Origin of the sequence: Actinacidiphila cocklensis (genome assembly GCF_907177275.1) — a bacterium.
Taxonomy (GTDB): Bacteria; Actinomycetota; Actinomycetes; order Streptomycetales; family Streptomycetaceae; genus Actinacidiphila; species Actinacidiphila cocklensis.
Map to the genome: position 1 here is coordinate 73296 of NZ_CAJSLV010000024.1, position 55118 is coordinate 128413.

General features: G+C 69.9%; 64 protein-coding genes and 1 tRNA gene (1 of these 65 only partly in view). 47 read left to right on the top strand and 18 right to left on the bottom strand.

The annotated features are described in order from the left end of the window. The first annotated feature begins 92 nt into the window (after positions 1-92). Together NFU81_RS04170 and NFU81_RS04175 are read left to right on the top strand one after the other, a co-directional pair. Entirely contained in the window at positions 93-1133 is a 1041-nt protein-coding gene (locus tag NFU81_RS04170) for a UDP-N-acetylmuramate dehydrogenase (RefSeq protein ID WP_251485084.1), read from the top strand. 103 nt (positions 1134-1236) lie between these two features. Next, entirely contained in the window at positions 1237-3051 is a 1815-nt protein-coding gene (locus NFU81_RS04175; protein WP_251485086.1) for a helix-turn-helix domain-containing protein, read from the top strand. A gap of 159 nt (positions 3052-3210) precedes the next feature. Here NFU81_RS04175 and NFU81_RS04180 read toward each other — a convergent pair whose 3' ends face one another. Together NFU81_RS04180 and NFU81_RS04185 are read right to left on the bottom strand one after the other, a co-directional pair. Next, positions 3211-4245 (bottom strand): adenosine deaminase, encoded by a 1035-nt coding sequence (locus NFU81_RS04180; protein ID WP_251485088.1) that lies wholly within the window; start codon positions 4243-4245, stop codon positions 3211-3213. A gap of 100 nt (positions 4246-4345) precedes the next feature. After that, positions 4346-5584, bottom strand: a complete 1239-nt coding sequence (locus NFU81_RS04185; RefSeq protein WP_251485090.1) for a pyridoxal phosphate-dependent aminotransferase — start codon at positions 5582-5584, stop codon at positions 4346-4348. 211 nt (positions 5585-5795) lie between these two features. Between NFU81_RS04185 and NFU81_RS04190 the strand changes: the two genes are divergently transcribed. From NFU81_RS04190 to nusG, 3 genes are all read left to right on the top strand, one after another. Beyond that, a tRNA-Trp gene (locus NFU81_RS04190) sits at positions 5796-5868 on the top strand. A gap of 107 nt (positions 5869-5975) precedes the next feature. After that, positions 5976-6260: a preprotein translocase subunit SecE gene (gene secE, locus NFU81_RS04195; protein ID WP_251485323.1), complete on the top strand. Its 285-nt coding sequence runs from the start codon at positions 5976-5978 to the stop codon at positions 6258-6260. Positions 6261-6372: 112 nt separating this feature from the next. Beyond that, positions 6373-7269, top strand: a complete 897-nt coding sequence (gene nusG, locus NFU81_RS04200; protein WP_251485092.1) for a transcription termination/antitermination protein NusG — start codon at positions 6373-6375, stop codon at positions 7267-7269. Between the two features lie 75 nt (positions 7270-7344). Here the strand turns inward: nusG and NFU81_RS04205 are convergent, their stop codons facing one another. Then, positions 7345-8142 (bottom strand): SGNH/GDSL hydrolase family protein, encoded by a 798-nt coding sequence (locus NFU81_RS04205; protein WP_422665143.1) that lies wholly within the window; start codon positions 8140-8142, stop codon positions 7345-7347. 225 nt (positions 8143-8367) lie between these two features. Here NFU81_RS04205 and rplK point away from each other — a divergent pair, with 225 nt between their 5' ends. From rplK to tuf, 12 genes are all read left to right on the top strand, one after another. Beyond that, positions 8368-8802: a 50S ribosomal protein L11 gene (rplK, locus tag NFU81_RS04210; RefSeq protein WP_205044592.1), complete on the top strand. Its 435-nt coding sequence runs from the start codon at positions 8368-8370 to the stop codon at positions 8800-8802. Positions 8803-9064: 262 nt separating this feature from the next. Further along, positions 9065-9790, top strand: coding sequence for a 50S ribosomal protein L1 (gene rplA, locus NFU81_RS04215; RefSeq protein ID WP_251485094.1), 726 nt, complete (start codon positions 9065-9067; stop codon positions 9788-9790). 203 nt (positions 9791-9993) lie between these two features. Continuing rightward, positions 9994-10923, top strand: coding sequence for an SCO4651 family lipoprotein (locus NFU81_RS04220; protein ID WP_251485096.1), 930 nt, complete (start codon positions 9994-9996; stop codon positions 10921-10923). Positions 10924-11236: 313 nt separating this feature from the next. Next, the gene (rplJ, locus tag NFU81_RS04225; RefSeq protein WP_033177774.1) at positions 11237-11773 is read left to right on the top strand and encodes a 50S ribosomal protein L10; all 537 of its coding nucleotides are present in this window, start codon (positions 11237-11239) and stop codon (positions 11771-11773) included. A gap of 149 nt (positions 11774-11922) precedes the next feature. Further along, on the top strand, positions 11923-12309 hold the full coding sequence (rplL, locus tag NFU81_RS04230; RefSeq protein WP_251485098.1) for a 50S ribosomal protein L7/L12: 387 nt from the start codon (positions 11923-11925) through the stop codon (positions 12307-12309). A 572-nt stretch (positions 12310-12881) separates the two neighbouring features. Further along, positions 12882-16367 (top strand): DNA-directed RNA polymerase subunit beta, encoded by a 3486-nt coding sequence (gene rpoB / locus NFU81_RS04235; RefSeq protein ID WP_251485100.1) that lies wholly within the window; start codon positions 12882-12884, stop codon positions 16365-16367. A 99-nt stretch (positions 16368-16466) separates the two neighbouring features. Next, positions 16467-20366, top strand: a complete 3900-nt coding sequence (locus NFU81_RS04240; protein WP_251485102.1) for a DNA-directed RNA polymerase subunit beta' — start codon at positions 16467-16469, stop codon at positions 20364-20366. Between the two features lie 85 nt (positions 20367-20451). Then, positions 20452-20913 (top strand): DUF1707 and DUF4190 domain-containing protein, encoded by a 462-nt coding sequence (locus NFU81_RS04245; protein ID WP_251485104.1) that lies wholly within the window; start codon positions 20452-20454, stop codon positions 20911-20913. A gap of 278 nt (positions 20914-21191) precedes the next feature. Then, positions 21192-21563: a 30S ribosomal protein S12 gene (gene rpsL, locus NFU81_RS04250; protein WP_014144289.1), complete on the top strand. Its 372-nt coding sequence runs from the start codon at positions 21192-21194 to the stop codon at positions 21561-21563. 2 nt (positions 21564-21565) lie between these two features. After that, positions 21566-22036 carry a 30S ribosomal protein S7 gene (gene rpsG, locus NFU81_RS04255; protein ID WP_073492360.1) on the top strand — a complete coding sequence of 157 codons (471 nt, stop codon included), beginning with the start codon at positions 21566-21568 and terminating at the stop codon, positions 22034-22036. A 38-nt stretch (positions 22037-22074) separates the two neighbouring features. After that, positions 22075-24204 (top strand): elongation factor G, encoded by a 2130-nt coding sequence (gene fusA, locus NFU81_RS04260; RefSeq protein ID WP_251485106.1) that lies wholly within the window; start codon positions 22075-22077, stop codon positions 24202-24204. A gap of 82 nt (positions 24205-24286) precedes the next feature. Then, positions 24287-25480: an elongation factor Tu gene (gene tuf / locus NFU81_RS04265; RefSeq protein WP_251485108.1), complete on the top strand. Its 1194-nt coding sequence runs from the start codon at positions 24287-24289 to the stop codon at positions 25478-25480. Between the two features lie 80 nt (positions 25481-25560). Here tuf and NFU81_RS40750 read toward each other — a convergent pair whose 3' ends face one another. The 7 genes from NFU81_RS40750 to NFU81_RS04300 form a co-directional block, all read right to left on the bottom strand. Further along, a complete protein-coding gene (locus NFU81_RS40750) occupies positions 25561-27237 on the bottom strand; it encodes a PIG-L family deacetylase (protein ID WP_274038025.1) in 1677 nt (558 codons plus the stop codon). A 177-nt stretch (positions 27238-27414) separates the two neighbouring features. Beyond that, positions 27415-27930 carry a GNAT family N-acetyltransferase gene (locus tag NFU81_RS04275; protein ID WP_251485110.1) on the bottom strand — a complete coding sequence of 172 codons (516 nt, stop codon included), beginning with the start codon at positions 27928-27930 and terminating at the stop codon, positions 27415-27417. Positions 27931-27949: 19 nt separating this feature from the next. Continuing rightward, positions 27950-28417 (bottom strand): GNAT family N-acetyltransferase, encoded by a 468-nt coding sequence (locus tag NFU81_RS04280; protein ID WP_251485112.1) that lies wholly within the window; start codon positions 28415-28417, stop codon positions 27950-27952. A gap of 13 nt (positions 28418-28430) precedes the next feature. Beyond that, positions 28431-30185 (bottom strand): hypothetical protein, encoded by a 1755-nt coding sequence (locus tag NFU81_RS04285; RefSeq protein WP_251485115.1) that lies wholly within the window; start codon positions 30183-30185, stop codon positions 28431-28433. Then, positions 30182-30886 carry an ABC transporter ATP-binding protein gene (locus NFU81_RS04290; protein WP_251485117.1) on the bottom strand — a complete coding sequence of 235 codons (705 nt, stop codon included), beginning with the start codon at positions 30884-30886 and terminating at the stop codon, positions 30182-30184. The genes NFU81_RS04285 and NFU81_RS04290 overlap by 4 nt, the downstream gene beginning before the upstream one ends. Positions 30887-30989: 103 nt before the next feature. After that, complete coding sequence (locus tag NFU81_RS04295) at positions 30990-31553, bottom strand: PIN domain-containing protein (RefSeq protein ID WP_251485119.1); 564 nt, start codon at positions 31551-31553, stop codon at positions 30990-30992. Continuing rightward, positions 31550-32674 (bottom strand): helix-turn-helix domain-containing protein, encoded by a 1125-nt coding sequence (locus NFU81_RS04300; RefSeq protein ID WP_251485121.1) that lies wholly within the window; start codon positions 32672-32674, stop codon positions 31550-31552. The genes NFU81_RS04295 and NFU81_RS04300 overlap by 4 nt, the downstream gene beginning before the upstream one ends. 169 nt (positions 32675-32843) lie before the next feature. On the opposite strand from NFU81_RS04300, the gene NFU81_RS04305 reads away from it, so the two are divergent. Together NFU81_RS04305 and NFU81_RS04310 are read left to right on the top strand one after the other, a co-directional pair. Beyond that, positions 32844-34013 carry a GDSL-type esterase/lipase family protein gene (locus NFU81_RS04305; protein ID WP_251485123.1) on the top strand — a complete coding sequence of 390 codons (1170 nt, stop codon included), beginning with the start codon at positions 32844-32846 and terminating at the stop codon, positions 34011-34013. 74 nt (positions 34014-34087) lie between these two features. Beyond that, positions 34088-34807: a DUF6461 domain-containing protein gene (locus NFU81_RS04310; protein WP_251485125.1), complete on the top strand. Its 720-nt coding sequence runs from the start codon at positions 34088-34090 to the stop codon at positions 34805-34807. A 188-nt stretch (positions 34808-34995) separates the two neighbouring features. On the opposite strand, the gene NFU81_RS04315 is transcribed toward NFU81_RS04310, so the two are convergent. Further along, on the bottom strand, positions 34996-35583 hold the full coding sequence (locus tag NFU81_RS04315) for a Uma2 family endonuclease (RefSeq protein WP_251485127.1): 588 nt from the start codon (positions 35581-35583) through the stop codon (positions 34996-34998). Between the two features lie 191 nt (positions 35584-35774). On the opposite strand from NFU81_RS04315, the gene NFU81_RS04320 reads away from it, so the two are divergent. Then, positions 35775-36329: a hypothetical protein gene (locus tag NFU81_RS04320; protein WP_251485129.1), complete on the top strand. Its 555-nt coding sequence runs from the start codon at positions 35775-35777 to the stop codon at positions 36327-36329. On the opposite strand, the gene NFU81_RS04325 is transcribed toward NFU81_RS04320, so the two are convergent. Next, the gene (locus NFU81_RS04325) at positions 36326-36754 is read right to left on the bottom strand and encodes an ATP-binding protein (RefSeq protein ID WP_251485132.1); all 429 of its coding nucleotides are present in this window, start codon (positions 36752-36754) and stop codon (positions 36326-36328) included. The two genes, NFU81_RS04320 and NFU81_RS04325, sit on opposite strands and share 4 nt — an antisense overlap. A gap of 219 nt (positions 36755-36973) precedes the next feature. Between NFU81_RS04325 and NFU81_RS04330 the strand changes: the two genes are divergently transcribed. Together NFU81_RS04330 and NFU81_RS04335 are read left to right on the top strand one after the other, a co-directional pair. After that, positions 36974-37846 (top strand): helix-turn-helix domain-containing protein, encoded by an 873-nt coding sequence (locus tag NFU81_RS04330; RefSeq protein ID WP_251485134.1) that lies wholly within the window; start codon positions 36974-36976, stop codon positions 37844-37846. Further along, complete coding sequence (locus NFU81_RS04335; protein ID WP_251485136.1) at positions 37843-38109, top strand: DUF397 domain-containing protein; 267 nt, start codon at positions 37843-37845, stop codon at positions 38107-38109. The genes NFU81_RS04330 and NFU81_RS04335 overlap by 4 nt, the downstream gene beginning before the upstream one ends. A gap of 46 nt (positions 38110-38155) precedes the next feature. On the opposite strand, the gene NFU81_RS04340 is transcribed toward NFU81_RS04335, so the two are convergent. The 4 genes from NFU81_RS04340 to cpt form a co-directional block, all read right to left on the bottom strand. Continuing rightward, a complete protein-coding gene (locus tag NFU81_RS04340; protein WP_251485139.1) occupies positions 38156-39025 on the bottom strand; it encodes a hypothetical protein in 870 nt (289 codons plus the stop codon). 101 nt (positions 39026-39126) lie between these two features. Further along, a complete protein-coding gene (locus tag NFU81_RS04345) occupies positions 39127-39558 on the bottom strand; it encodes a hypothetical protein (protein ID WP_251485142.1) in 432 nt (143 codons plus the stop codon). A gap of 352 nt (positions 39559-39910) precedes the next feature. Further along, positions 39911-40291, bottom strand: a complete 381-nt coding sequence (locus NFU81_RS04350; protein WP_251485145.1) for a hypothetical protein — start codon at positions 40289-40291, stop codon at positions 39911-39913. Further along, positions 40288-40821 carry a chloramphenicol phosphotransferase CPT gene (gene cpt / locus NFU81_RS04355; RefSeq protein ID WP_251485147.1) on the bottom strand — a complete coding sequence of 178 codons (534 nt, stop codon included), beginning with the start codon at positions 40819-40821 and terminating at the stop codon, positions 40288-40290. The genes NFU81_RS04350 and cpt overlap by 4 nt, the downstream gene beginning before the upstream one ends. Before the next feature lie 93 nt (positions 40822-40914). On the opposite strand from cpt, the gene NFU81_RS04360 reads away from it, so the two are divergent. Further along, positions 40915-41394, top strand: a complete 480-nt coding sequence (locus tag NFU81_RS04360; RefSeq protein ID WP_251485149.1) for an NUDIX hydrolase — start codon at positions 40915-40917, stop codon at positions 41392-41394. Positions 41395-41470: 76 nt separating this feature from the next. Further along, entirely contained in the window at positions 41471-42283 is an 813-nt protein-coding gene (locus NFU81_RS04365) for an isocitrate lyase/PEP mutase family protein (RefSeq protein WP_251485151.1), read from the top strand. Here the strand turns inward: NFU81_RS04365 and NFU81_RS04370 are convergent. Continuing rightward, positions 42273-42971, bottom strand: coding sequence for a type 1 glutamine amidotransferase domain-containing protein (locus NFU81_RS04370; RefSeq protein ID WP_251485153.1), 699 nt, complete (start codon positions 42969-42971; stop codon positions 42273-42275). The two genes, NFU81_RS04365 and NFU81_RS04370, sit on opposite strands and share 11 nt — an antisense overlap. A 170-nt stretch (positions 42972-43141) precedes the next feature. On the opposite strand from NFU81_RS04370, the gene NFU81_RS04375 reads away from it, so the two are divergent. Then, positions 43142-43537 (top strand): GlcG/HbpS family heme-binding protein, encoded by a 396-nt coding sequence (locus NFU81_RS04375; RefSeq protein ID WP_251485155.1) that lies wholly within the window; start codon positions 43142-43144, stop codon positions 43535-43537. Between the two features lie 128 nt (positions 43538-43665). On the opposite strand, the gene NFU81_RS04380 is transcribed toward NFU81_RS04375, so the two are convergent. Beyond that, a complete protein-coding gene (locus tag NFU81_RS04380) occupies positions 43666-44139 on the bottom strand; it encodes a carboxymuconolactone decarboxylase family protein (RefSeq protein ID WP_251485157.1) in 474 nt (157 codons plus the stop codon). Positions 44140-44657: 518 nt separating this feature from the next. Between NFU81_RS04380 and rpsJ the strand changes: the two genes are divergently transcribed. The 22 genes from rpsJ to secY all read left to right on the top strand — a co-directional run. Beyond that, entirely contained in the window at positions 44658-44966 is a 309-nt protein-coding gene (gene rpsJ, locus NFU81_RS04385) for a 30S ribosomal protein S10 (protein WP_014144312.1), read from the top strand. A gap of 13 nt (positions 44967-44979) precedes the next feature. After that, on the top strand, positions 44980-45624 hold the full coding sequence (rplC, locus tag NFU81_RS04390; protein WP_251485160.1) for a 50S ribosomal protein L3: 645 nt from the start codon (positions 44980-44982) through the stop codon (positions 45622-45624). Between the two features lie 4 nt (positions 45625-45628). Continuing rightward, complete coding sequence (gene rplD, locus NFU81_RS04395; protein WP_251485164.1) at positions 45629-46285, top strand: 50S ribosomal protein L4; 657 nt, start codon at positions 45629-45631, stop codon at positions 46283-46285. Further along, the gene (gene rplW / locus NFU81_RS04400) at positions 46285-46626 is read left to right on the top strand and encodes a 50S ribosomal protein L23 (protein WP_251485166.1); all 342 of its coding nucleotides are present in this window, start codon (positions 46285-46287) and stop codon (positions 46624-46626) included. Before rplD ends, rplW begins: the two co-directional genes overlap by 1 nt. A gap of 46 nt (positions 46627-46672) precedes the next feature. Further along, complete coding sequence (gene rplB / locus NFU81_RS04405) at positions 46673-47509, top strand: 50S ribosomal protein L2 (RefSeq protein WP_251485168.1); 837 nt, start codon at positions 46673-46675, stop codon at positions 47507-47509. Positions 47510-47521: 12 nt separating this feature from the next. Further along, on the top strand, positions 47522-47803 hold the full coding sequence (gene rpsS / locus NFU81_RS04410) for a 30S ribosomal protein S19 (protein WP_033177798.1): 282 nt from the start codon (positions 47522-47524) through the stop codon (positions 47801-47803). A 44-nt stretch (positions 47804-47847) separates the two neighbouring features. Beyond that, positions 47848-48195 carry a 50S ribosomal protein L22 gene (gene rplV / locus NFU81_RS04415; RefSeq protein WP_073492408.1) on the top strand — a complete coding sequence of 116 codons (348 nt, stop codon included), beginning with the start codon at positions 47848-47850 and terminating at the stop codon, positions 48193-48195. Then, complete coding sequence (gene rpsC / locus NFU81_RS04420; RefSeq protein ID WP_251485170.1) at positions 48195-49037, top strand: 30S ribosomal protein S3; 843 nt, start codon at positions 48195-48197, stop codon at positions 49035-49037. The genes rplV and rpsC overlap by 1 nt, the downstream gene beginning before the upstream one ends. A gap of 5 nt (positions 49038-49042) precedes the next feature. Next, positions 49043-49462: a 50S ribosomal protein L16 gene (rplP, locus tag NFU81_RS04425; protein ID WP_033177801.1), complete on the top strand. Its 420-nt coding sequence runs from the start codon at positions 49043-49045 to the stop codon at positions 49460-49462. After that, positions 49462-49695, top strand: a complete 234-nt coding sequence (rpmC, locus tag NFU81_RS04430; RefSeq protein WP_033177802.1) for a 50S ribosomal protein L29 — start codon at positions 49462-49464, stop codon at positions 49693-49695. Before rplP ends, rpmC begins: the two co-directional genes overlap by 1 nt. Next, the gene (gene rpsQ, locus NFU81_RS04435) at positions 49695-49982 is read left to right on the top strand and encodes a 30S ribosomal protein S17 (protein ID WP_251485173.1); all 288 of its coding nucleotides are present in this window, start codon (positions 49695-49697) and stop codon (positions 49980-49982) included. Before rpmC ends, rpsQ begins: the two co-directional genes overlap by 1 nt. Positions 49983-50094: 112 nt before the next feature. Further along, complete coding sequence (rplN, locus tag NFU81_RS04440; RefSeq protein WP_073492414.1) at positions 50095-50463, top strand: 50S ribosomal protein L14; 369 nt, start codon at positions 50095-50097, stop codon at positions 50461-50463. Between the two features lie 3 nt (positions 50464-50466). Then, complete coding sequence (gene rplX / locus NFU81_RS04445) at positions 50467-50790, top strand: 50S ribosomal protein L24 (RefSeq protein ID WP_033177804.1); 324 nt, start codon at positions 50467-50469, stop codon at positions 50788-50790. Then, a complete protein-coding gene (gene rplE, locus NFU81_RS04450; protein WP_251485174.1) occupies positions 50790-51350 on the top strand; it encodes a 50S ribosomal protein L5 in 561 nt (186 codons plus the stop codon). The genes rplX and rplE overlap by 1 nt, the downstream gene beginning before the upstream one ends. A 2-nt stretch (positions 51351-51352) precedes the next feature. Further along, a complete protein-coding gene (locus tag NFU81_RS04455) occupies positions 51353-51538 on the top strand; it encodes a type Z 30S ribosomal protein S14 (protein WP_033177806.1) in 186 nt (61 codons plus the stop codon). 263 nt (positions 51539-51801) lie between these two features. After that, on the top strand, positions 51802-52200 hold the full coding sequence (gene rpsH / locus NFU81_RS04460; protein ID WP_251485327.1) for a 30S ribosomal protein S8: 399 nt from the start codon (positions 51802-51804) through the stop codon (positions 52198-52200). 21 nt (positions 52201-52221) lie between these two features. Next, positions 52222-52761 (top strand): 50S ribosomal protein L6, encoded by a 540-nt coding sequence (rplF, locus tag NFU81_RS04465; protein ID WP_251485175.1) that lies wholly within the window; start codon positions 52222-52224, stop codon positions 52759-52761. Positions 52762-52763: 2 nt separating this feature from the next. Next, a complete protein-coding gene (gene rplR, locus NFU81_RS04470) occupies positions 52764-53147 on the top strand; it encodes a 50S ribosomal protein L18 (protein WP_073492418.1) in 384 nt (127 codons plus the stop codon). Positions 53148-53199: 52 nt separating this feature from the next. Next, positions 53200-53805, top strand: a complete 606-nt coding sequence (gene rpsE / locus NFU81_RS04475) for a 30S ribosomal protein S5 (protein WP_031524774.1) — start codon at positions 53200-53202, stop codon at positions 53803-53805. Continuing rightward, positions 53805-53987, top strand: a complete 183-nt coding sequence (gene rpmD, locus NFU81_RS04480) for a 50S ribosomal protein L30 (protein ID WP_031524772.1) — start codon at positions 53805-53807, stop codon at positions 53985-53987. Before rpsE ends, rpmD begins: the two co-directional genes overlap by 1 nt. A gap of 2 nt (positions 53988-53989) precedes the next feature. Further along, complete coding sequence (gene rplO, locus NFU81_RS04485; protein WP_037946402.1) at positions 53990-54442, top strand: 50S ribosomal protein L15; 453 nt, start codon at positions 53990-53992, stop codon at positions 54440-54442. Between the two features lie 190 nt (positions 54443-54632). Continuing rightward, a protein-coding gene (gene secY / locus NFU81_RS04490) for a preprotein translocase subunit SecY (protein ID WP_251485177.1) crosses the window boundary here: on the top strand, positions 54633-55118 show its beginning. It continues 831 nt past the right edge of the window; 486 of the gene's 1317 nt are visible here — the first part of the coding sequence; its start codon is at positions 54633-54635; its stop codon lies beyond the right edge, outside the window.

A 55118-nucleotide genomic window follows, 5' to 3' on the forward strand; every position in this document is an offset into this window, starting at 1 on the left:
GCGGGGGTCCGCCCGGGCACCCCGCCCCTTTCGCGTGCCCGCGGCCGGGAGGCGCGGGACCCGCTGTCAGCCCGGCCAAATAAGCTGGTCCCGTGCACCCCCTCGCCCCGTACACCACCTTCCGCCTCGGCGGACCCGCCGCCCGCCTGGTCACGGCCCGCACCGACGCCGACCTCGTCGCCGCCGTCCGCGACGCCGACTCCCGCGGCGAGCCGGTCCTCCTGATCGGCGGCGGCAGCAACCTCGTCATCGCCGACCAGGGCTTCGACGGCACCGCGATCCGCATCGCCACCCAGGGCGCCGACCTCAGCGGCCGCACCCTGGAACTCGCCGCCGGCGAGACCTGGAGCGACGCCGTCGCCGCGACCGTCCGCGCGGGCCTGGCCGGCATCGAGTGCCTGGCCGGCATCCCCGGCTCGGCCGGCGCCACCCCGATCCAGAACGTCGGCGCCTACGGCCAGGAAGTCTCCAGCACCATCACCGAGGTCGTCGCCTACGACCGCAGGACCGCGGAGACGGTCACCCTCCCCGCCGCCGAGTGCGCCTTCTCGTACCGCAGTAGCCGGTTCAAGGAGGACCCGGCCCGCTACGTCGTCCTGCGCGTCCGCTTCGCCCTGGAGGACGCCGGCGGGCTGTCCGCCCCGCTGAAGTACGCAGAGACCGCCCGCGCCCTGGGCGTGGAGCCGGGCGAGCGGGTGCCGCTGGAGAAGGCCAGTGCGACGGTGCTGGCGCTGCGCGCGGGCAAGGGCATGGTGCTGGACGCGGCCGACCACGACACCTGGTCGGCCGGCTCCTTCTTCACCAACCCCGTGCTGTCCGCCGCCGAATTCGCCGCGTTCCTGGACCGCGTCCACGACCGCCTCGGCCCCGACACGGCCCCGCCCGCCTTCCCCGCGGACGGCGAGCGCACGAAGACCTCAGCGGCCTGGGTGATCGACAAGGCCGGCTTCACCAAGGGCTACGGCACGGGGCGTGCCCGGATCTCCGGCAAGCACACGCTGGCGCTGACCAACCGCGGCGCCGCCACGACCGAGGACCTGCTCGCCCTAGCCCGCGAGGTCCGCGACGGCGTCCACGCGGCCTTCGGCGTGACGCTGGTGAACGAGCCGGTGATGGTCGGCGTCCACCTCTGAGTCCGTCACCGAGGGTGAGGCCCACCGCCATGCCCGGGATTTCCTGATTTACTCGGCGGTACGACGCCCCCCCACGGGAGCCCGCGCCCCACGGGAGAAAGCCGTGCTCACCCTCGACACCCTGATCAGCTCTGCCCCCGACCGGCTCCGCCGCGCCGGGCGGGTGGCCGGCGAGGGCGACCGGCCGGTCGCCGGGGTCTGGCCGGCCGACCCCGGAGCCGTTCCCGCCCGCGAGCGCGGTTGGCGCGACGTGCTGGCCGTACTGGCGGAGCCGTCCGCGCCCGCCGCACAGGACGCGGAGATCCGCGCCCTCGCGCAGGCCGGAGCGGCCGCGCTCGCGGTGAGCGAACCGGCACCGCAGCGCATCCTGGACGCGGCGGGGCGGCACCGGCTGCCGGTGCTGCTGACCGACCCCGAGACGTGCACGGTGCCGCGCCTGGCCCAGCTGCTCGCCGACCTGGAGGCCGCCGCCGGCCGCCGCCTCCAGGACCTGCTGGAGTCCGCCAAGCAGCTCTCGACGGCCCCCGAGACCGCGGCCGGCGTCCTGCACTGGCTGGCCGGCGCGGTCGGCGGCCAGGCCGTCCTGCTGGCCCCGCACCGCCCGCCGCCCCCGCTCGGCGGCGGCCTGACGCTGCCCGCCGACCGCGTCGCGGAACTGACCGACGGCAGGACGCAGGCCGCGACCGCGGACGTCGGCGAGTGGAACGTACGGCTGTACGCGCTCGGCCCGGTGCCGCCCCACGACGTGCTGGTGGTGGCGCGGGCGCGGACGGCCGGCTGGCCGCAGCCGGTCACCGAGGCCGTCACGATGGCCGAACTGCTGCTGTCCTCGTGGCTGCGGATGCGGGCCGCGGCGGACGGCGAGCGGGCGCCGATACGCTCCTCGGTCCTGCAGATGCTGATGTCCGGGCAGGTGCTGGCCGCCAGGCGGGCGGCGCACCCGCTGGGGATGAGCCCCGAGGTGCTCACCGCGGACCACGCGCGGGTGTACGTCGTCGGCGGCCGGGCCGCCCACCGCGACACCCTGGTGTCGGCGTGCCACTACCACCTGGGCGACGCGGGGCTCGTCGTCGGCTGCCCGGTGGACGACCACCAGGTGATCATCGTCGCGACGCCCGACGCGCCCACCGAGGCCCTGCTGCGCGACCTGGTGTCCCGGCGCAAGGGCTTCCGGCTCGGCGCCAGCAGGACCGCACCGCTGGACGGGCTCGCCGACGCGCACGGCGAGGCGACGCGGGCGCTGGCCGCGGCCGGATCGAGCCCCGACCGCTACGCGGTCTTCACGCCGGACATCGAACTGGTGCGCCTGCTGCCCGCCGCGGCCGCGGGCCGGTGGGCGGCGGCGCTGCTGGCCCCGCTCGACGGCTGGCCGCCCGCCCGCCGGGCCGAGTGGCTCGACGGGATGCGGCTGTGGCTGGCGTACGGCCCGATCGGCGCGGCGCGGCTGGCCGGCTTCCACCGCAACACCGTGCGGCAGCGGGCGGAGGCGGTGGGGGAGGCGCTGGGGCTCGACCTCGGCCGGCTCGCCGACCGGATCAGGCTGGACCTGGCACTGCGGATCTCCCGGCTGGACCTGGACGCCACCGGGTCAGGACGCGTGCCCGGGTTCGACGAGCTGCTGGCGGACGCCGCGGCGCGGCGCTGGGCCGAGGAGTACCTGCGACGGCTGGACGCGGACCTGCTGCCGACGGTCGTCACGTGGATCGAGGCGGGGCAGCACACACCGGGCGCGGCCGGCCGGCTCGGGGTGCACCCCAAGACGGTGGCCGCCCGGCTGCGGCGGGCCGAGGCGCAGGTCCGCGAGCCGCTGATCTCCCACCCCGGGGCCGGCGGGCCGACCGCGCAGTCGGCCAACGGGGTGTGCGGCGTCCACGACCTCGCGCTGGCCGCCCACATCGCCGGTGCGCTCACCCTCTGAGCGCGCCCACCCGCACCCGGATGTGCATCGGGAGCGGCACCGGTGGCCCGACTGTGCATCGGAGCAGATGCGCGGGGCGCGCTCGCATGGTTGTTTGCTCGGCGGGGGTCTCGCCCGGGCGACGGGGGCGGGCGAGACCAGGGGGCTTCCAGAAGGGCGTCAGCGCGCCCAGACGTCGATGTCGGCCAGCATGCGGTCGCGGACGTCCTGCGGCGCCCGGGAGGCGCGCACCGACTGGCGTGCCAGTTCCGCCAGCTCCTGGTCGGTGAACCCGTGGACGTCACGGGCGAGTTCGTACTGCGCGGCCAGCCGGGACCCGAAGAGCAGCGGGTCGTCGGCGCCCAGCGCCATCGGGACCCCCGCGTCGTAGAGGTGCCGCAGCGGTACGTCCTCGGGCTTGTCGTAGACGCCCAGGGCGACGTTGGACGCCGGGCAGACCTCGCAGGTCACGCCGGTCTCCGCGAGCCGGCGGACCAGATGCGGGTCCTCGGCCGCGCGTACGCCGTGGCCGACGCGCTGCGCGTGCAGGTCGTCCAGGCAGTCGCGGACGCTGGCAGGCCCCGCCAGCTCCCCGCCGTGCGGTGCGGCGAGCAGGCCGCCGTCCCGGGCGATGGCGAAGGCGCGGTCGAAGTCCCTTGCCAGGCCCCGGCGTTCGTCGTTGGACAGGCCGAAGCCGACGACCCCCTGGTCGGCGTAGCGGACCGCGAGCCGGGCCAGCGTACGGGCGTCCAGCGGGTGCTTCATACGGTTCGCGGCGACCACTACGGCCATGCCGACGCCGGTGTCGCGGGAGGCGATACGGACCGCGTCGAGGATGATCTCCAGGGTCGGGATGAGCCCGCCGAGCCGGGGCGCGTATGAGGTCGGGTCGACCTGGATCTCCAGCCAGCCCGAGCCGTCGGCGGCGTCCTCCTGCGCGGCCTCGCGCACCAGCCGGTGGATGTCGTCCGGGGTGCGCAGGCAGGAGCGGGCGGCGTCGTACAGCCGCTGGAAGCGGAACCAGCCGCGCTCGTCGGTGGCCCGCAGCTTGGGCGGCTCGCCCGAGGTGAGGGCCTCGGGCAGGTGGACGCCGTGCTTGTCGGCCAGTTCCAGCAGGGTGGACGGGCGCATGGAGCCGGTGAAGTGCAGGTGGAGGTGTGCCTTGGGGAGGCGCCGGATGTCCCGCGCCGGCCCCGTACGTGCATCGCGTGCCATTCCAAGATCCTGCTATACGCGAGCCCCCGCCCGGAACCGTTTTCTCCGAACGGGGGCTTGCCCGAATGCGCGCGCGGCCCGATTCCCCGCGCGCGGGGGGTCAGTCCGTGGCCTCGCCCAGCAGCTTCTGCAGCCGCGCGACGCCCTCGATCAGGTCCTCGTCGCCCAGGGCGTAGCTGAGCCGCAGGTAGCCCGGGGTGCCGAAGGCCTCACCGGGGACGACGGCGACCTCGGCCTCGTCCAGGATGAGGGCGGCCAGCTCCACGGAGGTCGCCGGGCGCTTGCCGCGGATCTCCTTGCCGAGCAGGGCCTTCACCGACGGGTAGACGTAGAACGCGCCCTCGGGGGTCGGGCAGACGACGCCGTCGATCTCGTTGAGCATCCGCACGATGGTCTGCCGGCGGCGGTCGAAGGCGGTGCGCATCTCGGCGACCGCGTCCAGGTTGCCGGTGAGGGCGGCGAGCGCCGCGACCTGGGCCACGTTGTTGACGTTCGAGGTGGCGTGCGACTGGAGGTTCGTCGCGGCCTTCACCACGTCCTTGGGGCCGACGATCCACCCGACGCGCCAGCCGGTCATCGCGTACGTCTTGGCCACGCCGTTGACCACGATGCACTTGTCGCGCAGCTCGGGGACGAGCGCGGGCAGCGAGCTGAAGGCGGCGTCGCCGTAGACCAGGTGCTCGTAGATCTCGTCGGTGAGCACCCACAGGCCGTGCTCGACGGCCCAGCGGCCGATCGCCTCGGTGTCCTCGCGGCTGTAGACGGCGCCGGTGGGGTTGGACGGCGAGACGAAGAGCAGCACCTTCGTCCGCTCGGTGCGGGCCGCCTCCAGCTGCTCCACGCTGACCCGGTAGCCGGTGGTCTCGTCGGCGACGACCTCGACCGGCAGCCCGCCCGCGAGCCGGATCGACTCGGGGTAGGTGGTCCAGTACGGGGCGGGCACGATGACCTCGTCGCCCGGGTCGAGCACGGCGGCGAAGGCCTCGTAGATGGCCTGCTTGCCGCCGTTGGTGACCAGCACCTGCGAGGCGTCCACCTCGTAGCCCGAGTCGCGGAGCGTCTTGGCGGCGATGGCCGCCTTCAGCTCCGGAAGCCCGCCGGCCGGGGTGTAGCGGTGGTACTTGGGGTTGTGGCAGGCCTCGGCGGCGGCGTCGACGATGTACCCGGGCGTCGGGAAGTCGGGCTCTCCGGCGCCGAAGCCGATCACCGGGCGCCCGGCGGCCTTGAGGGCCTTGGCCTTGGCGTCCACGGCGAGGGTGGCGGACTCGGAGATCGAGCCGATACGGACCGACACCCGCCGGTCGCTTGCGGGTGGTACAGAGGGAGTGGCTGCGGTCATGACTGCATGGTCCCAGACACCGGGACCGGGTGGCACCGGGGTTTGACGCTGGACTGAAGTTCGGGTGCATGTCGAGGTTTGAACCTGATTGCACGTGATCCTGAGCAACTCCCTTGCAAGGCGTTCGACGGGGAGCGCCGGAGCACGTACACTCAACCGTCGATGGCCCTCCCGGCGAAGTCGCCTGCGTTACGTTGGGAGTGTCTGTCGAAGGGTCGTAGCTCAATTGGTAGAGCACTGGTCTCCAAAACCAGCGGTTGGGGGTTCAAGTCCCTCCGGCCCTGCTCCACACGTCCGACCTGGACGTGGGCAGGCAGATAAGCACTCGCCGTACCGCGCGACGGGCGCGGCACGGCCACGACCCGGAGTCAGGTGAGGACGAGTGACTGAGATCACGGACTCCATCGAGGTCCCGGAGCCTGACGCGACTCAGGACGACAAGGACACCGACCGGAAGCCCCGCCGCGGAGGCAAGCGCGGCAAGAAGGGCCCGCTGGGTCGCCTTGCGCTTTTCTACCGCCAGATCATCGCGGAGCTTCGCAAGGTCGTCTGGCCCACCCGTAACGACCTCACCACGTACACCACTGTGGTGATTGTCTTCGTTGTGGTCGTCATCGGGTTCGTGGCCGTGGTTGACTGGGGCTTCGGGAAGCTTATTTCCGCCGTTTTCGGCTGAGCAGCTTTCCGGCTGAGCTGTCTTCGGCCGGTCCCGCCAGTCCGCGGAGGGTGCAGGCCGCCGGCCGCCCCGCCCGCAGTGCCACCTTTGAAGTCAGGAAGAAGCTGTCACCGTGTCTGACCCGAACGTGTACGACACCGACGAGTCCGTCGAGGGCGCCGAAACCGCGCTCGACATCGTCGAGGCCGCCGACGGCGACGTCGACCAGGCGGTTGCCGCCGACCTGGCCGAGGGTGAACCCGCCGAGCAGGCCGCCGTCCACGCATCGGAAGACGCGGAAGAGGCCGAGGGCTCTGCCGACGACGAGTCCGAGGACGAGTCCGCAGTAGAGTCCGAGGACGAGACCGGCGATGAGGACGAGTCCGAGGACGAGGAGTCCGCGGCGCCCCTGACCCCGGTCGACGCGGTGGCCGCGTTCCGTGAGGAGCTGCGCACCCTGCCCGGCGAGTGGTACGTGATCCACACCTACGCCGGCTACGAGAACCGGGTGAAGTCCAACCTGGAGCAGCGTGCCGTCTCGCTGAACGTCGAGGAGTACATCTACCAGGCCGAGGTCCCGCAGGAGGAAGTCGTTCAGATCAAGAACGGCGACCGCAAGACCATCCGGCAGAACAAGCTCCCCGGCTACGTCCTGGTCCGCATGGACCTGACGAACGAGTCCTGGGGCGTCGTCCGCAACACCCCCGGTGTCACGGGCTTCGTGGGCAACGCGTACGACCCGTACCCGCTGACCCTCGACGAGATCGTGAAGATGCTGGCCCCCGAGGTCGAGGCAGCCGCCGAGGCCGCCGCGATCGCGGAGGGCACCGCCCAGCCCCGCAAGGTCGAGGTCCAGGTGCTGGACTTCGAGGTCGGCGACTCGGTCACCGTCACCGACGGCCCCTTCGCCACCCTCCAGGCGACGATCAACGAGATCAACGCGGACTCCAAGAAGGTCAAGGGCCTCGTCGAGATCTTCGGCCGGGAGACCCCGGTCGAGCTGAGCTTCGACCAGATCCAGAAGAACTGACCCTCGCGTCTTCCGTCCGAGCCCCTGCTCCCGTTCGTGGGAGCAGGGGCTCGGTCGCGTACGGGGTGGCGCCGATCAGTCGTTGGCGTTCAGGACCGGCAGGTAGCCGGCCGAGTGGCCGGTGGCCGTGGGGTGGTAGGACTCCCAGGACGGGGAGATGACCAGGGAGTGCAGGTAGTCGTCGCCCGAGCAGAGCTCGTGGCCCTTGAAGGTGGTCCGGACGTCGCCGAAGGTGAAGCCGTGGGCGGCCGCCACGGAGGCCGTGGTGGTGTCCAGGACGTCGGCGGCCTCGTCGATCTTCTGGTGCTTGGTGGCGCTGAGCCCGATGCAGAAGACGTTGAGGGTGTAGATGTCCGGGTAGCCGAGGACCACGACGTGGGCGTTGGGCGCCTTGGCGTGGATGGCGTTGTAGACGGTGTCGAGGCGGCCCGGCAGGGTGCTCCTGACGAAGGCCTCGGCGGTGTTGACCCGGTTGACGCAGGTGCTGTCGGAGCCGGTCACGCAGGTGGTGATGACGTCGGAGAAGCCCGCGTCATTGCCGCCGATGGTGACGGTGACCAGCCCGGTGGAGGAGTTGAGCCCGCCGAGCTGGCTGCCGGTCACATCGCTGGTCACCGCACCGGAGCAGGCGGCGAAGGTGAACGAGGACGGGCTGTGGGCGCTGGCCCACAGTGCCGGGTAGGCGCTGTTGCTGCGGTGGCAGTCGCCGCTGGAACTGATGTAGTTGCCTGCGCCGTTCCCGGCGGAGTACGAATCCCCGAGCGCGACATAGGCAGGCCCGGCAGCCTGTGCCGGGCCGGTGGTCAGCACCAGCGCCGCCACCAGGGCGAACGCGAGTGCGGCGAGGGCGGTTAAGGACCTGGTCAGTCTCACGGAACCTCCAAGAGCAGGATCGCTGCAGGACTTTGGTACCAGCCGGTAGCCCGCTCCGGGAAGTGTTCATGCCAAGAATTCTTCCCGCGTAGACCGGAACTTCAGGTGCTGCTGGGACGAGGGTGGGGCCGGCGGATTTCAGGGCAGGGGGCGTTACCCGCTATCGTGGTGCGGTATGCCTGCTCGCAGGCACGGAAAAACTCTCAACAGGACCCGGAGAGAGCAATGCCTCCCAAGAAGAAGAAGGTCACGGGGCTGATCAAGCTCCAGATCAACGCCGGCGCGGCCAACCCGGCGCCGCCGGTCGGCCCCGCGCTGGGCCAGCACGGCGTGAACATCATGGAGTTCTGCAAGGCCTACAACGCGGCGACGGAGTCGCAGCGCGGCATGGTGATCCCGGTGGAGATCACGGTCTACGAAGACCGCACCTTCACCTTCATCACCAAGACCCCGCCGGCGGCCAAGCTGATCCTCAAGGCCGCGGGTGTCGACAAGGGCTCCGGCGAGCCGCACGTCAAGAAGGTCGCCAAGCTCAGCCGCGCCCAGGTGCGGGAGATCGCCACGACGAAGCTCCCCGACCTGAACGCGAACGACCTCGACGCCGCCGAGAAGATCATCGCCGGTACCGCCCGTTCCATGGGCATCACGGTCGAGGGCTGACGCCCGAGCTCGCGCAGCGGCCGGCCGAGGAACGAGGCCGTCCGCGGAACGAGTGAGCAGGAAGCCCGAGCGAAAAAGGTCGAGGGCTGACGCCCGAGCTCGCGCAGCGGCCGGCCGAGGAACGAGGCCGTCCGCGGAACGAGTGAGCAGGAAGCCCGAGCGGAAAAGCGCGAGGGCTGATCAGCGAACCCCGCAAGGCACCACTGTGGAAGGGCCGGCTCGGCCCGCACCACGACTCCGTCACGACAACAGGAGCACGCACGTGAGCAAGCGCAGCAAGTCTCTCCGCGCTGCGGACGCCAAGATCGACCAGGAGCGCCTGTACGCGCCCCTGGAGGCCGTCCGCCTCGCCAAGGAGACCGCGACCACCAAGTTCGACTCGACCGTCGAGGTCGCCTTCCGCCTGGGTGTCGACCCGCGCAAGGCCGACCAGATGGTCCGTGGCACCGTGAACCTTCCGCACGGCACCGGCAAGACCGCCCGGGTCCTGGTCTTCGCGACCGGTGACCGTGCTGCGGCCGCGGAAGCCGCGGGAGCCGACATCGTCGGCTCCGACGAACTGATCGATGAGGTGGCGAAGGGCCGGCTGGACTTCGACGCCGTCGTCGCCACCCCCGACCTCATGGGCAAGGTCGGCCGCCTCGGCCGCGTCCTCGGCCCGCGTGGTCTGATGCCGAACCCGAAGACCGGCACCGTGACGCCCGACGTGGCGAAGGCGGTCACCGAGATCAAGGGCGGCAAGATCGAGTTCCGCGTGGACAAGCACTCCAACCTGCACTTCATCATCGGCAAGGTCTCCTTCGAGGAGACCCTCCTGGTGGAGAACTACGCAGCGGCGCTGGACGAGATCCTGCGGCTCAAGCCGTCCGCGGCCAAGGGCCGTTACGTCAAGAAGGCTGCCGTGTCCACCACCATGGGCCCCGGCATCCCGATCGACCCCAACCGCACCCGCAACCTCCTCGTCGAGGAGGACCCGGCCTCCGTCTGACACGACGGCGCCCGGGCGCGAAGCCTGAACGCCCCGCACCCCCCGGTCCTCCGGGGCGGTGCGGGGCGTTTCGCTGTGCTGCGGGGCAGGGTGCCCGCAGGCTCTCCGAACAAGGCCTGCCCGACGCGGGGTTGTCAGCCGCGTGCGTTAGTGTTCCGCTGGTTGAGACGGGGGCGTGTGGTCCCCGCGAGGGGGCTGGGAACATGCGTGGGATCAGGGGTGTGGCGGCGGCGGGTGTCGCCGCCGTGTCGGCGCTGGCGCTGGCGGCCTGCGGGCCGCTCGGCTCGTCGGCGTCCGGGGGCGACAAGACGGACGCCCCGACGGCCGCTCCGGCGGCCACGGACAACAGCAAGGGGCTGTCGGGGGTCGCGCACGCGATCACGGCACTGGACCTGGTGAAGAAGACGACCACCGGCGTGCACTCGGCGAAGGTCGAGTCGGTGGTCTCGATGGGCAGCACGATGTCGATGACCGGCAAGGGCGAGATGGACTGGTCGGACGGCCTGGTCGGTGACATGTCGATCACCTACACCGGCGGCGCCATGGCCGACCAGCTGAAGAAGTCGGGGATGCCGGCCACGATGGCCGCGCGCTACCTTCCGGACGCGTACTACGCGAACATGGGGCCGGCGATGGCCGCGCAGCTCGGCGGCAAGCACTGGATCAAGTACGGCTACGACTCCATGGCCAAGCTCGCCGGCGGCTCGGGTGCGGCCCTGAAGGATGCCGCCCAGAACTTCAACCCGGTCAAGAGCGTGGACGTGGCCCTGGCGTCCCCCAACGCCAAGAGCCTGGGCACCGAGACGGTCAGGGGCGTGCAGGCCACGCACTACCGGGCCACGCTCGACCTCCAGGACATCTCCGGGCGGACGATCCAGGGCCTCACAGCCGAGGAGCAGCAGGAGGTCAAGGACAGCCTGACCAAGGCGGGCATGACCACCGAGACCATCGACCTGTGGGTGTCGAAGGACAACCTTCCGGTGAAGGCCGTCTCCGTGGCGGCCGCCAAGATCGGCATGATGAAGTCGACCGTCTACTACTCCGACTTCGGCACCACGGTGAGCACGCAGCCGCCGGCCGCGTTCGACACCGTCGACTTCGCCGACGCGATGAAGCAGGGGCAGCAGAGCTGAGGCCGGGCTGAGGCAGGCTGAGCCACGGCTGAGGGCGGCCCCGCGGGCGATTTGCTCCGCGGGGCCGCTCTCCCGTACGCTTCCCGAGAAGCCAAAGACCGCTGGTCGTCGCCGTGCCCCGAAAAGGGCGTGGCGGCCGAAGGATTCCGCAGCACGCGGACGGCCCGCGCAGGTGATCGTGGAGTACTCCGAAGCCCCTTGTGGACTTCGTGGAGTCACGCCCCGTGCGCCTGCGCCGGGGCGTTCGTCATTGCCACGTCACCTCCTTCGACTCCGGGCGGTCCGCAATCACCCCGGAAGGAGGCCGAGACTCATGGCGAGGCCCGACAAGGCTGCCGCGGTTGCCGAGTTGACGGATCAGTTCCGCTCCTCGAACGCCGCAGTGCTGACCGAGTACCGCGGTCTCACCGTGGCGCAGCTCAAGACGCTGCGCCGTTCGCTCGGTGAGAACGCCACGTACGCCGTGGTGAAGAACACGCTGACCAAGATCGCGGCCAACGAGGCCGGGATCAACCAGCTCGACGACCTGTTCGCGGGTCCGTCTGCTGTCGCCTTCGTGACCGGTGACCCGGTCGAGGCGGCGAAGGGTCTGCGCGACTTCGCCAAGGACAACCCCGCTCTCGTCATCAAGGGCGGTGTCCTTGACGGCAAGGCGCTGTCCGCCGACGAGATCAAGAAGCTTGCGGACCTCGAGTCCCGCGAGGTTCTGCTCGCCAAGCTGGCGGGTGCCATGAAGGCCAAGCAGTCCCAGACTGCCGCGCTCTTCCAGGCGCTCCCCTCGAAGTTCGTCCGCACCGCGGAGGCGCTTCGTGCCAAGAAGGCCGAGGCCGAGCAGGGCGGTGCCGAGTAATTCGGCTCGCACGATGACCGGCGCCGCAAGGCGCCGGTCAAGGCCGGCGCAACCGGGGCACGCCCCGGCGCACCGGCCGACGCGGGCCGACCGTACGCCCGCCGACTTGTACATCCGGCACCTGCCGATTTAGTGGAAGGACCGCCATCATGGCGACCAAGCTCAGCCAGGACGAACTGCTCGCCCAGTTCGAGACCCTCACCCTCATCGAGCTCGCCGAGTTCGTGAAGGCGTTCGAGGAGAAGTTCGACGTCACCGCCGCCGCCCCGGTCGCCGTTGCCGGCCCCGCGGGCCCGGGTGTCGTCGCCGACGCCGTCGAGGAGCAGGACGAGTTCGACGTCATCCTCACCGCCGCCGGTGACAAGAAGATCCAGGTCATCAAGGTCGTGCGCGAGCTGACCTCGCTCGGCCTGAAGGAGGCCAAGGACCTCGTGGACGGCGCTCCCAAGCCCGTCCTGGAGAAGGTCGCCAAGGACGCCGCGGAGAAGGGCGCCGAGGCGCTCAAGGCCGCCGGTGCCTCGGTCGAGGTCAAGTAACCTCTGCTCCACCCGCCGCAGGGCGGCCACCCGAAAGGGTGGCCGCCCTCGGTCGTTCCCGGCGCCGGCGGCGGGCCGTAGCGGCTCTGTCGTACCCGCCGGGTAGTGTGATCCCTTCCTGCGGGGAGCGGGTCCGCGGACAGGCCTCGGAGCAGGTCCGCAGGGCTGGGGCCTTGACGTATGGCACGCGGCGCGCAATTCTCAGGACGCGCCGCAGACTTCGGTCGAGGTCCGATGCATGGATCGGCGGCGATGCGGGAATGCATGGCTATGCAGCAGGACGCAGCACGACGGCAGGGTTGACGGACGCGGTTCCAGGTTCCGAGGCTGGGACCCGCCAGACGGGCAGAGGGGGCGACGATTCGGTACTCCGAATCTCAGCTCTGGACATCAGTGTGCCAAGTGGCTACACTGACCCTTTGCGCTGCCTGTTAGCTGCTGCCTGGCCCGTCACCAGGAGCATGCCCACGTCTGAGCACTGCTGAAGAGGCCCGTCATCAGGGTTTTCTTCTGGTCCTCAGGGGCGGACCGGTACGCGCGTAGTGAGTCCGAGCCCTCGGAAGGACCCCCTCTTGGCCGCCTCGCGCAACGCCTCGACCACCAATTCGAACAACGGCGCAAGCACCGCTCCGCTGCGCATCTCCTTCGCGAAGATCCGTGAACCGCTCGAAGTTCCGAACCTCCTCGCGCTTCAGACCGAGAGCTTTGACTGGCTGCTCGGCAATGCCGCGTGGAAGGCTCGGGTCGAGGCGGCCCTGGACAGCGGGCAGGACGTCCCCAGGAAGTCAGGTCTCGAGGAGATCTTCGAGGAGATCTCCCCGATCGAGGACTTCTCCGGGTCGATGTCGCTCACTTTCCGTGACCACCGGTTCGAGCCGCCGAAGAACTCGCTCGACGAGTGCAAGGAGCGCGACTTCACGTACGGCGCCCCGCTCTTCGTCACCGCCGAGTTCACCAACAACGAGACCGGCGAGATCAAGTCCCAGACGGTCTTCATGGGCGACTTCCCGCTGATGACCAACAAGGGCACCTTCTGCATCAACGGCACCGAGCGTGTCGTCGTCTCGCAGCTGGTCCGCTCGCCCGGCGTGTACTTCGACAGCTCCATCGACAAGACGTCTGACAAGGACATCTTCTCGGCCAAGATCATCCCCTCCCGGGGTGCCTGGCTGGAGATGGAGATCGACAAGCGCGACATGGTCGGTGTCCGCATCGACCGCAAGCGCAAGCAGTCGGTCACGGTGCTGCTCAAGGCCCTCGGCTGGAGCACCGAGCAGATCCTGGAGGAGTTCGGCGAGTACGAGTCGATGCGCGCCACCCTGGAGAAGGACCACACCCAGGGCCAGGACGACGCGCTGCTCGACATCTACCGCAAGCTGCGCCCGGGCGAGCCGCCGACCAAGGAGGCCGCCCAGACGCTGCTGGAGAACCTCTACTTCAACCCGAAGCGCTACGACCTGGCCAAGGTCGGCCGCTACAAGGTCAACAAGAAGCTCGGCGCCGACGAGCCGCTGGACGCCGGCGTGCTCACCACCGACGACATCCTCGCCACGATCAAGTACCTGGTGAGGCTGCACGCCGGCGAGACCGAGACGGTCGGCGAGTCCGGCCGCTCGATCATGGTCGAGACCGATGACATCGACCACTTCGGCAACCGCCGCATCCGCAACGTCGGCGAGCTGATCCAGAACCAGGTCCGTACGGGTCTCGCCCGTATGGAAAGGGTCGTGCGCGAGCGCATGACCACTCAGGACGTCGAGGCGATCACGCCGCAGACTCTGATCAACATCCGGCCGGTCGTCGCCTCCATCAAGGAGTTCTTCGGCACCAGCCAGCTGTCCCAGTTCATGGACCAGACGAACCCGCTGTCGGGCCTGACGCACAAGCGCCGGCTCAACGCGCTCGGCCCCGGTGGTCTGTCCCGTGAGCGGGCCGGCTTCGAGGTCCGTGACGTGCACCCGTCGCACTACGGCCGGATGTGCCCGATCGAGACGCCGGAAGGCCCGAACATCGGTCTGATCGGCTCGCTGGCCTCCTACGGCCGGGTCAACGCGTTCGGCTTCATCGAGACGCCGTACCGCAAGGTCGTCGAGGGCGTCGTCACCGACGACGTCGACTACCTGACCGCCGACGAGGAGGACCGCTTCGTCATCGCGCAGGCCAACGCGCCGCTGACCGAGGACCTGCGGTTCGCCGAGTCCCGCGTGCTGGTCCGCCGCCGTGGCGGCGAGATCGACTACATCCCCGGTGACGACGTCGACTACATGGACGTCTCGCCGCGCCAGATGGTGTCGGTCGCGACCGCGATGATCCCGTTCCTGGAGCACGACGACGCCAACCGCGCCCTGATGGGCGCGAACATGATGCGCCAGGCCGTGCCGCTGATCAAGGCCGAGGCGCCGCTGGTCGGCACCGGCATGGAGTACCGCTGCGCGGTCGACGCCGGCGACGTGATCAAGGCCGAGAAGGACGGTGTGGTCCAGGAGGTCTCCGCCGACTACGTCACGGTGACCAACGACGACGGTACGTACACCACCTACCGGGTCGCGAAGTTCTCCCGCTCCAACCAGGGCACCTCCTTCAACCAGAAGGTCGTCGTCGACGAGGGCGACCGGGTCGTCGTGGGCCAGGTGCTGGTCGACGGTCCGTCGACCGACGAGGGCGAGATGGCGCTCGGCAAGAACCTGCTGGTCGCGTTCATGCCGTGGGAGGGCCACAACTACGAGGACGCGATCATCCTGTCGCAGCGCCTCGTGCAGGACGACGTCCTGTCCTCGATCCACATCGAGGAGCACGAGGTCGACGCCCGTGACACCAAGCTCGGCCCGGAGGAGATCACCCGGGACATCCCGAACGTCTCCGAGGAGGTCCTCGCGGACCTCGACGAGCGCGGCATCATCCGGATCGGCGCCGACGTGGTCGCCGGCGACATCCTGGTCGGCAAGGTCACCCCGAAGGGCGAGACCGAGCTGACCCCGGAGGAGCGCCTGCTGCGGGCGATCTTCGGTGAGAAGGCCCGCGAGGTGCGCGACACCTCGCTGAAGGTCCCGCACGGCGAGGTCGGCAAGATCATCGGCGTCCGGGTCTTCGACCGCGAGGAGGGCGACGAGCTTCCCCCCGGTGTGAACCAGCTGGTGCGCGTGTACGTGGCGCAGAAGCGCAAGATCACCGACGGCGACAAGCTGGCCGGACGCCACGGCAACAAGGGCGTCATCTCCAAGATCCTCCCCGTCGAGGACATGCCGTTCCTGGAGGACGGCACCCCGGTCGACATCATCCTCAACCCGCTCGGCGTCCCGTCCCGGATGAACCCGGGACAGGTGCTGGAGATCCACCTGGGCTGGCTGGCCAAGCAGGGCTGGGACGTCTCCGGTGTCGCCGACGAGTGGGCCCGCCGCCTGGAGGCGATCGACGCCCACCGGGTCGAGCCCGGCACCAACGTGGCGACGCCGGTCTTCGACGGCGCCCGGGAGGACGAGATCCGTGGACTGTTCGAGTCCACGGTCCCGAACCGCGACGGCGACCGCATGGTGCTGCCGTCCGGCAAGGCCCGGCTCTTCGACGGCCGCTCCGGCGAGCCGTTCCCCGAGCCGGTCTCGATCGGCTACATGTACATCCTCAAGCTGCACCACCTGGTGGACGACAAGCTGCACGCCCGGTCCACCGGTCCGTACTCGATGATCACCCAGCAGCCGCTGGGTGGTAAGGCGCAGTTCGGCGGGCAGCGATTCGGCGAGATGGAGGTGTGGGCGCTGGAGGCGTACGGCGCCGCATACGCACTCCAGGAACTGCTGACCATCAAGTCCGACGACGTGCTCGGCCGCGTGAAGGTCTACGAGGCCATCGTCAAGGGCGAGAACATCCCCGAGCCCGGCATTCCCGAGTCCTTCAAGGTGCTCATCAAGGAAATGCAGTCGCTGTGCCTCAACGTGGAGGTGCTGTCCTCGGACGGCATGTCCATCGAGATGCGCGACACCGACGAGGACGTGTTCCGCGCCGCGGAAGAGCTCGGAATCGACCTGTCCCGGCGCGAGCCGAGCAGCGTCGAAGAGGTCTGACGGGTTGCCGCCCGGACCCCTTTGGAAGGGGAGCCCGGGCGGCCCCCACGACCCGTTCAGACCATTTGAGAATCAACCCTGAGAGGGATTGACGACACAGTGCTCGACGTCAACTTCTTCGACGAGCTGCGGATCGGCCTCGCCACCGCGGACGACATCCGGACCTGGTCGCACGGCGAAGTGAAGAAGCCGGAGACCATCAACTACCGCACCCTCAAGCCGGAAAAGGACGGGCTCTTCTGCGAGAAGATCTTCGGCCCCACCCGGGACTGGGAGTGCTACTGCGGCAAGTACAAGCGGGTTCGCTTCAAGGGCATCATCTGCGAGCGCTGCGGCGTCGAGGTCACTCGCGCCAAGGTGCGCCGTGAGCGGATGGGCCACATCGAGCTTGCCGCCCCCGTCACCCACATCTGGTACTTCAAGGGTGTCCCGTCCCGCCTGGGATACCTGCTCGACCTCGCCCCGAAGGACCTGGAGAAGGTCATCTACTTCGCGGCGTACATGATCACCTGGGTCGACGACGAGCGCCGCACCCGCGACCTGCCCTCCCTCGAGGCCCAGGTCTCGGTGGAGCGCCAGCAGGTCGAGCAGCGCCGTGACGCGGACGTCGAGGGCCGGCAGAAGAAGCTGGAAGCCGACCTCGGCGAGCTGGAGAACGAGGGCGCCAAGGCCGACGTCCGCCGCAAGGTCCGCGAGGGTGCCGAGCGCGAGATGAAGCAGCTGCGCGACCGTGCGCAGCGCGAGATCGACCGGCTCGACGAGGTGTGGGCGCGGTTCAAGAACCTCAAGGTCCAGGACCTGGAGGGCGACGAGCTGCTCTACCGCGAGCTGCGCGACCGCTTCGGCACGTACTTCCAGGGCTCGATGGGTGCCGCGGCGCTGCAGAAGCGCCTGGAGTCCTTCGACCTGGACCAGGAGGCCGAGCGCCTCCGCGAGATCATCCGCACCGGCAAGGGGCAGAAGAAGACCCGGGCGCTCAAGCGCCTGAAGGTCGTCTCCGCCTTCCTGCAGACCACCAACAAGCCCAACGGCATGGTGCTGGACTGCGTCCCGGTGATCCCGCCGGACCTGCGTCCGATGGTGCAGCTGGACGGTGGCCGCTTCGCGACCTCCGACCTGAACGACCTGTACCGCCGCGTGATCAACCGCAACAACCGCCTGAAGCGGCTTCTCGACCTCGGCGCGCCCGAGATCATCGTGAACAACGAGAAGCGCATGCTCCAGGAGGCCGTGGACGCGCTCTTCGACAACGGCCGCCGCGGCCGCCCGGTCACCGGACCCGGCAACCGCCCGCTGAAGTCGCTGTCCGACATGCTCAAGGGCAAGCAGGGCCGCTTCCGGCAGAACCTGCTCGGCAAGCGCGTCGACTACTCCGCCCGTTCGGTGATCGTCGTCGGCCCGCAGCTCAAGCTGCACCAGTGCGGCCTGCCCAAGGCCATGGCGCTGGAGCTCTTCAAGCCGTTCGTGATGAAGCGCCTGGTGGACCTCAACCACGCGCAGAACATCAAGTCGGCCAAGCGCATGGTCGAGCGCGGCCGCACGGTCGTCTACGACGTGCTCGAAGAGGTCATCGCCGAGCACCCGGTGCTGCTGAACCGTGCACCGACCCTGCACCGCCTGGGCATCCAGGCCTTCGAGCCGCAGCTGGTCGAGGGCAAGGCCATCCAGATCCACCCGCTGGTCTGCACCGCCTTCAACGCGGACTTCGACGGCGACCAGATGGCCGTGCACCTGCCGCTGTCGGCCGAGGCGCAGGCCGAGGCCCGCATCCTGATGCTGTCCTCGAACAACATCCTCAAGCCGGCCGACGGCCGCCCGGTCACCATGCCGACCCAGGACATGGTGCTCGGCCTGTTCTTCCTGACCACGGACTCCGAGGAGCGCGAGGTCACGGGTGAGGGCCGGGCGTTCGGCGCCACCGCCGAGGCGATCATGGCGTTCGACAACCGCGAGCTGTCGATGCAGGCGCCGGTCGACATCCGCTTCCCGGTGGGCACCGTCCCGCCGCGCGGCTGGCTGCCGCCGGAGCCCGGCGAGGGCGAGCAGCCCTACCAGCTCGGCGACAGCTTCCGGCTGCGGACGACCCTGGGCCGCGCGCTCTTCAACGAGCTGCTGCCCGAGGACTACCCGTTCGTGGACTACGCGGTCGGCAAGAAGCAGCTCTCCGAGATCGTCAACGACCTCGCCGAGCGCTACCCGAAGGTCATCGTGGCGGCGACGCTCGACAACCTGAAGGCGGCGGGCTTCCACTGGGCGACCCGTTCCGGCGTCACCGTCTCGGTCACCGACATCGTGGTGCCGGAGGCGAAGAAGGCCATCATCGCGTCCTACGAGGCACAGGACGAGAAGGTCCAGAAGCAGTACGAGCGCGGCCTGATCACCAAGCAGGAGCGCTCGGACGAGCTGATCAACATCTGGACCAAGGCGACCAACGAGGTTGCCGCGGCGATGAACGCCAACTTCCCGAAGACCAACCCGATCTTCATGATGGTCGACTCGGGCGCCCGCGGAAACATGATGCAGATGCGTCAGATCGCGGGTATGCGAGGCCTGGTCTCGAACGCCAAGAACGAGACCATCCCGCGTCCGATCAAGGCGTCCTTCCGTGAGGGCCTGTCCGTGCTGGAGTACTTCATCTCCACCCACGGTGCCCGTAAGGGTCTGGCCGACACCGCGCTGCGTACCGCCGACTCGGGTTACCTGACCCGTCGTCTGGTGGACGTCTCGCAGGACGTGATCATCCGTGAGGAGGACTGCGGCACCGAGCGCGGTCTGAAGCTGCGGATCGCCGAGCGCGGCGCGGACGGCGCGCTGCGCAAGACGGACGACGTCGAGACCAGCGTGTACGCGCGGATGCTCGCCGAGGACGTCGTGGTGGACGGCAAGGTCATCGCGCCGGCCAACGTGGACCTGGGCGACGTGCTGATCGACCAGCTCGTGCGGCACGGGGTCGAGGAGGTCAAGACCCGCTCGATCCTCACCTGCGAGTCGGCCGTCGGTACCTGCGCGTACTGCTACGGGCGTTCGCTGGCCACCGGCAAGCTGGTGGACATCGGCGAGGCGGTCGGCATCATCGCCGCCCAGTCGATCGGTGAGCCCGGCACCCAGCTGACGATGCGTACCTTCCACACCGGTGGTGTGGCCGGTGACGACATCACGCAGGGTCTGCCGCGTGTCGTCGAGCTGTTCGAGGCCCGTGTCCCGAAGGGTGTCGCCCCGATCTCCGAGGCGGCCGGCCGGGTGCGGATCGAGGAGACCGAGAAGACCAAGAAGCTCGTCGTCACCCCCGACGACGGCTCCGAGGAGCTCGCCTACCCGATCTCCAAGCGCGTCAAGCTGCAGGTGGGCGAGGGCGACCACGTCGAGGTCGGCCAGAAGCTCACCTACGGTGCGACCAACCCGCACGACGTGCTGCGGATCCTGGGCCAGCGCCAGGTGCAGATCCACCTGGTCGCCGAGGTGCAGAAGGTCTACAACTCGCAGGGTGTGTCGATCCACGACAAGCACATCGAGATCATCATCCGGCAGATGCTGCGCCGGGTGACGATCATCGAGTCCGGCGACGCCGAGCTGCTGCCCGGCGAGCTGGTCGAGCGCGGCCGGTTCGAGACCGAGAACCGGCGGGTCGTCTCCGAGGGCGGTCACCCGGCCTCGGGTCGTCCGCAGCTGATGGGTATCACCAAGGCGTCGCTGGCCACCGAGTCGTGGCTGTCGGCGGCGTCCTTCCAGGAGACCACCCGGGTGCTGACCGACGCGGCGATCCACGCCAAGTCGGACTCGCTGCTGGGCCTGAAGGAGAACGTCATCATCGGCAAGCTCATCCCGGCCGGTACGGGCCTGTCCCGCTACCGCAACATCCGGGTGGAGCCGACCGAGGAGGCCAAGGCCGCGATGTACTCGGCCGTCGGCTACGACGACATCGACTACAGCCCGTTCGGCTCCGGCTCCGGCCAGGCCGTCCCGCTGGAGGACTACGACTACGGCCCGTACAACGGCTGATCGGTCGCCGCCTTCCGGTAGTTCCAGGCACGTCACAGAGCGGTCGCTCCCTCGCGGAGCGGCCGCTCTGCGGCATCATGGAGACATGCTGGCCGGGGATGCGGATCGGGAGAGAGCGGTGAACGTCCTCAAGGACGCCTTCACTGAGGGGCGGCTCACGCAGCCGGAGTACGAGGACCGGATCGGCCGGGCCTACCAGTCGCGTACGTACGGTGAGTTGGACCAGGTCACGGCGGACATTCCGGCCCGGATCGTGCCGCCGGCGTTCCTGCCGGCCGCGCCGCCGTACGTCCCGCTGCCGGCGCCGCTGCCGGCGACGAACGGGCAGGCGATCGGCTCGCTGGTGTGCGGGATATGCGCTCCGTTCACCGGGGGGCTGTCCGCGATTCCGGCGATCGCGCTCGGCCACATCGCCAAGAACAAGATCCGGTACACCGGTCAGCAGGGCGAGGGCCTGGCGATCGCGGGGCTGATCCTCGGCTATCTGACGGTCGCCGGGTTCGCGGCGCTGATCCTGCTGTTCGCGCTGTTCTCCATCGGCTCGTGAGCGTCCGGGGCGGGGCTGTGAGCTGGCGGAATCCAGCCCGTATGGATGTGTTTTGACCGCAGCCGATGCGGTAGGTAGGCTCTGACCTTGTGCCTGGGGTGTGCCCGGGTTCTCGCGCGTGCCATGTGACCGGGCGAGGGCACCGAGGCCGCGACACCCGAAGACGCACGTCCCCTTTGTTGCGATCGGGGAAGTGCGGGGTCCGCGACACACCCGACCGCGTGGGTCGGTCCCCAGGTTAGATTTATCGAGATCGGCACACAGAAACCGGAGAAACGGTGCCTACGATCCAGCAGCTGGTCCGAAAGGGCCGGCAGGACAAGGTCGAGAAGAACAAGACGCCCGCGCTGAAGGGTTCCCCCCAGCGTCGTGGCGTTTGCACGCGTGTGTACACGACCACCCCGAAGAAGCCGAACTCGGCCCTCCGTAAGGTCGCCCGTGTGCGCCTTACCAGTGGCATCGAGGTCACCGCTTACATCCCGGGCGAGGGCCACAACCTGCAGGAGCACTCGATCGTGCTCGTGCGTGGCGGTCGTGTGAAGGACCTGCCGGGTGTTCGCTACAAGATCATCCGTGGCTCCCTCGACACGCAGGGCGTCAAGAACCGTAAGCAGGCTCGCAGCCGCTACGGCGCCAAGAAGGAGAAGTAAGAATGCCTCGTAAGGGCCCCGCCCCGAAGCGCCCGGTCATCATCGACCCGGTTTACGGCTCCCCGCTGGTGACGTCTCTCGTCAACAAGATCCTCCTGCACGGGAAGCGCTCCACCGCCGAGCGCATCGTGTACGGCGCTCTCGAGGGCGTGCGCGAGAAGGCCGGCGCCGACCCGGTCATCACGCTCAAGCGCGCTCTGGAGAACATCAAGCCGACCCTTGAGGTCAAGTCCCGCCGCGTCGGCGGCGCGACCTACCAGGTGCCGGTCGAGGTCCGTCCGGGCCGCCAGAACACGCTGGCGCTGCGCTGGATGGTCGGGTACTCCCGCGCCCGTCGCGAGAAGACCATGACCGAGCGGCTGATGAACGAGATCCTCGACGCCAGCAATGGCCTCGGCGCCTCCGTGAAGCGTCGCGAGGACACGCACAAGATGGCCGAGTCCAACAAGGCCTTCGCGCACTACCGCTGGTAGTCACCACCCCCATCGAAACCGAGAGAAGACTGAGCCACATGGCCACCACTTCGCTTGACCTGGCCAGGGTCCGCAACATCGGGATCATGGCCCACATCGACGCGGGCAAGACGACGACCACCGAGCGGATCCTGTTCTACACCGGTGTCTCCTACAAGATCGGTGAAGTCCACGACGGCGCTGCCACGATGGACTGGATGGAGCAGGAGCAGGAGCGCGGCATCACCATCACGTCGGCCGCGACGACCTGTCACTGGCCCCTCGACGACGTCGACCACACCATCAACATCATCGACACCCCCGGTCACGTGGACTTCACGGTCGAGGTGGAGCGTTCGCTCCGCGTCCTCGACGGTGCCGTCACCGTGTTCGACGGTGTCGCCGGTGTGGAGCCGCAGTCCGAGACGGTGTGGCGGCAGGCCGACCGCTACGGCGTGCCCCGTATCTGCTTCGTCAACAAGCTGGACCGCACCGGCGCGGAGTTCCACCGCTGCGTCGACATGATCGTGGACCGCCTCGGTGCGGTTCCGCTGGTCATGCAGCTGCCCATCGGTGCCGAGGCCGACTTCAAGGGTGTCGTCGACCTCGTCCAGATGAAGGCGCTGGTCTGGTCCCTCGAAGCGACCAAGGGCGAGATGTACGACGTCGTCGACATCCCGGCCACGCACACCGAGGCGGCCGACGAGTGGCGCGGCAAGCTGCTCGAAGCCGTCGCCGAGAACGACGACGAGATGATGGAGCTGTACCTGGAGGGCCAGGAGCCCAGCCAGGAGCAGCTGATCGCGGCGATCCGCCGGATCACCCTGGCGTCCAAGGGCGGCAAGGACTCCGTCACCGTCACCCCGGTGTTCTGCGGCACCGCGTTCAAGAACAAGGGCGTCCAGCCCCTGCTCGACGCGGTCGTGCGCTACCTCCCCTCGCCGCTGGACGTCGAGGCCATCGAGGGCCACGCCGTCGGCAACGCCGAGGAGATCGTCAGGCGCCGCCCGTCGGACGACGAGCCGTTCTCCGGCCTGGCGTTCAAGATCATGAGCGACCCGCACCTGGGCAAGCTCACCTTCGTCCGGGTCTACTCGGGCCGCCTGGAGTCCGGTTCAGCGGTGCTGAACTCGGTGAAGGGCAAGAAGGAGCGCATCGGCAAGATCTACCGCATGCACGCGAACAAGCGTGAGGAGATCGACTCGGTGGGCGCCGGCGACATCATCGCCGTCATGGGCCTGAAGCAGACCACCACCGGTGAGACGCTGTGCGACGACAAGGCGCCGGTGATCCTGGAGTCCATGGACTTCCCGGCACCGGTCATCCAGGTCGCCATCGAGCCCAAGTCCAAGGGCGACCAGGAGAAGCTGGGTGTCGCCATCCAGCGTCTCTCGGAGGAGGACCCCTCCTTCCAGGTCCACTCGGACGAGGAGACCGGCCAGACCATCATCGGCGGTATGGGCGAGCTGCACCTCGAGGTGCTGGTCGACCGGATGCGCCGGGAGTTCCGGGTCGAGGCCAACGTCGGCAAGCCGCAGGTCGCGTACCGCGAGACCATCCGCAAGACGGTCGAGCGCATTGACTACACCCACAAGAAGCAGACCGGTGGTACCGGTCAGTTCGCCAAGGTGCAGATCATGATGGAGCCGCTGGAAGGCGGCGACGCGACCTACGAGTTCGTCAACAAGGTCACCGGTGGCCGCATCCCCCGCGAGTACATCCCGTCGGTGGACGCAGGTGCGCAGGAAGCCATGAAGTTCGGCATCCTGGCCGGCTACGAGATGGTGGGTGTCCGCATCACCCTTCTCGACGGCGGCTACCACGAGGTCGACTCCTCCGAGCTGGCGTTCAAGATCGCCGGTTCGCAGGCGTTCAAGGAGGGTGCCCGCAAGGCGAGCCCCGTGCTCCTCGAACCGATGATGGCCGTCGAGGTCACCACGCCCGAGGACTACATGGGTGACGTCATCGGCGACCTCAACTCCCGCCGTGGCCAGATCCAGGCCATGGAGGAGCGCAGCGGTGCCCGGGTCGTCAAGGGCCTGGTTCCGCTGTCGGAGATGTTCGGCTACGTCGGTGACCTGCGGTCGAAGACTTCTGGCCGGGCCAGCTACTCCATGCAGTTCGACTCCTACGCCGAGGTTCCGCGGAACGTCGCCGAGGAGATCATCGCGAAGGCCAAGGGCGAATAACCCGCCGTAGGCTTGCATTCCAGCAAAGATCACCTGGCGCCGATGAAGCAAGGCGTACAGATCCACCCCCAGGAGGAACCCAGTGGCGAAGGCGAAGTTCGAGCGGACTAAGCCGCACGTCAACATCGGCACCATCGGTCACATCGACCACGGTAAGACGACCCTTACCGCGGCGATCACCAAGGTGCTGCACGACGCGTACCCGAACCTGAACGAGGCCTCGGCCTTCGACCAGATCGACAAGGCTCCTGAGGAGCGCCAGCGCGGTATCACCATCTCCATCGCGCACGTCGAGTACCAGACCGAGTCGCGTCACTACGCCCACGTCGACTGCCCCGGTCACGCGGACTACATCAAGAACATGATCACCGGTGCCGCCCAGATGGACGGCGCGATCCTGGTGGTCGCCGCGACCGACGGCCCGATGCCGCAGACCAAGGAGCACGTGCTCCTGGCCCGCCAGGTCGGCGTTCCGTACATCGTCGTCGCCCTGAACAAGGCCGACATGGTGGACGACGAGGAGATCCTGGAGCTCGTCGAGCTCGAGGTCCGCGAGCTGCTCTCCGAGTACGAGTTCCCGGGTGACGACCTTCCGGTCGTGCGGGTCTCGGCGCTCAAGGCGCTCGAGGGCGACAAGGAGTGGGGCGAGAAGCTTCTCGGCCTCATGGCGGCCGTCGACGAGGCGATCCCGACTCCCGAGCGTGACGTCGACAAGCCGTTCCTGATGCCGATCGAGGACGTCTTCACGATCACCGGTCGTGGCACCGTCGTCACCGGTCGTATCGAGCGCGGTATCCTCAAGGTCAACGAGACCGTCGACATCATCGGCATCAAGACCGAGAAGACCACCACCACGGTCACCGGTATCGAGATGTTCCGCAAGCTGCTCGACGAGGGCCAGGCCGGTGAGAACGTCGGTCTGCTGCTCCGTGGCATCAAGCGCGAGGATGTCGAGCGCGGCCAGGTCATCATCAAGCCGGGTTCGGTCACGCCGCACACCGACTTCGAGGCCCAGGCCTACATCCTGTCGAAGGACGAGGGTGGTCGTCACACCCCCTTCTTCAACAACTACCGTCCGCAGTTCTACTTCCGGACGACCGACGTGACCGGCGTCGTGACCCTCCCCGAGGGCACCGAGATGGTCATGCCGGGCGACAACACCGCCATGACGGTCGCGCTGATCCAGCCGATCGCCATGGAGGAGGGCCTGAAGTTCGCCATCCGCGAGGGTGGCCGGACCGTGGGCGCCGGCCAGGTCACCAAGATCAACAAGTGACGCTGCGCTAGCTGTACGGAAAGGTCCCGCACCGCTTTCGAGCGGTGCGGGACCTTTCCGTTTGCCCTGGAAGGGGGCACCTACGTGCCTATCGTCTCCTGCAGCTGCGTCGCGGACGCGGGGCGGCGGTAGGTGAGGGCGATCGCGCCGTCGGGCGCCAGCGCGACCGTGGGGACGTCGGCCGGGCAGGGCAGGGTGCCCAGGGGCTGGAAGGCCACCGCGGCCGAGGGGGCCGGCTGTGCCCAGTGGTGGACCGTGTCGCGGCCCGCCGCGAAGACGTGGATGCGGCCCTGCCGGTCGGTCACGGTCGAGAGCCCGTCCTGCACCTCGGTGCCGCCGAGGTCGGCCCACGTCCCCCAGGTGCCGCCGGGCTCGCGGACCAGGGTGCTGAGCCCCTTGTCGGCGTTCCGCACGAACACGTGCACCCGGCCGTCCGCGGTGCGTACCGCGGACGGCGGGCCGACCCGCCGCCCCCGGTCCTCCGTGTCCTCGGGGTTGCCGAGCGAGGTCCAGTGGCCGGCGTCACCCACCACGATCTCCCGCGCGTTGCCGCCCCCGTGCCCTTCGAGGGCCGCGAACCGCAGCCCGAACACCAGCGTCCCGCCGCCCGGCACCGCCACGCACGCCAGCTGCGGCGCGAGCGGCCCGCCGCCCAGGTCCCTGGCCGGACCCCACTGCCCGCTGCCGGGCGCGGTCTCGGTGCGTACGGCCGCGCGCAGGCCCAGCACCTCGTACGCCGTCCGCCGCGCGCCCTTGGCGGCCGCCGGCACGACGACCTGCCCGGCGCCCGGGTAGCGCCGGTGGGTCGAGCGTATCCAGCCCCTGCGGTTGACCAGCGGCTGGTTGCGGCCCTGGCCGTAGTCGCCGCAGCCGCCGGGGTCGCCGCACGCCCAGTCGGGGTCGCCGCCGTACTGCAGCAGGAAGCGGGCCTTGAGCGCGACGGTCGCGGGCGGCAGGTTGAAGGGCCAGCGCTGGTTGTAGTAGCCGCGGTAGGCCGTGGTCGTGAAGCCGCGGGCGCCCGAGTCCGCCCACCGGCTGAGCGCCTTCCACGCGAAGAGCGCCACGGGCGTGTGGTCGCGGTGGTCGGAGTAGCCGACCTGGTCGCTGCCCTTGGGGTGCTTCTTGTCGTGGATCTGGATGTCCGGGTCCGGGTCGAGGGTGCGCACATGCGTGGGCGTGTACCGCTTCAGCAGCTCGACCAGGACGTCGACCAGCTTGTCGTGGGTGTACGTCGCGGACGCGTTCGACGGCGACGGGCTGTCCAGCGCGGGCAGGTACGGCAGGGTCGTGCCTGGCTTGTCCCACAGCATCTGCACGCTCGCGCTCTGGGTCAGCTCGTGCATCGACACCTGGAGGAAGACCAGGCTCGCGCTGCGGGCGCCGTTGGTGAGCGTGTCTATCTGCGCGTGCAGCCCGCCCGGCAGGCCCAGCACCTCGCTGTGCCAGCGCGTGAAGTGCGGAAGTCCCAGCATGGTGGCGTACGCCTGCCGCAGCCCCTGGTGCCGCGCCGCCGAATACGCCGCCGTGTCGGCGTGGTGGTGCTTGTGCGACCCGCCCGGCGGGGTGTTCCACCCCACCGACTCGCCCGCGGTCACGTACACCGACACCACCGGGGTGCCCGCCTGGATGTCGTGCAGCGTGTCGGGGTTCATGAAGAAGAGGTCGTCGTCGGGATGTGCGAGCACCTGCATGGCCAGCGCCCCGGCCTCCCTGCTGTACGGCCCCGCCGGCGGCGCCGGTGCTACCTTCGCCGCCACCTCGTGCGCCGCGCCCCTGCACCCTGTCCCGGCCAGCGCCACGGCCCCCACGACCCCGGCCAACGCGGCACGCCGGGAGGGGTGTTGTACGTCATGCGTCCTCATACCCGGGTTGAGCGGATTCCCCCCGCGCGGGTTCCTTCCCGGGGGTGTGAATTGCCCGACGGACCCGCGGGGTTACCCGGCGCCGCCGGTGAGGGAGCGGGTCAGCCAGACGACGTCGCCCCGCTCGTCCTGGGTGGTGCGGTGGTACGTGAAGCCGGTCTTCTCCAGGACGCGGAGGGAGGGCTTGTTCTCCGGCCGCGTCGTCGACCACAGGCGGGTGCGGCCGGTCGCCGCCGCGGCGGCGACCACGGCCCGCGCCGCCTCGGTGGCGTAGCCGTGCCCGTGGACGCGGCGGAGCAGCTCGTAGGCGATCTCCGGCTCCTCCACGGTCGAGCGCCCCACGACCAGGCCGCAGTAGCCGATGAAGTCGCCCTCCTCCCGCCGCACCATCGCGAGCAGCGAGACGCCGGCCGCCGCCTCCCGCTCGCGCAGCACCTCGACGTCCCGCCGGGACTCCTCGGCGGTCGGGGTGCCGTTGCCGCGCTCTGCGAACAGCGCCCGCAGCTCCTCGGCGTCCGTGTCGGCCCACGGGCGCAGCGTCAGCCGCTCGGTCTCCAGGTGCGTTGCCATCTGCTCGTACGCGGGCATACGTCCTCCTCTCGCTGTCTCAGGCCAGGGTCAGCGCGACGTCGGGGATCTCGGCCGCGCGGGACTCGGCGTAGACGGTGGAGTGCGCGGTGATCTCGAAGCCGCATTTCTGCAGGACGCGGATCGAGGCGGCGTTGTCGGCCGCCGCGCGGGCGTACACGGGGCGGGCGGGTTCGAGGGCGAGCAGGGCGGTGAGGGCGGTGGTCGCTATGCCCTTGCCCCAGTGGGCGCCGGCGATCCAGTAGGTGACCTCGCGCTCCTCGGGCGGCCCGTACAGCGACACGTGGCCGACGACCTCGCCGTCGGCGAGCACGGCACGCATCAGGACGGCGGGGTCGGCGAGGATGCGCGCCCAGTGGGCGTCGAAGAGGGAGCGGTCGTAGTGGTAGGGCCGGGTGACGGCGGCCATGTGCTGTGCGGCCGGGTCGGACAGGTGCCCCCAGAAGACCGCCAGGTCGCTGTCGTGCACCTCGCGGAGCGAGATCATGCCGGGGAACCTCTCAGTGGCGCATCAGGCGGTCGGACATGCGGGTCGTCAGGAGCAGGAGGAGGGACGTCAGGAGGACCGAGACGACGGCCGCCTGGGTGACGGCGGCGCTGGTGCCGGTGCGCAGGACCGGGGCCAGGGCGAGGCTCATGGCGGTGAGGGCCAGCAGCGGGCCCGCGGCGTACCACGCCACGTAGATGAGCGGCCCCGGGCCGCCGAGGGGGGAGCCGCCGCCGAGGAAGAGGAGCTGGGTGCGGGCCGGGCCGCGGGCCGCCGAGACCAGGGCGGCGCCGGTGAAGGGCGGTGCGCACAGCGGCAGCAGGACCAGGGTCCAGGTGTGCCCCGCCGCCGCGTAGGGAATGGCGGCGAGCAGGCCCAGGACGGCGCCGAGCACGGCGGGCACGATGCCGTGGTGGAGCATCAGCGTGCGGAAGCGGTACGGCGCCCAGGCGGCCCTGCGGACGTCGTCGGTCTCCAGCCGGGCGGGCTCGGCCAGCGCGCCGACGGCGAGGTAGCCGAAGAGCAGGCCGACGACGAGCCCGACCCAGCGGCGCTCGCCGCCGAGGTCGGCGCCGAGCCCCGCGACCGCCGCGCCGCACGCGGTCCACAGCGCGGCCTTGCCGAGCCGGCCCGGCGTACGCAGCAGCGTCAGCGTGTCGCGCCAGGCCACGACCAGGTGCCGTCCGAGGCGCCCGCGCGGCGGGCGGAACCGGATCTGGCGGACGGGGGCGCCGCCGCCCGCGTCCATGATCGCCAGCTTGGCGGCCCGCAGTTCGAGCGACCAGGCCACCGAGGACACCGTGGTGGCCGTCGCGGCGCGCTCGCGCAGCCGGGCGGTCGGGACGAGGGCCGCGTCGCGGTACGCCGCGAGCATCGCCGCGGCCGTGGCCGCGGCGAGCAGGGCGACGGCGGCGGGCCAGGCCGGTGCGCTGCCGCCGACCGCGTCCACCACGGGCTGGCCCGCCCAGCCCCACGGGCCGCTCCACAGCTCGGCCTGCTCGGCGGCGGGGGAGCGGTGGCCGTTCGCGGCCAGCACCACCTGGGCGGCGAGTGCGCCCAGCACCAGGACCGCGGGGGCGGTCCACCGCCGTACCGCACGGGCGGCCGCGGGCCGCCGCTCGACCGCCATGCCGAGCGCGACCGCCAGCAGCGGCAGGCACACGGCCGCGGGGATCGCGGCGAGCAGTGCGGTGCCGAGCGGGGCCAGCCCTGTGACCTTGATGACGGAGGCGGCGCCGACCCCGGCCAGCAGCCCCGGCAGCAGCGACAGCCCGGCCGACAGCCGGAACCACGGCCGCAGCACCCGGCCCCGCTTGACGGGCTGCGCCAGCAGCCATCCCACGCTCGGCCCCGGCACCACCACCGGCCCGCGCCACAGGGCGTCCCGCGCGGCGAGCACGCCGGCCCCGAGCGCGCAGAAGGCGAAGAGCGCGGGCATCCCCGCGCGCAGGTCCCGTGCGGCGTCGGCGTATCCGGAGCCGTCCTCCAGCCCGCGCAGGAAGCTGACGGCGAAGCTGCTGCCGTAGCCGGCGACGGCGATCAGCACCGTATAGACCAGGACGGCCGTCTCCCGCCCCTTGGCCCGCCGGTGCGCCTGCCGCTTGCGCCGCAGCCAGGCCAGCGTCTCCTCGGTGCGGTCGTCGTCCTCCTCGGACCAGGGGGCGTCCTCGTCGTCCATGTCGTCCGCGACGTCCGGGTCGAGGGCGGCCTCGGGTTCGTCCGTGACGGCGGTGTCGTCGTGCGGTGCGGGTCGCAGGCCGTCGCTCATGCGCGGACGCCCAGCTCGCGCAGCACCGTCGCGGGCGTGCCGTCGGCGATGACCTGGCCGTCGTCCAGCGCGATCATCCGGTCGGCGACCGCTTCGGCCAGGTCGGGCTGGTGGGTGGCGAGCAGGACGGCGACGCCGTCGGCCTTCTCGGCGACGAGCAGGTCGGCCAGCCGCTGCCGGGCCGCGGGGTCGAGGCGCTGCTCGGGCTCGTCGAGGATGAGCAGGTCGCGCGGGCGTACCAGGGCCGCGGCCAGCAGCAGCGACTGGAGCTGCCCCGAGGACAGCGAGCCCGGCAGCGCGCGGGCGTGGTCGGACAGCCGTCGGTCGGCGAGCACCTGGTCGATCCAGGCGTCGGCGTCGTCCACGGCGTGCGCGACGGTGACCAGCTCCAGGTGCTCGCGGACGGTGAGGTCCGGGTAGCAGGCGACGGTGTCGCCGACGACGGCGACCCTGGCGCGCACCTCCGGGTCGTCCTCGTTGACCGCCCGCCCCGCGAAGAGCGCGTCACCGCTGGTGGGCGCGTCACGTCCGCCGGCTATCCGCAGCAGCGTGGACTTGCCCGAGCCGTTCTGCCCGTACAGCGCGACGCACTCCCCGGCGGCCAGCTCCAGGTCGATCGGGTGCAGCGCGTGCCGCTGCCCGTACGTACGGCTCACCTTCCGCAGCCGCAGCAGCGCGCTGCCCTTGCCCGTCGCGCGCATCGCGCCACCGCCTCCGTGCCATGTGCCACCCGCCGTGTGCAGGTATTCGCCTGGCCGAGAGTAGTGCGCAGACTCCGGCGGCGGGCGACCGCCCTGACGCCACTCAGGGGGAATCGAGCAGTCCTTCCGCCCTGGCCCAGTCCAGAAAGTCCGAGCCTCCGCAGGGCAGGAACGCCTCCGCGTCACGCAACGCGTCGACGACCGAGCAGGCGTCCTCCTCCGCGATGAGCTGATTGCGCAGGCCGTGGCACAGGAGGTGCAGCGAGCTGGACATCGATATGCCGTACGCGGTGCCGATGTTCCTGCCCACCCGGTCGTCGACGACCGCCGTACAGCGGTGCAGCTCGGCGTAGGCCAGCGTGGTGGCCTCTCCGATGTCCTTCATGTCGCGCCGGCTGCCGCCGAGCCGGCCGTGGAAGGTGGAGAACAGGCTCAGGAAGCGCATCGAGTCGTCGTTCACCACGCTGAGCCATGGCTGGGCGCCGATCATGTGTAAGCGGCTGTTGCGGGACGCACCCCGCTGCAGTTCCTCGGCGACTGCCGTGGTGATCAGGCAGGCGCGGTCCTCGACGAGCTTTTCCAGGGTGTCCAGGTGACCGGCACGGGTGAAGTAGTTCAGCGGTGAGCTGTCGAACACCAGGCTGACGCCGAGACGGTCGGCCGTCACGGCAGGATCTCTCCCAGCTCTCCGCGCAGGGCTTCCAGGGGTACCACGTCAGGCTGGCCCAGGTCCTCGCTGCGGAACTGGTCGTCCCTGATGATCTCCAGGGCGCGGGTCGCGGAGATCTTGTGCGTCCGGTACGCGCGGACGGCCGCCGCTCTGACGCCCGTCGGGACGTGGCCCTCCCCGAGCTCCTCCACCACCCTGACGCCGGCCTCCATGTAGTCGGCCCGGGTGGGCGAGGACCGGTTCAGGCTGCGCCACTCCTCCTCACTGACCACTTCGTAGCTGCGCAGCTGGCGCAGGGCGGTGGACCAGCTGACCCGGTACTGGACGGCCAGGGTGATGACGGTCGTGCGCAGGGAGTTCTGACGGCGCAGCTGCCGGAACTCACCGGTCGCGCCGGGCGGGAGGAGGAAGGCCGCGGCGAACGCGTCGACTGCGCGTTCGTGGGCGCCGGTGTCCACGCCCCAGTCGCTCGAGTACGCGTCGGCCAGGAGGTGGTGGCCGAACTCGTGGGCGAGGGTGGAGCGGCGGCGGCCCGCGTCCACCGCGCTGTTGACGACGGCGACCCCGAGGTCGCCCAGCGCGGCGTAGCTGCCGTCGACACCCTGCTCCCCGAGGTGGACGGACCAGGTGTACAGACCTGCCTTCTCCAGGGTGTCCGCCAGACCGTGCAGCGCCTCCCGGGAGTCCGCGCCCACCAGGCGTCGTGCGTCGGTGGCCGTCCTGACGACGGCCGCGGTGTCCTCCGCGGTGAACGGCTCGACGGGGGAACGGGGGCCGGTGGACCTGATGACCGCGGAGTCGACAAGGGTGCGCAGGTCCCGTACGCAGTCGTCCAGGGCGTGCTCGCTGGCCTTGTCACTGCGCTGTGCGGGCTCGGCCCGCCTGCTGGCGGCAGCGGCCTCGGGCGGGGTGACGAACCACGACAGGGGCCGGTCGAGCGCCGAACCGAGGGCGGCGAGTTCGAGCGAGTTGAGCTGCCTGCGGCCGGTCTCGATCTTGGCCACGGCGAAACGCTCGATGCCGGTGCGCTCGGCCAGTTGCTCCTGGCTGAGCCCGCGGGCGTTGCGGGCTTCCGCAACTCTGGCGCCTACGTCACTCCACGTCCACTGGTCATCCACTGTGCCAATATCGCACAACGCGTGCGTGCGAGGTGGCGCTCTTCCGGAACCCGTTTCCCCGCCGGCTGATGTGGCAGCGGGCGTCTTGACGGGTGGGTGGATGCGTCGGTACGCCTATGGGAGCGCTCCCATACATCGGAGCGCTCCCCCCACCCGGAAGGACCCGGCCATGTCCAGCGAAGCTCAACCCGCCCGGCGCGTACTGCGGGCGCCGAGGTTACTGCTCGCCCTGCTGCTGCTCGCCTTCGGCGCCGTCGTCGCGGTCGGCGGGGCGCGGTCCGCCGCGGCCGCGCCCCAGGCGGCCGCCGCCGCGCCCGTGCGGATCATGCCGCTCGGCGACTCGATCACCGGGTCGCCCGGCTGCTGGCGCGCCCTGCTCTGGAACCAGCTCCAGAACGCCGGCTACACGAACATCGACTTCGTCGGGACCCTTCCGCCGCAGGGCTGCGGGGTGGCGTACGACGGGGACAACGAGGGGCACGGCGGCATCCTGGCCACCAACATCGCGAACCAGAACCAGCTGCCGGCCTGGCTTTCGGCGACCACGCCGGACATCGTGCTGATGCACCTCGGGACGAACGACGTGTGGAGCAACATCCCGCCGAGCCAGATCCTGGCCGCCTTCACGACGATGGTCGGGCAGATGCGGGCCAGTAACCCGAACATGAAGGTGCTGGTCGCGCAGATCATCCCGATGAACCCGCCGACCTGCCCCGAGTGCGCGCAGCGCGTGATCGACTTCGACGCGCAGATACCCGCGTGGGCGCAGTCGATCAGCACCGCGCAGTCCCCGGTGACCGTCGTCGACCAGTGGACCGGCTTCGACGACGCGACGGACACCGGTGACGGCGTCCACCCGAACGACGCGGGCATCGTGAAGGTGGCGGCGCGCTGGTACCCGCCGCTGGCGGCGCTGCTGACCCCCGGGTCGGGGACGTCGGCGGGTACGTCCACGGGTACGTCGTCCGGTACGTCCACCGGCACCTCGACGGGTACGTCCAGCGGTACGTCCACGGGTACCTCCACCGGCTCGACCGGCGGTACCGGTGGCGGTGCCTGCACCGCCGCGCTCAGCGTCACCAACTCCTGGCAGGGCGGCTACCAGGCCGCCGCCACGGTCACCGCCGTGAAGGCGCTGACCAGTTGGACGGTGACCCTCACCGGCGTCACGGTCACCCAGGCGTGGAACGGCAGCGTCGTCACCAACCCCGACGGCACCGTCGTCATCCACAGCGCCGCCTGGAACGGCACCCTCGCACCCGGCGCCTCGACCACCTTCGGCTTCCTGGCCTCCAGCTCCCCGACCCCGGCGCCGACCGCCACCTGCTCGACGCCCTGACCCGTACCCGCCGCCCCCGGGGACCGCGCGTCCCCGGGGGCGGCGGCCTGGACGCCCGATGGAAGGATGCCGCCATGACCTCAGCCACCGCGGCCGACTACGCCTGGATACGCACCCCGTCGCTGTTCTCCTTCGCCCGCGACGTCGGCTACGCCGTGACGCTGGTGCGGGGTGCCACGCCCGACGAGGTGCTGTCGCGGGCGGGCGCCGAGGCGCGGCGGGTGTGCGCAGGGGGCGACGAACTCATCGCCGCGTACTGGGACTTCGCGGAGGAGGGCGGCCTGTACGACTCCTCCCTCGTCGGGGCCTTCACGCTGCCGGGCGAGGGCGGGGACTGGACCCTCGTCCTGGAGCTGGGCGGCGACTCGGCCATGACGCCGCGCCTGTCGGCCGAACTGTCCGCCGGGACGCGGGTCGTCGCGCACACCGGGAACGGGGGCAAGCCCCTGGACTTCTTCCACTGGTACGAGGACGGCGAGCTGCGCACGAGCTTCGAGGGTCCGTGGCACAGGACCGGCGCCACCCCCGACGCCCTCAACGCCGACCTGGCCGACCTCGGCTTCGACCCCTTCGGCGACCCGGGCGACCCGGCTCCCGACAGAAAGGCGACGGTCCTCGCGCTGACCGAGCGCCTGACCGGCGTCCGGCTCACCGCGGGCACCCTGGCGGCGGCCGACTACGAGGTCGGCGAGATCCCGGACGAGCCGACCGGGGACTGGAGCCGCGCCGCGGCCGACATCACCGACGCGCACGGCGCCCGCACCTTCGCGCAGTTCCGCATCGACCCGCTCTGATCGCTGGCGAACGCATCACCCTTTCGCCTTGCGGGGAATCGGTTCTGCTTGGGCTGCCCCGGTGAGCGTGAAGAACATGGACAGCGTGACGCGGTACGTCGACGCCTTTGTTGTCTGCATTACCCCTGAAAAGGGAAATGCGGCGGCGCGCTCCACGAGGGTCAGAGCGCGCCGCCTGACGTCCGGGGCTACCGGTACCGCGGCAGGCCCGCCGTGGAGATCGTCCACGCGCCGATGGTGACGTCCTCGCCGTAGACGAAGTCGGTGCGCGTCGCGTACCGCGGCCCGTTGGGCGTCGGGTGGATGTCGGAGAGAACGGCACCCTCGCCGGTGCGCGGGTCGAAGAGGACGTAGACCGGGATGCCGAGCAGCGGGTAGTCCCGCATCTTGCCGACCCAGTCGTTGTCCGGGTTGGACCGGGACACCACCTCGATGGCGGCGAGCAGCGTGGTGGGGTCGAAGGACCCCTCGACCTCCATGTCCGCCTCGGCGATGACCATGACGTCCGGGTGGCGCATCACGCCTTCGTGGACGTCCTCCACATCGGGCGTGCCGGTGTGCGCGAGCAGGCCCTCGGGCATGACCTTCTCCAGCCGGCGGCTGACCCTGGCGGCGGTCAGCTCGTGCGGGCCGCCGGGGGACGTCATGTCGTGGACGATCCCTTCCTTGGTGATCTCCAGCTTGCCGGGCACGGCCGGCTGCATCTGTTCGACGATGTCGCGCATGGCCAGGTAGGGGAGCGCGTCGCGCTGTGCGTCGCCCGGGGCGATGGTCATGGCACCCGCTCCTTCCGCTCCGAGGAGTCCTGCCCTCATGTTATCGGGCCGCCCTGGTCCCGCCCGGCCGCCGATCCGGGCTTGGTGGTCTTGGCCGCAGCGGGCGTCAGGCCTGCGGGGCGGAGTGGGGCGCGGACACGATCGGATAGCGTGCGGGTGCCCGCAACGGGGGCCATGATCGAGGGGGACAAGTGCCGCGCTCTATAGGGGTGTTGGCGGGGGTGCTGCTGCCGGTGGCGGTGGTGGCCGCGCTGAGCGGGTGTTCGTCGTCCGGCGACGACAAGAAGCCGGCGGACAAGGCGACCGAGGCGACCGTACCGGCCGCACCCGCCGCGTCCGCGTCTGCGTCCAGCAGTCAGGACGCCGGCGGCACCCATGGCCGCCTGGACTACACCGGCTCGCTCAGCGGCGGCTTCGACGTGACGGCCGGCGTAGGATGCCGCATCCTCTTCGGCGAGCTCGAAGCGGTGACGTCGCCCGACGCGGATGAGCCGGACGGCTCCGGGTTCGCCGCTCCGTCCTTCGACGCGACGACCGGCCATGTGAGCGTCGTTACGCTGATCACGCCGGACGGCCACACCTTCGAGCGGGTCGGCGCGAAGGGCGTGTCCGCGGCGAAGCAGGGCGACGTCTGGACGGTCACCATCTCCGGCGCGGAACTCCGCGCCGCTGACTCCTCCGGCGGCTCCGTGACCGTCAACGGTCACCTCACCTGCACGAAGGTGCACGGCACCGAGGCCCCTTAGCGCCGGGTCAGATCCACCTCGGCCCACACCGTCTTCGCCGGGTACGGCCCCGACGTCACGCCCCACCGGTCGGCCAGCGCGTCGACCAGCAGCAGACCCCGCCCGGACTCGGCGTCGTCGCCCGCCGGGCGGGGGACACCCGGCAGCCGCTCCGCCCGCGCGTCGGTGACCTCGATACGCAGCCGCGTCCCGGTCGCCGACAGCGCCAGCCGGAAATCCCGGCCGGGCAGGCGCCCGTGCAGTGCCGCGTTCGCGGCCAGCTCGGCGACGACGTGCTCCGCCGCCTCGTACGGCAGCCGCCACTGCGCGAGCTGGGCGACGGCCACCCGCCGCGCCCGCTGGGCGCCCTTCCGGGTGCTGGGCAGCAGCATGCTGAACTTCCGCGTGTCCGCGGCGACTTCATGGGTACGGATGTCATGGCTCACCTCACCGAGAGTGGCCGCGCCGCCACTCCCGTGACCAGCACCGCAGGCCGCCCTGTTGCCTCCTGTCCGCCTGCGCGGCCGGCCCCGCGCCCGCCTGTACGGCTCTGTACGGGCCGCCGGCGCCCCGGAACGGGTGACTTTCCGTCAGTTCCCGAGACGCGCACATATGTCCGCGTCTATCGTGCGTAGTACGCACAGAACTACCACGCGGGAGCCGCGATGACGATAGGCGAGGGCAGGAACTACACGACGGACGGCGCGGACGGTCCCGACTGGGATTCCGGCCTGGAAGACGACTCCACCAGCGTCATGAAGACGGTCGGCCGCCAGATCAAGGCATGGCGCGAGGCCGCGAACCTCACTCAGGCGGAGTTCGGCTCCGCCATCGGCTACGGCGAGGAGATGGTCTCCAAGGTCGAGCGGGGCGTCCGCGTCCCGAAGCCGGCGTTCCTCGACAACGCGGATCGCGTCCTGGACGCGGGTGGGAAGTTGTCCGCCATGAAGCCGGACGTCGAGGAGGCGCGCTACCCGAAGAAGGTTCGGGATCTGGCCAAGCTTGAGGCCGACGCGGTCGAGCTGGGCGCGTACGGCAACACCGTCGTGCACGGCCTTCTCCAGACGGAGGAGTACGCCCTCGCGAACTTCTGCCAGCGGCAACCGGCGTACTCGCAAGACGAGATCGAGCGGCTGGTGTCCGCGCGGATGGCCCGGCAGAGCATTTTCGACCGGCGGCCCGCGCCGCTGCTGACCTTCGTCCAGGAAGAGGCGGTACTGCGACGGCCGGTCGGCGGCAGAATGGTCCTGCGGCGCCAACTCGAACACCTGCTGGACCTCGGGAAGTTGCGGCATGTGGAGATCCAGGTGATGCCCACCGCGACCGAGGAGCACGCGGGGCTAGGAGGATCACTGCGCGTGCTGAAACTCAAGACTGGCAAGGCAGTTGGGCACAACGAGGTCCAGCTCACCAGCCGTGTGATCTCCGACCCGAAGGAGGTCCAGGTCCTGGAGATGCGGTATGGCGTGATCCGGGCCCAGGCCCTGACGCCGCGCCAGTCGCTGGCCTTCATCGACAAACTGCGGGGAGAGATATGACCCTCAAGCCTTCTGCCGGAGCCGGTTCCGCACTGGGGTGGACCAAGAGCAGCTACAGCACGAACGACGGCCCCGACTGCGTCGAGGTCGCCTGGGTCAAGAGCAGCTACAGCAGCAATGACGGCCCCGACTGCGTCGAGGTCGCCGCGTCGTCCGGCGCGATCCTGGTTCGGGACTCCAAGGACCCGGAGGGTCCCCGCTTCTCGTTCACGCCCGAGGCCTGGGCCTCGTTCCTGGCGTACGCGGCGACGCGCGAGGTCTGAGTACGGAGTGCGGGGCGCCGCCCGGGTGGGCGGCGCCCCGGCGTGCTCAGGCCACCGGCAGGGTCACCACGGCGGTGTGGAGCGTGCCGCCCGTCTGGAACTGGAGGAAGAGCCGCCAGTTGCCGGACGTGGGCAGGTCGGCGTGGAAGGCCAGGTCCGGGCCGCCGCGGTCGCCGGTCGCCTCGGTGACCGGGTGGAGGTGGGCGAAGGCGGCGTCGCCCTCGTGGAAGGCCGTGAGGTGGGCGTACGTGCCCAGGTACGGCTGGAGGTCGGTGACCGGCTTTCCGGCCTTGGCGACCGTGACGTTGAGCGGGCCGGTCATGCCCGCCATGGGATCGCCCGTGACGGTGACGGTGTAACCGTCGACCTCCGTGCTGCCCGCGGCGGCGGGCAACGGCGTCTTCGTCGCCGTGCCGGGCACGGTGACCGGGAGCGACAGGACGACGTCCTTGCCGCTGACCGGGGTGAACGAGGCGAACATGCGCCACGAGCCCGGGGTGAGGGCGGCCAGGCCGGCGGTCCAGGTGCCGTTGGCGGCCATCGTCGGGTGGACGTGCTGGAAGCCGGTGAGGTCGGAGCGGATGGCGTAGAAGTGCATGCGCTTGGTCTGCTCGACGGTGAAGTCGGTGACCGGCTTGCCGCTCTGGCCCGTCACGGTGAAACGGTACGGGGTCGGCCGGCCGGCGGGCAGGGTGGCCGCCTCGGCGGTGAGGCCGTAGCCGTCCTCGGTGGCGGACAGGCCGGTGCCGGGTGCCATGTGGTCCATGCCGGGCATGCCGCCGTCCGAGGGTGCGGCGGATACGGAGGCGGGCGCCGACGCCATGGCGCTGTGGGCCGTGGAGGAGTGGCCGCAGGCGGTCAGCGTCAGGGCGAGGCCCGCTGCTGCGAGCAGGGCGAATCGTGTGCTGGTGGACATGGGGCAGTCGTCTTTCCGGGTGGGCGCACCACGCCGGTGGCGCGCGGAAGGGCAGGACACGGGCCGCGGTTCCGGCGGGAGCCGTTACGCGGGGGTGCCTGTCACGTCCGTGCGATGCACACCTGGAGCAGGAGTGGTCGCCCGCTTGCGGGCGGCGGCCCGCGGCGCCGGGCGGGGGGCGCGGCCCAGGCGCCCAGCGCGATGAGGGCCACGGCGAGCAGGGCGGGCGCGGGCAGGTGGAGCCGCTCGTGGGCCGGGGTCGCGACGCACACCGCCCCGGGCATCCCGGGGGCGTCCGCGGTGCGGTGCCCGGCTGTCGCGGGGGAGTGGGCTGCGTCCGCCATCGGCGCGGCCGTCACCGGAAGGTGGGGTGCGTCCGCCATCGGCGCGGACATCGCGGATATCGCCGGCATGGCGCCGTGGCAGCCTTGCGCTGCGCTTGCGGGGGTGCCGTGCATCAGGAACAGGCCGAACAGCACGGCGCATGCGGCAAGGAGCCGGGTTGCGCCCCGGCGCTTCGCCTTGCTGGCCACGCTTGCCCCTTCCGGTCCGCCCCCGGCGAACGATACCCGCCCCGGGTATCCCCCGCTCATCGCCTCCGGCGGTTGGTCCGTCTCCGAACGGAAGTGCCCCTTTGGGTCGGTGGCGACCCGCCCCTCCGGTGGGGGCTGGTCGCGCAGTTCCCCGCGCTCCTGAAAGACGCTCGCCCTCTGCGGTAGAGGGTGCCCACCGGGGGCGCGAGGGACTGCGCGCTCAGCTCGTCACCGTCCGGTGGTCCGTCTCCGGACCGAGGAGCCCCTTTGGGTCGGTGGCGACCCGCGCCCCGGCGGTGGGCTGGTCGCGCAGTTCCTCGCGCCCCTGAAAAACGCTCGCCCAAGGGCGGGCTCAGGGCATGCGGCGGGAGCGGATCGTCGGGAGGAGGGTCCAGCCGTCGAGGGTGAGGGCGGGGGGATCGTCGGGGTCCCAGCCCTGGGCGAGGGCCTCGTCGAGGAGGGCGCGGGCGGTGCCGGGCTCGTACAGGTTGAGGAAGCCCTCGTCCGTGCCGACCGCGCCGGACTGGAGGATGCCGTCGGGGACGTAGCGGCCGGGACCGGACGCGAAGACGACCACGAGCCGGCCGCGGGCACCGTACCGGCGCAGGACGACGGACTCGGTGCAGTCCAGGTAGCCGCCGCCCTCGGGCAGCTGGTGGCTGTGGCCCACCGACCACAGGTACGTGTCGTCGCCGACGAGCAGGCGGCGGGCCTTGCGCTCGCTGCGGCTCATGCGGCGGCCGCCGCGATGATCCCTGCGACGGCCGCCGGATGGGCGTCCGTGGTGTCGACCTCCAGGTCGTACGCCACGCCCCGGTGGACGAGCTCCGCCTGGAGCGCCGCCATGCCGGGCGTACGGTCGCCGCGGGCCGTCTCGCGGGCGGTGGCGGCCGCAGGGTCGCAGTGGACGCCGACCCACAGGGTCGGCAGGTCGCCGAGGGCGCGGCGCCAGCGGTCCTGGGAGTCGGCGCCGCCGAGGAAGACCTCGTCGACGATGACGTGCGCGCCCGCACGGGCCATCGCGGCGATCCCGGTGACCCAGGCCGTGTCCAGCGCGCGGAAGGCGGGGCCGACCGTCACGCCGCCGTCGGAGGCGAAGGCGATGCCCGCGTCCGAGGACAGCAGGGCCGCGGGCAGCGCGTCGACGAAGTCGTCCACGCCGAAGGTCAGCCAGGGGTCGGGCAGCACCGTCTGGAGGCTGCGGGCAAGCGTGGACTTGCCAGAGCTGGAACCGCCGTTGAGCACGATCACCTGAGTCGTCACCGGGTCACGGTAACGACGCCGCCGCGGTGACCGGAAAGCCTTTTTCACGCGTCCCGGCACCGGCTGCGCCATCCGCTCTGGCAGGGTGGGGTGATGCGTATACCCAGGCAGGCGGCCCGAGTTGCCGTGCTCGACCCCGTGGGGGCGGTCTTCATGTTCCGCTACGACAACCCGGAGGTCGGCGTCCACTGGGCGATGCCCGGCGGGGGCATCGACCCCGGCGAGACGCCCGAGCAGGCGGCGCTGCGGGAGCTGCGCGAGGAGACCGGCTGGACCGACCTCGGCCTCGGACCCGTGCTGTGCCGGTGGGAGCACGACTTCACCCGGGTCGACGTGCCGGTACGCCAGTACGAGCACATCTTCCTCGCGTACGGGCCGCACCGGGACCTCCAGGGCGACGTGGCCGCCGCCCACGCGGCGGACCGCATCCAGCACGGCCGCTGGTGGCCCCCGGCGGAACTGGCCGCGACGACCGAGGCCCTGTGGCCGCCCCAACTCCCGGCCCTGCTCGCCGCCGTCGAGGCCACTGGCGCCCCCGCGGCCCCGGTCGACCTCGGCTTCGTCCCGTCCTGACAGGGACGTACGGCGTCCGGACGCTGATGTCGGATTCCCGCCGGAGAACGGCCGCGGCCTGCGGTTGACTGCTCGCATGATCACTGCACAGCAGGACAAGGCCCGGCTCTTCCGCGCGCTGCACAGCGGCACCGCGCCGCTCGCGCTCGCCAACGCCTGGGACGTCGCGAGCGCCCGGATCATCGAGGCCGCGGGCGCCCCGGCGATCGCCACGACCAGCGCGGGGGTCGCCTGGTCGCTGGGCGCGCCGGACGGTGACGCGCTCGGCCGCGCGCAGGCGCTCGGGCTGATCACGCGGATCACCGCCGCCGTGGCGGTGCCGGTCAGCGCGGACATCGAAGGCGGGTACGGGCAGGACGCGGACGGCGTCGAGGAGACGGCCGCAGGCGTGATCGAGGCGGGTGCCGTCGGCGTCAACATCGAGGACGGGACCCGCGCGCCGGGGGAGCTGGTCGAGCGGCTGGGAGCGGTGCGCCGGGCGGCGGACAAGGCGGGCGCCGGCCTTTTCGTCAACGCCCGCGTCGACACGTACCTCTTGGGGCTCGGCGACCCGGAGACCCGGCTCGCGGACACCCTGGACCGGGCACGTCGGTACGCCGACGCAGGTGCGGACGGTGTTTTCGTGCCCGGGGTCGCCGACCCCGACGTCATTGCCGCGCTGGCCGCGGACATCCCCGTACCGCTGAACATCCTGGCCGGGCCTGGCTCCCCGGCCGTCGCCGAGCTCGGCGCCCTCGGGGTGGCCAGGGTGAGCCTCGGCTCCGCGGTGGCGGAGGCCGCGTACGCCGTCGCCCGCCGCGCCGCAACCGAGCTGGCCGCATCCGGCGGCTACACCGCGCTCGCCGGGGGCATCCCCTTCCCCGAGCTGAACGCGCTGCTCACTTCTTGAGGATCTCCAGCATCCGCTTGCCCAGCACCGCGGCGGAGTGCGGGTTCTGGCCGGTGACGAGGTTGCGGTCCTCGACCATGTACGGCTCCCAGATCGGGCCGCGGCTGTAGTCGACCTCCACCTTCTCCTTCAGGTCGGTCTCCAGCAGCCAGGTCGCCCGGGGGGCCAGGCCGACGCCCTCCTCCTCCTCGTTGGTGAAGCCGGTGACCTTGTAGCCCTTGAAGGGCGAGACGCCGTGGATGCGGGTGGCCAGCAGCGCGGCCGGTGCGTGGCACACGATGAACAGCGGATTCCCCGACTCCAGCTGGGCGGTGAGCAGGCGCCCTGCGTCGGCGTCGAACGCCAGGTCCGCCATCGGGCCGTGGCCGCCGGGCAGGTACACGGCGTCGTAGTCCTCCAGGCGCACGTCGGACAGCTGCAGCGGGCGCCGCATCACTTCGGCGTCCCGGATGATCGCCTCCAGGTCGAGTGCGCCCTGCTCGCCGCCGGCCATGGAGGGGCGCAGGCTCATCATGTCGACGTTCGGGGTGGTGCCGCCCGGTGTGGCGACGACGACCGAGTGCCCGGCGTCCGTGAGGATCTTGTAGGGGTTCGCGAACTCCTCGGCCCAGTAACCCGTGGCGTACCTGGTGCCGTCCTTCAGCACCCAGTAGGTGGCTCCGCTCACGATGAACAGGACTTTCGCCATTACACAGTCGCCTCCTCGGCTCATTTCATCCGTTTGGCGCGATTAATACCCCTTTCGTCATGTTATGCACCAGTACACCCGCCTGCATGGCGACCACCGGCCGGCACCTGCCACCCGGTCGCCGGGCATCGGCCGGCTCCGCGCCCGACAACCCGAGAGGACCGACGACAGTGAGTGCCCTGACGTTGCAGGAAGCCGAGGACCGCACGGCGGCCGGCCTTGCCAAGGCCGCCGAGATGGGGGTGGCGATGAACATCGCCGTCGTGGACGCCGGCGGTCACCTGCTCCACTTCTCCCGGATGGAGGACGCCTGGCTGGGCTCCATCGACATCGCCATCAGGAAGGCCAGGACCGCCGCGTTCTTCAAGATGCCGACGGCGGCGATCGGCGAGCTGTCCCAGCCGGGCGGTGACCTCTACAACGTCGAGGTCACCAACGGCGGCCTGGTGAGCTTCGGCGGCGGTCTCCCCGTCGTCGCGGCGGACGGCCGGGTGATCGGGGCGGTCGGAGTGTCGGGAGGGCAGGTGTCCGAGGACACGGTGGTCGCCGAGGCGTGCCTCGTCTGAGCGCGGCCGTCCTGCCTGCCGGGAGGCCGGCGGGACGGCCGTACACCCGCCCGTGGATCGGGCCGGTGAGGCGCCCGCGGGGTCCGCCCCCCCAGGTACCCCCGGGGGCGCCACCGCGGTCGGGCCGCTCAGTCGAACATGCCCGGCTGGTACGCGCCGGCAGGCTGCCGGACCATGACGTTCATCCGGTTGAAGGCGTTGATGACGGCGATCATGCCGACCAGCGCCGCCAGCTCGTGCTCGTCGAAGTGCTTGGCCGCGTTCTCCCACGCCTCGTCCGTGACGCCGCCGGGGTTCTCCGAGATACGGGTGCCCTGCTCGGCCAGCTCCAGGGCGGCGCGCTCGGCGTCGGTGAAGGCGGTGGACTCGCGCCAGGCCGCGACCATGTGCAGGCGCTCGGGGGTCTCCCCGGCCGCCGCCGCGTCCTTGGTGTGCATGTCGAGGCAGAAGCCGCAGCCGTTGATCTGGCTGGCCCGGATGCGTACCAGTTCCTGGGTGGCCTGCGGCACCGTCGAGCCCTTCAGGCCGCGGCCGGCGCTGGTGATGTGCTTGAGGGAGCTGGCGACCATCGGAGTGTCGAGGACATTGATGCGAGGGTTCATGGTGGTGTCCTTGCGTCGTACTGGTCTGACACCTGTATGACAACCCGGCTCGGCCGCATGTGACGGCAAACGCGTCGATTACCCCTTTCGGGGGTTTCTCGGCACAGTTGCACCGGTGCCGCTGGGCCGGATGCCGCCCGCGTTTGCGCCCCCACTGCGGAGGGGTAAGCTACCCGGCTCGATTGGCGCCGGGTGCGGCCCGTATGGCAGACTACCCAAGTTGCTCGGTCGAGCGCCGATGCTGCGCGCCTCCCGTCGGGAGGACCGGAAGCGAGTCCCACGGTACTCGTCGCCCTAACTGCCCTGGTGGGCAGCGCTGGGGCGGACGTACGGGAATCTTCCGGGAAGTGTCAGTGCGGCTCCGACCAGGCATCCGGTGGGTGATTTCTCCCACGCAACCCCCTGGTCAGGGAATTCCGCATGCGGAAAACCATGACGAGGGGCGCGACACGCCCGACCGCGTGGGTCGGAGCAAGCGGATGCCGGAGCTGAATAGAGACAAGGACTACGGAGTAGCCATGGCGGGACAGAAGATCCGCATCCGGCTCAAGGCCTACGACCACGAAGTCATCGACTCCTCGGCGAAGAAGATCGTCGAGACGGTGACGCGTACTGGTGCGCAGGTCGCGGGCCCGGTGCCGCTGCCCACTGAGAAGAACGTGTACTGCGTCATCAAGTCGCCGCACAAGTACAAGGACTCGCGCGAGCACTTCGAGATGCGCACGCACAAGCGCCTGATCGACATCCTCGACCCGACGCCCAAGACCGTTGACTCGTTGATGCGCCTGGACCTTCCGGCCGGCGTCGACATCGAGATCAAGCTCTGAGAGGCGCGGACAGATGACCAAGCAGATCAAGGGCATCCTGGGCGAGAAGCTCGGCATGACCCAGGTCTGGGACGAGAACAACCGTGTCGTCCCTGTGACCGTGGTCAAGGCCGGCCCGAACGTCGTGACCCAGGTCCGTACGAACGACGGCGACGGCTACGAGTCGGTCCAGCTCGCCTTCGGCGAGATCGACCCTCGCAAGGTGAACAAGCCCCTCAAGGGCCACTTCGCCAAGGCCGACGTCACCCCGCGCCGCCACCTGGTGGAGCTGCGTACCGCCGACGCGGCCGAGTACACGCTCGGCCAGGAGATCACCGCTGAGGTGTTCGAGGCCGGTATCAAGGTCGACGTGACCGGCAAGAGCAAGGGCAAGGGCTTCGCCGGTGTCATGAAGCGTCACAACTTCAAGGGCCTCGGCGCCGGCCACGGCGTCCAGCGCAAGCACCGCTCGCCGGGTTCCATCGGCGGCTGCGCCACCCCTGGGCGTGTCTTCAAGGGCATGCGCATGGCGGGCCGTATGGGCAACGAGCGGGTCACCACTCAGAACCTGACCGTCCACGCCGTTGACGCGGAGAAGGGACTGCTGCTCATCAAGGGCGCTATCCCGGGTCCGAACGGCGGCCTCGTCCTGGTCCGCACCGCGGCCAAGGGGGCTTGAGGATATGAGCACCATTGACATCCTGTCGCCCGCGGGCGACACGACCGGGACCGTTGAGCTTCCGGCCGAGATCTTCGACGCCAAGGTCAGCATCCCGCTGATCCACCAGGTCGTCGTCGCGCAGCTGGCCGCCGCCCGTCAGGGCACGCACAAGGTCAAGACGCGTGGCGAGGTCCGCGGTGGTGGCCGCAAGCCGTACCGCCAGAAGGGCACCGGTCGTGCCCGCCAGGGCTCGACCCGCGCGCCGCAGTTCGCCGGCGGTGGCGTCGTCCACGGTCCGGTACCGCGCGACTACTCGCAGCGCACCCCGAAGAAGATGGTCAAGGCCGCCCTGCGCGGTGCCCTGACCGACCGGGCGCGCCACAACCGCATTCACGTCGTCACCGGCGTGATCGAGGGTGGGACGCCGTCCACGAAGGCCGCCAAGACGCTGCTCGGCAAGATCAGTGAGCGCAAGAACGTGCTCCTGGTCATCGAGCGGGCCGACGAGGCCGCGTGGCTGTCCGCACGCAACCTGCCCCAGGTGCACATCCTGGACGCCGGTCAGCTGAACACGTACGACGTGCTCGTCTCCGACGACGTGGTCTTCACCAAGGGCGCGTTCGACCGCTTCACCGGCGCCGGTGTCGACGAGGCCGAGCTCGAAGGGAGCGAAGCCTGATGAGCGAAGTGAACGACGCCGCAGTGACGACGGTCACCAGCAAGACGTTCTTTGACCCGCGCGACCTGCTGATCAAGCCGGTCGTCTCGGAGAAGAGCTACGCGCTGCTCGACGAGAACAAGTACACCTTCGTCGTCGACCCGCGCGCCAACAAGACCCAGATCAAGCAGGCCGTCGAGACGGTCTTCCAGGTCAAGGTCACCGGGGTCAACACGATCAACCGGCAGGGCAAGCGCAAGCGCACCCGCACCGGTTTCGGCAAGCGCGCCAACACCAAGCGCGCCATCGTGACCCTCGCCGAGGGCGACCGAATCGACATCTTCGGCGGCCCGGTCTCCTAACGGAGACTGGCCGTTCAGAAGTCCGGAATCATCCGAGGACTGAGAAATGGGTATCCGCAAGTACAAGCCGACGACCCCGGGCCGTCGTGGCTCCAGCGTCGCCGACTTTGTCGAGATCACGCGGTCCACGCCGGAGAAGTCGCTGGTCCGCCCGCTGCACAGCAAGGGCGGCCGTAACAACGCCGGTCGTGTGACCGTTCGCCACCAGGGTGGTGGCCACAAGCGCGCCTACCGTGTCATCGACTTCCGTCGGCACGACAAGGACGGCGTGCCCGCCAAGGTCGCGCACATCGAGTACGACCCCAACCGCACCGCGCGCATCGCGCTGCTGCACTACGCGGACGGCGAGAAGCGCTACATCCTCGCCCCCGCGAAGCTCCAGCAGGGCGACCGGATCGAGAACGGCGCCAACGCCGACATCAAGCCGGGCAACAACCTGCCGCTGCGCAACATCCCGGTCGGTACCACGATCCACGCGATCGAGCTGCGGCCCGGTGGCGGCGCGAAGATCTCCCGCTCCGCGGGCGCTTCGGTCCAGCTGCTGGCGAAGGAGGGCAACATGGCCACCCTTCGTATGCCGTCCGGCGAGGTCCGGATGGTCGACGTCCGCTGCCGCGCCACCATCGGCGAGGTCGGCAACGCCGAGCAGTCGAACATCAACTGGGGCAAGGCCGGCCGCATGCGGTGGAAGGGCGTTCGCCCGACCGTCCGCGGTGTCGCCATGAACCCGGTGGACCACCCGCACGGTGGTGGTGAGGGCAAGACCTCCGGTGGTCGCCACCCGGTCTCGCCCTGGGGTCAGAAGGAAGGTCGTACTCGCTCGCCGAAGAAGGCGTCCAGCAAGTACATCGTCCGCCGCCGCAAGACGAACAAGAAGCGCTAGGAGCGGGTTTAGATGCCGCGCAGTCTCAAGAAGGGGCCCTTCGTCGACGACCACCTGATCAAGAAGGTGGACGTCCAGAACGAAGCAGGCACCAAGAACGTCATCAAGACCTGGTCCCGCCGCTCGATGATCATCCCGGCGATGCTGGGCCACACGATCGCGGTGCACGACGGCCGTAAGCACGTCCCGGTGTTTGTCACTGAGTCGATGGTCGGCCACAAGCTCGGCGAGTTCGCACCGACCCGCACCTTCCGCGGGCACGAGAAGGACGACCGCAAGTCGCGGCGTCGCTGAGCGGGCTGAAAACCGTGACGAAGACAGACACTGAAGGGACGACCATGGAAGCCAGGGCCCAGGCGCGGTACATCCGCGTCACGCCCATGAAGGCCCGCCGTGTGGTGGACCTCATCCGTGGCATGAACGCCACGGAGGCTCAGGCGGTCCTGCGTTTCACCCCGCAGGCCGCGAGCGAGCCGGTCGGCAAGGTGCTGGACAGCGCCATCGCCAACGCCGCGCACAACTACGACCACACGGACGCCGAGTCGCTGTACATCAGCGAGGCGTACGTGGACGAGGGTCCGACCCTGAAGCGGTTCCGGCCGCGCGCCCAGGGCCGTGCCTACCGGATCCGCAAGCGGACCAGCCACATCACCGTGGTCGTCGCCAGCAAGGAAGGGACCCGGTAATGGGCCAGAAGGTTAACCCTTACGGGTTCCGGCTCGGCATCACCACGGACTTCAAGTCCCGGTGGTACGCCGACAAGCTGTACAAGGACTACGTCAAGGAAGACGTCGCCATCCGCAAGATGATGACGCAGGGCATGGAGCGGGCGGGCATCTCCAAGGTGGAGATCGAGCGCACCCGTGACCGCGTCCGCGTCGACATCCACACCGCGCGTCCGGGCATCGTCATCGGCCGCCGCGGCGCGGAGGCCGACCGTATCCGCGGCGACCTGGAGAAGCTGACCGGCAAGCAGGTCCAGCTGAACATCCTCGAGGTCAAGAACCCCGAGATGGACGCTCAGCTGGTGGCCCAGGCCGTCGCCGAGCAGCTGTCCTCCCGCGTCTCCTTCCGCCGTGCCATGCGCAAGAGCATGCAGGGCACGCTGAAGGCCGGCGCCAAGGGCATCAAGATCCAGTGCGGCGGCCGTCTCGGCGGCGCCGAGATGTCCCGCTCGGAGTTCTACCGCGAGGGTCGGGTCCCGCTGCACACGCTGCGGGCGAACGTGGACTACGGCTTCTTCGAGGCCAAGACCACCTTCGGCCGGATCGGTGTGAAGGTCTGGATCTACAAGGGCAATGTCAAGAACATCGCCGAGGTCCGTGCCGACAACGCGGCCGCCAGGGCGGGCAACCGTCCGGCCCGTGGTGGCGGCAACGAGCGTCCGCAGCGTCGCGGTGGCGAGCGCGGTGGCGAGCGCGGTGGCCGAGGCCGTCGTCCCCAGACGGAAGGCGCCCAGGCTCCGAAGACGGATGCCGCGCCTGCCGCTGAGGTCCCGGCCGCGGAGACCCCCGGAACGGAAGGCTAAGTACCATGCTGATCCCCCGTAGGGTCAAGCACCGCAAGCAGCACCACCCGACCCGCCGTGGCATGGCCAAGGGCGGCACGGAGCTGGCGTTCGGCGAGTACGGCCTGCAGGCCGTCACCCCCGCGTATGTGACCAACCGGCAGATCGAGTCCGCTCGTATCTCCATCACCCGGCACATCAAGCGTGGCGGCAAGGTCTGGATCAACATCTACCCGGACCGTCCGCTCACCAAGAAGCCGGCCGAAACCCGCATGGGTTCCGGTAAGGGTTCCCCCGAGTGGTGGATCGCGAACGTCAAGCCCGGTCGGGTGATGTTCGAGCTGTCCTTCCCGAACGAGAAGGTTGCCCGCGAGGCGCTCACCCGCGCCGCGCACAAGCTTCCGATGAAGTGCCGCATCGTGCGGCGCGAGGCAGGTGAGTCGTGATGGCGGCCGGTACCAAGGCGACCGAGCTGCGCCAGCTGGGCGACGAGGAACTCGTCGGCAAGCTGCGTGAGGCCAAGGAGGAGCTGTTCAACCTCCGCTTCCAGGCGGCCACGGGACAGCTTGAGAACAACAGCCGGCTCAGGGTCGTCCGCAAGGACATCGCCCGGATCTACACCCTCATGCGTGAGCGCGAGCTGGGCATCGAGACGGTAGAGACGGTGGAGAGCGCCTGATGAGCGAGAACAACGTGACTGAGACCAGCACCGAGCAGCGCGGTTTCCGCAAGACCCGTGAGGGTCTGGTGGTCAGCGACAAGATGGACAAGACCGTCGTCGTGGCCGTCGAGGACCGTGTCAAGCACGCCCTGTACGGCAAGGTCATCCGCCGCACGAACAAGCTCAAGGCGCACGACGAGCAGAACGCCGCCGGCATCGGCGACCGGGTCCTCCTGATGGAGACCCGGCCGACCTCCGCCACGAAGCGGTGGCGCGTCGTCGAGATCCTCGAGAAGGCCAAGTAGTCCAGCAAACCCTGAGCGGGTATCCGCTCAGGACCGTTCCGTCAGGCTCGGCGGCGGGGTCGCCCCAGGGTGACCCCCCGCCGGGAACCGACGCGACAAACAGGAGATAGACGTGATCCAGCAGGAGTCGCGACTCCGTATTGCTGACAACACCGGTGCCAAGGAGATCCTTTGCATCCGTGTTCTCGGCGGTTCGGGTCGCCGCTACGCGGGAATCGGTGACGTCATCGTCGCCACCGTCAAGGACGCGATCCCCGGTGGCAACGTGAAGAAGGGCGAGGTCGTCAAGGCGGTCATCGTCCGGACTGTCAAGGAGCGCCGTCGTGCCGACGGCTCGTACATCCGGTTCGACGAGAACGCCGCCGTCATCCTCAAGAACGACGGCGACCCCCGCGGCACCCGTATCTTCGGCCCCGTCGGCCGTGAGCTGCGCGAGAAGAAGTTCATGAAGATCGTCTCGCTCGCGCCGGAGGTGCTGTAACCGATGAAGATCAAGAAGGGCGACCTGGTCCAGGTCATCACCGGTAAGGACAAGGGCAAGCAGGGCAAGGTCATCGTGGCCTACCCCGCTCAGGACCGCGTCCTCGTCGAGGGTGTCAACCGGGTCAAGAAGCACACCAAGGCCGGCGCGACCGACCGCGGTTCGAAGACCGGCGGCATCATCACCACCGAGGCGCCCGTCCACGTCAGCAACGTGCAGCTGGTTGTTGAGAAGGACGGCAAGAAGGTCGTGACCCGCGTCGGCTACCGCTTCGACGACGAGGGCAACAAGATCCGCGTTGCCAAGCGGACCGGTGAGGACATCTGATGACTGCCACCACCACTTCACCGCGTCTCAAGGCGCGCTACCGCGAGGAGATCGCGGGCAAGATGCGTGACCAGTTCTCCTACGAGAACGTCATGCAGATCCCCGGTCTGACCAAGATCGTGGTCAACATGGGTGTGGGCGACGCCGCCCGCGACTCCAAGCTGATCGAGGGCGCGATCCGCGACCTCGCCACGATCACCGGCCAGAAGCCGCAGGTCACCAAGGCCCGCAAGTCCATCGCGCAGTTCAAGCTGCGTGAGGGTCAGCCGATCGGTGCGCACGTCACGCTGCGCGGCGACCGCATGTGGGAGTTCCTGGACCGGCTGCTGTCGCTGGCGCTGCCGCGTATCCGCGACTTCCGCGGCCTGTCGCCGAAGCAGTTCGACGGCCGGGGCAACTACACCTTCGGTCTCACGGAGCAGGTCATGTTCCACGAGATCGACCAGGACAAGATCGACCGGGTCCGGGGCATGGACATCACCGTGGTCACCACGGCGACCAACGACGACGAGGGTCGTGCCCTCCTTCGTCACCTCGGCTTCCCGTTCAAGGAGAACTGACCGTGGCGAAGAAGGCTCTGATCGCTAAGGCCGCTCGCAAGCCCAAGTTCACTGTGCGCGGTTACAACCGCTGCCAGCGCTGTGGCCGGCCGCACTCCGTCTACCGCAAGTTCGGCCTGTGCCGTGTGTGCCTTCGTGAGATGGCCCACCGCGGCGAGCTGCCGGGCGTGACCAAGAGCTCCTGGTAGTTCCTTCCACCCGCCGCCCGACGACCGCCCCTCAAGGCGGCTCTTCGGGCCGGCAGCTGGAATCGGATCACCAGGAACTCTCGGTAAGCAGATGGACGGCGGGACCCCGCCCTTTCTTCCCGTAGGGTAGAAGGGTTGGGCGCCCGCCGCCCGCATCGACTTACTACGCCGTAGGTCCACCGCACCGCACCCGTCCCCGGTTCGCCCGGGGGAGAGGGATGGAGCACCAGGAAACCCCGGCGAGAGAGGCCCAGGGCCACCTCATGACCATGACCGACCCCATCGCAGACATGCTGACCCGTCTGCGTAACGCAAACTCGGCGTACCACGACGACGTCGTGATGCCGTTCAGCAAGATCAAGTCGCACATCGCGGAGATCCTCCAGCAGGAGGGCTACATCACCGGCTGGAAGGTCGAGGACGCCGAGGTCGGCAAGAACCTCACCCTCGAGCTGAAGTTCGGCCCGGAGCGCCAGCGTTCCATCGCCGGCATCAAGCGGATCAGCAAGCCGGGTCTGCGGGTCTACGCGAAGTCCACCAACCTGCCGAAGGTGCTCGGCGGCCTCGGCGTGGCGATCATCTCCACGTCGCACGGTCTGCTCACCGGCCAGCAGGCTCAGAAGAAGGGCGTGGGTGGGGAAGTCCTCGCCTACGTCTGGTAACCGGGAAAGCGAGGTATAGCAATGTCGCGCATCGGCAAGCTGCCCATCTCGGTTCCCGCCGGAGTGGACGTCACCATCGACGGCCGCACGGTTGCGGTGAAGGGCCCCAAGGGCTCGCTCACGCACACCGTCGCCGCGCCGATCGACATCGCCAAGGGCGAGGACGGCACTCTGCTCGTCACCCGCCCCAACGACGAGCGTGTCTCGAAGGCCCTGCACGGCCTGTCCCGCACGCTGGTGGCGAACATGATCACCGGCGTGACCGCGGGCTACAGCAAGCAGCTCGAAATCAGCGGTGTCGGCTACCGCGTCCAGGCGAAGGGCTCCAACCTGGAGTTCGCCCTGGGCTACAGCCACCCGATCCTCGTCGAGGCCCCCGAGGGGATCTCGTTCAAGGTCGAGAACCCGACGAAGTTCTCCGTCGAGGGCATCGACAAGCAGAGGGTCGGCGAGGTCGCCGCGAAGATCCGCAAGCTGCGGAAGCCCGACCCGTACAAGGCCAAGGGCGTCAAGTACGCGGGCGAGGTCATCCGCCGCAAGGTCGGAAAGGCGGGTAAGTAGCCATGGCATTCGGTGTAAAGATCGCCAAGGGCAAGGCCTACAAGAGCGCTGCGATCAAGCGGCGCCACATCCGGGTGCGCAAGCGCGTCTCCGGCACGACCGAGCGTCCGCGCCTGGTCGTGACCCGTTCCAACCGGGGAATCGTGGCGCAGGTCATCGACGACCTCGCGGGCCACACGCTCGCGTCGGCGTCGACCCTCGACGCGTCCATCCGCGGCGGCGAAGGCGACAAGAGCGCCAAGGCGAAGCAGGTCGGCCAGCTCGTGGCCGAGCGTGCGAAGGCCAAGGGCGTCGAGGCTGTCGTGTTCGACCGTGGCGGCAACCAGTACGCGGGGCGCATCGCCGCCCTGGCGGACGCCGCCCGTGAAGCCGGTCTGAAGTTCTAGCCGGTTCCGTCACTCAGCGGAGAAACGCTAAAAGGATCGAGAGGTAATTCCAATGGCTGGACCCCAGCGCCGCGGTAGCGGTGCCGGTGGCGGCGAGCGACGGGACCGTAAGGACCGGCGGGACGGCGGCCAGCAGGCCGAGAAGACCGCCTATGTCGAGCGTGTCGTCGCGATCAATCGCGTCGCCAAGGTTGTGAAGGGTGGTCGTCGCTTCAGCTTCACCGCGCTGGTCGTGGTGGGCGATGGCGACGGCACCGTCGGTGTCGGCTACGGCAAGGCCAAGGAGGTGCCGGCCGCCATCGCCAAGGGTGTTGAGGAGGCCAAGAAGCACTTCTTCAAGGTCCCCCGTATCCAGGGCACCATCCCGCACCCGATCCAGGGCGAGAAGGCTGCAGGCGTCGTCCTGCTCAAGCCGGCTTCCCCCGGTACCGGCGTCATCGCCGGTGGCCCGGTGCGTGCCGTGCTGGAGTGCGCGGGCATCCACGACGTGCTGTCCAAGAGCCTCGGCTCGGACAACGCGATCAACATCGTGCACGCCACGGTGGCGGCGCTCCAGGGCCTTCAGCGGCCCGAGGAGATCGCGGCCCGCCGCGGTCTGCCGATCGAGGACGTCGCGCCCGCCGCGCTGCTGCGCGCCCGAGCCGGGGTCGGTGTCTGATGGCGCGTCTCAAGGTCACGCAGACCAAGTCCTACATCGGCAGCAAGCAGAACCACCGTGACACCCTGCGTTCGCTCGGGCTCAAGCGCCTGCACGACGTCGTGGTCAAGGAGGACCGCCCGGAGATCCGCGGCATGGTCCACACCGTCCGCCACCTCGTCACGGTCGAGGAGGTCGACTGATCATGGGTGACAACCCGATCAAGATCCACAACCTGCGTCCCGCCCCGGGCGCCAAGACCGCGAAGACCCGTGTGGGTCGCGGTGAGGCGTCGAAGGGCAAGACGGCCGGTCGTGGCACCAAGGGCACCAAGGCCCGCTACCAGGTTCCGGAGCGCTTCGAGGGCGGGCAGATGCCCCTCCACATGCGCCTCCCGAAGCTCAAGGGCTTCAAGAACCCGTTCCGCACCGAGTTCCAGGTCGTCAACCTGGACAAGCTCGCGACCCTCTACCCGGAGGGTGGCGAGGTGACCGTGGCCGACCTGGTCGCCAAGGGTGCGGTGCGCAAGAACCAGCTCGTCAAGGTGCTCGGCACCGGCGAGGTCTCCGTGGCGCTTCAGGTGACCGTTGACGCGGTTTCCGGCTCCGCCAAGGAGAAGATTGCCGCTGCCGGCGGCACGGTCACCGAGCTCGTCTGAGCCCGATGACGACACGACCGGGGATGCCCAGAAACTCTTGGGCATCCCCGGTCGTTCGTTCCTGTGATTTTCCTTCCCCGGTTGGTCATTCCTTGCGGGGCTAAGTCGCCGGTAGGCTAACCGACGCTGCTGTCGTCAGTTACCTCATAAACCGTCCTTCCGCCCTCGCGCGGGGGGTGCAGGAGGCACCGTGCTCACCGCGTTCGCACGGGCGTTCAGGACGCCCGACCTGCGCAAGAAGCTGCTGTTCACTCTGAGCATCGTGGTGGTCTACCGCCTCGGAGCGCACGTACCGGTGCCGGGCATCGACTACACGGTCGTCAACCAGTGCATCAAGGACACGAAGGGCAACAACAGCCTCTTCGGGCTGGTGAACATGTTCAGTGGCGGCGCACTGCTGCAGCTGACGATCTTCGCGCTGGGGATCATGCCGTACATCACGGCGAGCATCATCCTCCAGCTGCTGACGGTGGTGATCCCGCGTCTGGAGGCCCTCAAGAAGGAGGGCCAGGCCGGCACCACCAAGATCACCCAGTACACCCGGTATCTGACGGTCGCTCTGGCCGTGCTGCAGGGCACCGGCCTGGTGGCCACCGCCCGCTCCGGCAGCCTGTTCTCCGGCTGCAACAACGCCGGGTCCATCGTGCCGAACCAGTCGATCTTCACCACGATCACG

Coding starts and splice junctions, on each gene's coding strand:
- NFU81_RS04180 (WP_251485088.1), bottom strand. CDS start 4,245: ATGGCACGCGATGCACGTACGGGGCCGGCGCGGGACATCCGGCGCCTC.
- NFU81_RS04185 (WP_251485090.1), bottom strand. CDS start 5,584: ATGACCGCAGCCACTCCCTCTGTACCACCCGCAAGCGACCGGCGGGTG.
- rplK (WP_205044592.1), top strand. CDS start 8,368: ATGCCTCCCAAGAAGAAGAAGGTCACGGGGCTGATCAAGCTCCAGATC.
- NFU81_RS04220 (WP_251485096.1), top strand. CDS start 9,994: ATGCGTGGGATCAGGGGTGTGGCGGCGGCGGGTGTCGCCGCCGTGTCG.
- rplJ (WP_033177774.1), top strand. CDS start 11,237: ATGGCGAGGCCCGACAAGGCTGCCGCGGTTGCCGAGTTGACGGATCAG.
- rplL (WP_251485098.1), top strand. CDS start 11,923: ATGGCGACCAAGCTCAGCCAGGACGAACTGCTCGCCCAGTTCGAGACC.
- NFU81_RS04245 (WP_251485104.1), top strand. CDS start 20,452: ATGCTGGCCGGGGATGCGGATCGGGAGAGAGCGGTGAACGTCCTCAAG.
- rpsG (WP_073492360.1), top strand. CDS start 21,566: ATGCCTCGTAAGGGCCCCGCCCCGAAGCGCCCGGTCATCATCGACCCG.
- fusA (WP_251485106.1), top strand. CDS start 22,075: ATGGCCACCACTTCGCTTGACCTGGCCAGGGTCCGCAACATCGGGATC.
- NFU81_RS04275 (WP_251485110.1), bottom strand. CDS start 27,930: ATGCCCGCGTACGAGCAGATGGCAACGCACCTGGAGACCGAGCGGCTG.
- NFU81_RS04280 (WP_251485112.1), bottom strand. CDS start 28,417: ATGATCTCGCTCCGCGAGGTGCACGACAGCGACCTGGCGGTCTTCTGG.
- NFU81_RS04285 (WP_251485115.1), bottom strand. CDS start 30,185: ATGAGCGACGGCCTGCGACCCGCACCGCACGACGACACCGCCGTCACG.
- NFU81_RS04290 (WP_251485117.1), bottom strand. CDS start 30,886: ATGCGCGCGACGGGCAAGGGCAGCGCGCTGCTGCGGCTGCGGAAGGTG.
- NFU81_RS04305 (WP_251485123.1), top strand. CDS start 32,844: ATGTCCAGCGAAGCTCAACCCGCCCGGCGCGTACTGCGGGCGCCGAGG.
- NFU81_RS04310 (WP_251485125.1), top strand. CDS start 34,088: ATGACCTCAGCCACCGCGGCCGACTACGCCTGGATACGCACCCCGTCG.
- NFU81_RS04315 (WP_251485127.1), bottom strand. CDS start 35,583: ATGACCATCGCCCCGGGCGACGCACAGCGCGACGCGCTCCCCTACCTG.
- NFU81_RS04330 (WP_251485134.1), top strand. CDS start 36,974: ATGACGATAGGCGAGGGCAGGAACTACACGACGGACGGCGCGGACGGT.
- NFU81_RS04335 (WP_251485136.1), top strand. CDS start 37,843: ATGACCCTCAAGCCTTCTGCCGGAGCCGGTTCCGCACTGGGGTGGACC.
- NFU81_RS04340 (WP_251485139.1), bottom strand. CDS start 39,025: ATGTCCACCAGCACACGATTCGCCCTGCTCGCAGCAGCGGGCCTCGCC.
- NFU81_RS04350 (WP_251485145.1), bottom strand. CDS start 40,291: ATGAGCCGCAGCGAGCGCAAGGCCCGCCGCCTGCTCGTCGGCGACGAC.
- NFU81_RS04360 (WP_251485149.1), top strand. CDS start 40,915: ATGCGTATACCCAGGCAGGCGGCCCGAGTTGCCGTGCTCGACCCCGTG.
- NFU81_RS04365 (WP_251485151.1), top strand. CDS start 41,471: ATGATCACTGCACAGCAGGACAAGGCCCGGCTCTTCCGCGCGCTGCAC.
- NFU81_RS04370 (WP_251485153.1), bottom strand. CDS start 42,971: ATGGCGAAAGTCCTGTTCATCGTGAGCGGAGCCACCTACTGGGTGCTG.
- NFU81_RS04380 (WP_251485157.1), bottom strand. CDS start 44,139: ATGAACCCTCGCATCAATGTCCTCGACACTCCGATGGTCGCCAGCTCC.
- rpsJ (WP_014144312.1), top strand. CDS start 44,658: ATGGCGGGACAGAAGATCCGCATCCGGCTCAAGGCCTACGACCACGAA.
- rplC (WP_251485160.1), top strand. CDS start 44,980: ATGACCAAGCAGATCAAGGGCATCCTGGGCGAGAAGCTCGGCATGACC.
- rplD (WP_251485164.1), top strand. CDS start 45,629: ATGAGCACCATTGACATCCTGTCGCCCGCGGGCGACACGACCGGGACC.
- rplW (WP_251485166.1), top strand. CDS start 46,285: ATGAGCGAAGTGAACGACGCCGCAGTGACGACGGTCACCAGCAAGACG.
- rplB (WP_251485168.1), top strand. CDS start 46,673: ATGGGTATCCGCAAGTACAAGCCGACGACCCCGGGCCGTCGTGGCTCC.
- rpsS (WP_033177798.1), top strand. CDS start 47,522: ATGCCGCGCAGTCTCAAGAAGGGGCCCTTCGTCGACGACCACCTGATC.
- rplV (WP_073492408.1), top strand. CDS start 47,848: ATGGAAGCCAGGGCCCAGGCGCGGTACATCCGCGTCACGCCCATGAAG.
- rpsC (WP_251485170.1), top strand. CDS start 48,195: ATGGGCCAGAAGGTTAACCCTTACGGGTTCCGGCTCGGCATCACCACG.
- rplP (WP_033177801.1), top strand. CDS start 49,043: ATGCTGATCCCCCGTAGGGTCAAGCACCGCAAGCAGCACCACCCGACC.
- rpmC (WP_033177802.1), top strand. CDS start 49,462: ATGGCGGCCGGTACCAAGGCGACCGAGCTGCGCCAGCTGGGCGACGAG.
- rpsQ (WP_251485173.1), top strand. CDS start 49,695: ATGAGCGAGAACAACGTGACTGAGACCAGCACCGAGCAGCGCGGTTTC.
- rplX (WP_033177804.1), top strand. CDS start 50,467: ATGAAGATCAAGAAGGGCGACCTGGTCCAGGTCATCACCGGTAAGGAC.
- rplE (WP_251485174.1), top strand. CDS start 50,790: ATGACTGCCACCACCACTTCACCGCGTCTCAAGGCGCGCTACCGCGAG.
- rpsH (WP_251485327.1), top strand. CDS start 51,802: ATGACCATGACCGACCCCATCGCAGACATGCTGACCCGTCTGCGTAAC.
- rplF (WP_251485175.1), top strand. CDS start 52,222: ATGTCGCGCATCGGCAAGCTGCCCATCTCGGTTCCCGCCGGAGTGGAC.
- rplR (WP_073492418.1), top strand. CDS start 52,764: ATGGCATTCGGTGTAAAGATCGCCAAGGGCAAGGCCTACAAGAGCGCT.
- rpsE (WP_031524774.1), top strand. CDS start 53,200: ATGGCTGGACCCCAGCGCCGCGGTAGCGGTGCCGGTGGCGGCGAGCGA.
- rpmD (WP_031524772.1), top strand. CDS start 53,805: ATGGCGCGTCTCAAGGTCACGCAGACCAAGTCCTACATCGGCAGCAAG.
- rplO (WP_037946402.1), top strand. CDS start 53,990: ATGGGTGACAACCCGATCAAGATCCACAACCTGCGTCCCGCCCCGGGC.